The 55,758-nt window shown below is 71.1% G+C and carries 56 protein-coding genes, 1 tRNA gene and 1 pseudogene (1 of these 58 only partly in view); 31 read left to right on the plus strand and 27 right to left on the minus strand.

Annotated features, from left to right (window positions below):
• The 3 genes and pseudogenes from A3CQ_RS54195 to A3CQ_RS0127270 all read right to left on the minus strand — a co-directional run.
• A pseudogene (locus tag A3CQ_RS54195) lies at positions 1–199 on the minus strand (hypothetical protein); the annotation flags it as partial.
• 417 nt (positions 200–616) lie between these two features.
• Positions 617–692, minus strand: a tRNA-Ala gene (locus tag A3CQ_RS0127265).
• 54 nt (positions 693–746) lie between these two features.
• Positions 747–1,304 carry a YqgE/AlgH family protein gene (locus A3CQ_RS0127270; RefSeq protein WP_051115370.1) on the minus strand — a complete coding sequence of 186 codons (558 nt, stop codon included), beginning with the start codon at positions 1,302–1,304 and terminating at the stop codon, positions 747–749.
• A gap of 126 nt (positions 1,305–1,430) precedes the next feature.
• Here A3CQ_RS0127270 and A3CQ_RS0127275 point away from each other — a divergent pair, with 126 nt between their 5' ends.
• The 5 genes from A3CQ_RS0127275 to A3CQ_RS0127295 all read left to right on the plus strand — a co-directional run bounded on the left by A3CQ_RS0127275 (position 1,431) and on the right by A3CQ_RS0127295 (position 7,465).
• The gene (locus A3CQ_RS0127275) at positions 1,431–2,228 is read left to right on the plus strand and encodes an S-methyl-5'-thioadenosine phosphorylase (protein WP_020514123.1); all 798 of its coding nucleotides are present in this window, start codon (positions 1,431–1,433) and stop codon (positions 2,226–2,228) included.
• 68 nt (positions 2,229–2,296) lie between these two features.
• Positions 2,297–3,685: a polyprenol phosphomannose-dependent alpha 1,6 mannosyltransferase MptB gene (gene mptB, locus A3CQ_RS0127280; RefSeq protein WP_020514124.1), complete on the plus strand. Its 1,389-nt coding sequence runs from the start codon at positions 2,297–2,299 to the stop codon at positions 3,683–3,685.
• Positions 3,682–4,854, plus strand: coding sequence for a glycosyltransferase 87 family protein (locus A3CQ_RS54200; protein WP_084699244.1), 1,173 nt, complete (start codon positions 3,682–3,684; stop codon positions 4,852–4,854). Before mptB ends, A3CQ_RS54200 begins: the two co-directional genes overlap by 4 nt.
• Before the next feature lie 44 nt (positions 4,855–4,898).
• Positions 4,899–5,930, plus strand: a complete 1,032-nt coding sequence (locus A3CQ_RS0127290) for an LCP family protein (RefSeq protein WP_026206258.1) — start codon at positions 4,899–4,901, stop codon at positions 5,928–5,930.
• A gap of 311 nt (positions 5,931–6,241) precedes the next feature.
• Positions 6,242–7,465, plus strand: a complete 1,224-nt coding sequence (locus tag A3CQ_RS0127295; protein ID WP_084699255.1) for an IS110 family RNA-guided transposase — start codon at positions 6,242–6,244, stop codon at positions 7,463–7,465.
• Between the two features lie 207 nt (positions 7,466–7,672).
• On the opposite strand, the gene A3CQ_RS0127300 is transcribed toward A3CQ_RS0127295, so the two are convergent.
• Entirely contained in the window at positions 7,673–8,224 is a 552-nt protein-coding gene (locus tag A3CQ_RS0127300) for a hypothetical protein (protein ID WP_020514129.1), read from the minus strand.
• Between the two features lie 74 nt (positions 8,225–8,298).
• Positions 8,299–8,694: a helix-turn-helix domain-containing protein gene (locus A3CQ_RS0127305; RefSeq protein ID WP_157296411.1), complete on the minus strand. Its 396-nt coding sequence runs from the start codon at positions 8,692–8,694 to the stop codon at positions 8,299–8,301.
• Between the two features lie 126 nt (positions 8,695–8,820).
• Here A3CQ_RS0127305 and A3CQ_RS54205 point away from each other — a divergent pair, with 126 nt between their 5' ends.
• From A3CQ_RS54205 to A3CQ_RS0127350, 9 genes are all read left to right on the plus strand, one after another.
• The gene (locus tag A3CQ_RS54205) at positions 8,821–9,102 is read left to right on the plus strand and encodes a hypothetical protein (protein WP_157296413.1); all 282 of its coding nucleotides are present in this window, start codon (positions 8,821–8,823) and stop codon (positions 9,100–9,102) included.
• A 56-nt stretch (positions 9,103–9,158) separates the two neighbouring features.
• Positions 9,159–10,121 (plus strand): daunorubicin resistance protein DrrA family ABC transporter ATP-binding protein, encoded by a 963-nt coding sequence (locus A3CQ_RS0127315; RefSeq protein WP_020514131.1) that lies wholly within the window; start codon positions 9,159–9,161, stop codon positions 10,119–10,121.
• Complete coding sequence (locus tag A3CQ_RS0127320; protein WP_020514132.1) at positions 10,118–10,960, plus strand: ABC transporter permease; 843 nt, start codon at positions 10,118–10,120, stop codon at positions 10,958–10,960. Before A3CQ_RS0127315 ends, A3CQ_RS0127320 begins: the two co-directional genes overlap by 4 nt.
• A 75-nt stretch (positions 10,961–11,035) precedes the next feature.
• Entirely contained in the window at positions 11,036–11,620 is a 585-nt protein-coding gene (locus tag A3CQ_RS0127325) for a hypothetical protein (protein ID WP_020514133.1), read from the plus strand.
• A gap of 536 nt (positions 11,621–12,156) precedes the next feature.
• Positions 12,157–12,987, plus strand: coding sequence for an ABC transporter permease (locus A3CQ_RS0127330; protein ID WP_020514134.1), 831 nt, complete (start codon positions 12,157–12,159; stop codon positions 12,985–12,987).
• A gap of 1 nt (position 12,988) precedes the next feature.
• Positions 12,989–13,699: an ABC transporter ATP-binding protein gene (locus tag A3CQ_RS0127335; protein ID WP_020514135.1), complete on the plus strand. Its 711-nt coding sequence runs from the start codon at positions 12,989–12,991 to the stop codon at positions 13,697–13,699.
• Positions 13,696–15,291 (plus strand): FAD-dependent oxidoreductase, encoded by a 1,596-nt coding sequence (locus A3CQ_RS0127340; RefSeq protein ID WP_020514136.1) that lies wholly within the window; start codon positions 13,696–13,698, stop codon positions 15,289–15,291. The genes A3CQ_RS0127335 and A3CQ_RS0127340 overlap by 4 nt, the downstream gene beginning before the upstream one ends.
• Entirely contained in the window at positions 15,288–15,647 is a 360-nt protein-coding gene (locus A3CQ_RS54210; protein ID WP_020514137.1) for a 4Fe-4S dicluster domain-containing protein, read from the plus strand. Before A3CQ_RS0127340 ends, A3CQ_RS54210 begins: the two co-directional genes overlap by 4 nt.
• Positions 15,644–16,639 (plus strand): ABC transporter substrate-binding protein, encoded by a 996-nt coding sequence (locus A3CQ_RS0127350; protein ID WP_020514138.1) that lies wholly within the window; start codon positions 15,644–15,646, stop codon positions 16,637–16,639. Before A3CQ_RS54210 ends, A3CQ_RS0127350 begins: the two co-directional genes overlap by 4 nt.
• Before the next feature lie 9 nt (positions 16,640–16,648).
• Here A3CQ_RS0127350 and A3CQ_RS0127355 read toward each other — a convergent pair whose 3' ends face one another.
• Both A3CQ_RS0127355 and A3CQ_RS0127360 read right to left on the minus strand, forming a co-directional pair.
• On the minus strand, positions 16,649–17,101 hold the full coding sequence (locus A3CQ_RS0127355; RefSeq protein WP_020514139.1) for a response regulator: 453 nt from the start codon (positions 17,099–17,101) through the stop codon (positions 16,649–16,651).
• A 12-nt stretch (positions 17,102–17,113) separates the two neighbouring features.
• Positions 17,114–17,503, minus strand: coding sequence for a response regulator (locus A3CQ_RS0127360; protein ID WP_020514140.1), 390 nt, complete (start codon positions 17,501–17,503; stop codon positions 17,114–17,116).
• A gap of 70 nt (positions 17,504–17,573) precedes the next feature.
• Between A3CQ_RS0127360 and A3CQ_RS0127365 the strand changes: the two genes are divergently transcribed.
• Positions 17,574–18,491, plus strand: a complete 918-nt coding sequence (locus A3CQ_RS0127365; protein WP_084699245.1) for an LLM class flavin-dependent oxidoreductase — start codon at positions 17,574–17,576, stop codon at positions 18,489–18,491.
• Here A3CQ_RS0127365 and A3CQ_RS0127370 read toward each other — a convergent pair.
• Positions 18,485–19,138, minus strand: a complete 654-nt coding sequence (locus tag A3CQ_RS0127370; RefSeq protein WP_020514142.1) for a GntR family transcriptional regulator — start codon at positions 19,136–19,138, stop codon at positions 18,485–18,487. The two genes, A3CQ_RS0127365 and A3CQ_RS0127370, sit on opposite strands and share 7 nt — an antisense overlap.
• A gap of 26 nt (positions 19,139–19,164) precedes the next feature.
• Between A3CQ_RS0127370 and A3CQ_RS0127375 the strand changes: the two genes are divergently transcribed.
• Positions 19,165–20,457, plus strand: coding sequence for an outer membrane protein assembly factor BamB family protein (locus tag A3CQ_RS0127375; RefSeq protein ID WP_084699246.1), 1,293 nt, complete (start codon positions 19,165–19,167; stop codon positions 20,455–20,457).
• Positions 20,458–20,473: 16 nt separating this feature from the next.
• On the opposite strand, the gene A3CQ_RS0127380 is transcribed toward A3CQ_RS0127375, so the two are convergent.
• The 9 genes from A3CQ_RS0127380 to A3CQ_RS0127420 all read right to left on the minus strand — a co-directional run bounded on the left by A3CQ_RS0127380 (position 20,474) and on the right by A3CQ_RS0127420 (position 29,350).
• Positions 20,474–21,043, minus strand: a complete 570-nt coding sequence (locus A3CQ_RS0127380) for a type 4a pilus biogenesis protein PilO (RefSeq protein WP_020514144.1) — start codon at positions 21,041–21,043, stop codon at positions 20,474–20,476.
• Entirely contained in the window at positions 21,043–21,750 is a 708-nt protein-coding gene (locus A3CQ_RS0127385; RefSeq protein WP_020514145.1) for a hypothetical protein, read from the minus strand. The genes A3CQ_RS0127380 and A3CQ_RS0127385 overlap by 1 nt, the downstream gene beginning before the upstream one ends.
• Positions 21,750–22,775 carry a type IV pilus assembly protein PilM gene (gene pilM / locus A3CQ_RS0127390; RefSeq protein WP_020514146.1) on the minus strand — a complete coding sequence of 342 codons (1,026 nt, stop codon included), beginning with the start codon at positions 22,773–22,775 and terminating at the stop codon, positions 21,750–21,752. Before pilM ends, A3CQ_RS0127385 begins: the two co-directional genes overlap by 1 nt.
• Positions 22,776–22,808: 33 nt before the next feature.
• Positions 22,809–23,597, minus strand: coding sequence for a prepilin peptidase (locus tag A3CQ_RS0127395; protein WP_020514147.1), 789 nt, complete (start codon positions 23,595–23,597; stop codon positions 22,809–22,811).
• Positions 23,598–23,667: 70 nt separating this feature from the next.
• Positions 23,668–24,159: a type II secretion system protein gene (locus tag A3CQ_RS0127400; protein WP_020514148.1), complete on the minus strand. Its 492-nt coding sequence runs from the start codon at positions 24,157–24,159 to the stop codon at positions 23,668–23,670.
• 103 nt (positions 24,160–24,262) lie between these two features.
• Positions 24,263–25,495, minus strand: a complete 1,233-nt coding sequence (locus tag A3CQ_RS0127405) for a type II secretion system F family protein (RefSeq protein ID WP_020514149.1) — start codon at positions 25,493–25,495, stop codon at positions 24,263–24,265.
• Between the two features lie 4 nt (positions 25,496–25,499).
• Positions 25,500–26,636, minus strand: a complete 1,137-nt coding sequence (locus A3CQ_RS0127410; RefSeq protein ID WP_020514150.1) for a type IV pilus twitching motility protein PilT — start codon at positions 26,634–26,636, stop codon at positions 25,500–25,502.
• 32 nt (positions 26,637–26,668) lie between these two features.
• Positions 26,669–28,336, minus strand: coding sequence for a GspE/PulE family protein (locus A3CQ_RS0127415; protein WP_020514151.1), 1,668 nt, complete (start codon positions 28,334–28,336; stop codon positions 26,669–26,671).
• A 39-nt stretch (positions 28,337–28,375) separates the two neighbouring features.
• Complete coding sequence (locus tag A3CQ_RS0127420; protein ID WP_020514152.1) at positions 28,376–29,350, minus strand: GlxA family transcriptional regulator; 975 nt, start codon at positions 29,348–29,350, stop codon at positions 28,376–28,378.
• 112 nt (positions 29,351–29,462) lie between these two features.
• Here A3CQ_RS0127420 and A3CQ_RS0127425 point away from each other — a divergent pair, with 112 nt between their 5' ends.
• Both A3CQ_RS0127425 and fxsT read left to right on the plus strand, forming a co-directional pair.
• Positions 29,463–30,713, plus strand: coding sequence for an MFS transporter (locus tag A3CQ_RS0127425; RefSeq protein ID WP_020514153.1), 1,251 nt, complete (start codon positions 29,463–29,465; stop codon positions 30,711–30,713).
• A gap of 44 nt (positions 30,714–30,757) precedes the next feature.
• Positions 30,758–33,163 (plus strand): FxSxx-COOH system tetratricopeptide repeat protein, encoded by a 2,406-nt coding sequence (gene fxsT, locus A3CQ_RS0127430; RefSeq protein WP_026206262.1) that lies wholly within the window; start codon positions 30,758–30,760, stop codon positions 33,161–33,163.
• On the opposite strand, the gene A3CQ_RS0127435 is transcribed toward fxsT, so the two are convergent.
• The 3 genes from A3CQ_RS0127435 to fxsA are packed head-to-tail and all read right to left on the minus strand — an operon-like array spanning position 33,149 to position 36,579.
• Positions 33,149–34,840 carry a putative bifunctional diguanylate cyclase/phosphodiesterase gene (locus A3CQ_RS0127435; protein ID WP_020514155.1) on the minus strand — a complete coding sequence of 564 codons (1,692 nt, stop codon included), beginning with the start codon at positions 34,838–34,840 and terminating at the stop codon, positions 33,149–33,151. The two genes, fxsT and A3CQ_RS0127435, sit on opposite strands and share 15 nt — an antisense overlap.
• Positions 34,841–34,877: 37 nt before the next feature.
• Positions 34,878–36,368: an aKG-HExxH-type peptide beta-hydroxylase gene (locus A3CQ_RS0127440; RefSeq protein WP_026206263.1), complete on the minus strand. Its 1,491-nt coding sequence runs from the start codon at positions 36,366–36,368 to the stop codon at positions 34,878–34,880.
• A 25-nt stretch (positions 36,369–36,393) separates the two neighbouring features.
• Positions 36,394–36,579 carry an FxSxx-COOH cyclophane-containing RiPP peptide gene (gene fxsA, locus A3CQ_RS0127445; RefSeq protein WP_020514157.1) on the minus strand — a complete coding sequence of 62 codons (186 nt, stop codon included), beginning with the start codon at positions 36,577–36,579 and terminating at the stop codon, positions 36,394–36,396.
• 144 nt (positions 36,580–36,723) lie between these two features.
• On the opposite strand from fxsA, the gene A3CQ_RS61095 reads away from it, so the two are divergent.
• Positions 36,724–37,008, plus strand: coding sequence for a hypothetical protein (locus tag A3CQ_RS61095; RefSeq protein ID WP_157296415.1), 285 nt, complete (start codon positions 36,724–36,726; stop codon positions 37,006–37,008).
• Positions 36,983–37,387, plus strand: a complete 405-nt coding sequence (locus tag A3CQ_RS0127455) for a hypothetical protein (RefSeq protein ID WP_245577348.1) — start codon at positions 36,983–36,985, stop codon at positions 37,385–37,387. Before A3CQ_RS61095 ends, A3CQ_RS0127455 begins: the two co-directional genes overlap by 26 nt.
• A gap of 20 nt (positions 37,388–37,407) precedes the next feature.
• Here the strand turns inward: A3CQ_RS0127455 and A3CQ_RS0127460 are convergent, their stop codons facing one another.
• Complete coding sequence (locus A3CQ_RS0127460) at positions 37,408–37,692, minus strand: DUF427 domain-containing protein (protein ID WP_020514159.1); 285 nt, start codon at positions 37,690–37,692, stop codon at positions 37,408–37,410.
• A gap of 155 nt (positions 37,693–37,847) precedes the next feature.
• Between A3CQ_RS0127460 and A3CQ_RS57730 the strand changes: the two genes are divergently transcribed.
• The 3 genes from A3CQ_RS57730 to A3CQ_RS0127475 are packed head-to-tail and all read left to right on the plus strand — an operon-like array spanning position 37,848 to position 40,848.
• Positions 37,848–38,405, plus strand: a complete 558-nt coding sequence (locus A3CQ_RS57730; protein WP_020514160.1) for a hypothetical protein — start codon at positions 37,848–37,850, stop codon at positions 38,403–38,405.
• Positions 38,402–39,427: a hypothetical protein gene (locus A3CQ_RS0127470; RefSeq protein ID WP_020514161.1), complete on the plus strand. Its 1,026-nt coding sequence runs from the start codon at positions 38,402–38,404 to the stop codon at positions 39,425–39,427. Before A3CQ_RS57730 ends, A3CQ_RS0127470 begins: the two co-directional genes overlap by 4 nt.
• The gene (locus tag A3CQ_RS0127475) at positions 39,424–40,848 is read left to right on the plus strand and encodes a hypothetical protein (protein WP_020514162.1); all 1,425 of its coding nucleotides are present in this window, start codon (positions 39,424–39,426) and stop codon (positions 40,846–40,848) included. The genes A3CQ_RS0127470 and A3CQ_RS0127475 overlap by 4 nt, the downstream gene beginning before the upstream one ends.
• On the opposite strand, the gene A3CQ_RS0127480 is transcribed toward A3CQ_RS0127475, so the two are convergent.
• The 5 genes from A3CQ_RS0127480 to A3CQ_RS0127500 all read right to left on the minus strand — a co-directional run bounded on the left by A3CQ_RS0127480 (position 40,825) and on the right by A3CQ_RS0127500 (position 47,169).
• Positions 40,825–42,561: a SpoIIE family protein phosphatase gene (locus A3CQ_RS0127480; RefSeq protein WP_020514163.1), complete on the minus strand. Its 1,737-nt coding sequence runs from the start codon at positions 42,559–42,561 to the stop codon at positions 40,825–40,827. The genes A3CQ_RS0127475 and A3CQ_RS0127480 overlap by 24 nt on opposite strands.
• A 556-nt stretch (positions 42,562–43,117) precedes the next feature.
• Positions 43,118–43,792: an SRPBCC family protein gene (locus A3CQ_RS0127485; RefSeq protein WP_020514164.1), complete on the minus strand. Its 675-nt coding sequence runs from the start codon at positions 43,790–43,792 to the stop codon at positions 43,118–43,120.
• A 28-nt stretch (positions 43,793–43,820) separates the two neighbouring features.
• Entirely contained in the window at positions 43,821–44,771 is a 951-nt protein-coding gene (locus tag A3CQ_RS0127490) for a bifunctional DNA primase/polymerase (RefSeq protein ID WP_020514165.1), read from the minus strand.
• Positions 44,771–45,829, minus strand: a complete 1,059-nt coding sequence (locus tag A3CQ_RS0127495) for a beta family protein (RefSeq protein WP_020514166.1) — start codon at positions 45,827–45,829, stop codon at positions 44,771–44,773. The genes A3CQ_RS0127490 and A3CQ_RS0127495 overlap by 1 nt, the downstream gene beginning before the upstream one ends.
• 38 nt (positions 45,830–45,867) lie before the next feature.
• Complete coding sequence (locus tag A3CQ_RS0127500; RefSeq protein WP_020514167.1) at positions 45,868–47,169, minus strand: AAA family ATPase; 1,302 nt, start codon at positions 47,167–47,169, stop codon at positions 45,868–45,870.
• Positions 47,170–47,304: 135 nt separating this feature from the next.
• Between A3CQ_RS0127500 and A3CQ_RS0127505 the strand changes: the two genes are divergently transcribed.
• The 7 genes from A3CQ_RS0127505 to A3CQ_RS54245 all read left to right on the plus strand — a co-directional run bounded on the left by A3CQ_RS0127505 (position 47,305) and on the right by A3CQ_RS54245 (position 52,259).
• Positions 47,305–47,685 carry a YbaB/EbfC family nucleoid-associated protein gene (locus A3CQ_RS0127505; RefSeq protein WP_020514168.1) on the plus strand — a complete coding sequence of 127 codons (381 nt, stop codon included), beginning with the start codon at positions 47,305–47,307 and terminating at the stop codon, positions 47,683–47,685.
• Complete coding sequence (locus A3CQ_RS54220; RefSeq protein ID WP_020514169.1) at positions 47,678–47,992, plus strand: type VII secretion target; 315 nt, start codon at positions 47,678–47,680, stop codon at positions 47,990–47,992. Before A3CQ_RS0127505 ends, A3CQ_RS54220 begins: the two co-directional genes overlap by 8 nt.
• Positions 47,989–49,176 (plus strand): WXG100-like domain-containing protein, encoded by a 1,188-nt coding sequence (locus tag A3CQ_RS54225; protein WP_040433016.1) that lies wholly within the window; start codon positions 47,989–47,991, stop codon positions 49,174–49,176. Before A3CQ_RS54220 ends, A3CQ_RS54225 begins: the two co-directional genes overlap by 4 nt.
• The gene (locus tag A3CQ_RS57735; protein ID WP_051115372.1) at positions 49,176–49,481 is read left to right on the plus strand and encodes a hypothetical protein; all 306 of its coding nucleotides are present in this window, start codon (positions 49,176–49,178) and stop codon (positions 49,479–49,481) included. The genes A3CQ_RS54225 and A3CQ_RS57735 overlap by 1 nt, the downstream gene beginning before the upstream one ends.
• A 743-nt stretch (positions 49,482–50,224) precedes the next feature.
• Entirely contained in the window at positions 50,225–50,893 is a 669-nt protein-coding gene (locus A3CQ_RS0127525; RefSeq protein ID WP_020514171.1) for a hypothetical protein, read from the plus strand.
• A gap of 88 nt (positions 50,894–50,981) precedes the next feature.
• Positions 50,982–51,956 (plus strand): SDR family NAD(P)-dependent oxidoreductase, encoded by a 975-nt coding sequence (locus A3CQ_RS59420; protein ID WP_245577349.1) that lies wholly within the window; start codon positions 50,982–50,984, stop codon positions 51,954–51,956.
• A 54-nt stretch (positions 51,957–52,010) separates the two neighbouring features.
• Complete coding sequence (locus tag A3CQ_RS54245; RefSeq protein ID WP_051115376.1) at positions 52,011–52,259, plus strand: helix-turn-helix transcriptional regulator; 249 nt, start codon at positions 52,011–52,013, stop codon at positions 52,257–52,259.
• Here A3CQ_RS54245 and A3CQ_RS0127540 read toward each other — a convergent pair.
• Entirely contained in the window at positions 52,226–53,152 is a 927-nt protein-coding gene (locus tag A3CQ_RS0127540; RefSeq protein ID WP_020514174.1) for a hypothetical protein, read from the minus strand. The two genes, A3CQ_RS54245 and A3CQ_RS0127540, sit on opposite strands and share 34 nt — an antisense overlap.
• An 87-nt stretch (positions 53,153–53,239) precedes the next feature.
• On the opposite strand from A3CQ_RS0127540, the gene A3CQ_RS0127545 reads away from it, so the two are divergent.
• Positions 53,240–55,758: the 5' portion of an arginase family protein gene (locus A3CQ_RS0127545; RefSeq protein WP_020514175.1), read on the plus strand. Its footprint extends 2,509 nt past the window's final position; only the first 2,519 of its 5,028 coding nucleotides appear in the window; its start codon is at positions 53,240–53,242; its stop codon lies beyond the right edge, outside the window.

Consider the following 55,758-nt stretch of genomic DNA (forward strand, 5'->3'; position numbering starts at 1 on the left):
TGGCGACAGTGACGGTGACGATTTCGCCCCCGGCCGTCCCGCTGCCCCACTGGGACTGGATGGCCGCGATCGCGCTACATCCGCCGACGGCCGCCGCCGCGGTGCCGACCACCAGCGGTGCCATCACCAGGGCCGTCAGCAGGCTCGCTCCCGCGGCGATCCCACCTGCTGCCAGAGTCGCCCGCCTGGATACCGCCATGACCGCTCCCTCGTCGATCCCGGCCCGGCTCCTGCGGCAAGGCCCTCGCGAAGCGTTACATAGCCGAACATCGATGCACCACCGCCCGGTTGGGTGGTATCTGGTCAGCCCGAGACGACGTCTTCTGTTTCGTCGATCAAGCCAAGGTTGAGCGAAGACGACCGTTCCCGTTCCGGCGTCACCGTCTGTGGCGCGCCGGCTGTGGCGCCGAGCGCACGTCATCAAGCTGCGCAAACCTGACGGCGCCGCACCCACTCACGCCGCAGGCAAAGCGCGGTGCCGGCGGCAGCCTGGCACAGCTTGGTCTCCAGCACATGGCTGACGACGGCGCGGATCGAAGGCCGACAAGCCGGACTGCGCCGAACAATGGCCAAAAACCGCCTGTCATGGCTGACAGGCGGTTCGGGTAGTGCCTACTGGTGGAGCTGAGGGGACTCGAACCCCTGACCCCCACACTGCCAGTGTGGTGCGCTACCAGCTGCGCCACAGCCCCTTACCGTCCCCGGTCGCCCGGGCACGGAGGAAATACTACACAACCGCGAGGGGATCAGTTCAGCAGGGGGTCAGGTGGGAAGTGGGCCACAGCGGCCAGGATGTCGCCCTGGCGGCGTAGGACCATGGCCCACAGGTCGTCGGGGCGGTTGATGAAGGGGTCGCCTGGTAGGGCGTCCAGCAGGAACCAGGAGCCGGAGGCTATTTCCTCCTCCAGCTGGCCGGCCGACCAGCCGGAGTAGCCCGCGAAGACCCGGATGCCGGCCACGCTGTCGCGGATGCGGTCGGGGTCGGCCGACAGGTCGACCGTGCCCAGGGCGCCGGAGACCTGATGGAAGCCGGTCACCCGCCTTTTCACGTCCGGGCGGGTGCGGGCCAGGCAGATCGCCGACTCGGGCTGTACCGGGCCGCCCTCGAAGAGCACGGCGGGGTCGCCGGCCAGCTCGCCCCAGGTGCCGAGCACGTCCGAGACGGGTACCTCGGTCGCGCGGTTGAGCACCACGCCGAGGGCGCCGCCCGCTTCGTGGGCCACGAGCAGCACCACCGTACGGTCGAAATTTGGATCTTTGAGGGTCGGTGTCGCCACCAGCAATCGGCCGGTCATCGACTCCATCGACCGGCCTCCGATCCGCTGACCCTCGCTATGCACGGGCTGCCCACAGCGCTCGCAGGTCCCTTTCCACCAACGCCATGCACAGCACATTAGCCCGTGATTCCGAGCCTCGATAAGGTCTGGCCCATGAACGCAGCGGCGGAGATCGGTGTGATCGGCGGGTCGGGGCTGTACGCGCTCCTCGAGGACGCCGAGGAGTTCGAGCTGTCCACGCCCTACGGTCCGCCGTCGGACCCGATCACGGTGGCCGAGGTGGGTGGCCGCCGGGTGGCCTTCCTGCCGCGGCACGGGCGTGATCATCGCTACCCGCCGCACCGGATCCCCTATCGGGCGAATCTCTGGGCGCTTCGCTCCTTGGGCGTACGCCAGGTGCTGGCCCCCTGCGCCGTCGGGGGCCTGCGGCCCGAGCTGGGGCCGGGGACCTTCGTCGTGCCCGATCAGCTGATCGACCGGACGAGTGGCCGGGTGCAGACCTTCTACGACGAGGGGGCGGTGCATGTCTCGTTCGCCGACCCGTACTGCCCGAACGGGCGGGCTGCGCTTCTGGAAGCCGGCCGGGACGTCGACCCGGTCGACGGCGGCACGATGGTGGTCGTCGAGGGGCCGCGCTTCTCGACCCGTGCCGAGTCGAAGTGGTTCACGTCAATAGGCGGCACTGTCGTAAACATGACCGGGCATCCGGAGGCGGTTCTCGCCCGCGAGCTAGCGCTCTGTTACACCACGATCGCCCTCGTCACCGATCTCGACGCAGGGGTAGAAGGTGATCACGGAGTGACACAGGAGGAGGTGTTTCGCGTCTTCGGGGAGAACACGGCGCGGCTGCGAGGCGTACTCCTGGAGGCCGTGACGAAACTTCCGGCCGTACGCGATTGTCCGTGCGCCACCGCGTTGGAGGGCATCAAGCTCCCGTTCGACCTGCCGTAAAAACGGGAGACATCGACCGGCCACTGGCTCGTCCACGGCTCGACACCGTCTATTGAGAAGGTGCAGCCGTGCTCAAGGATCATGCGTCGTCGCGTGCCGTCGGCTTCGCCGGCTCGGCCCTGATCGCCGTCGGCGGTCTGGGGGCGGGCGCGTTACCGATCGGTGTCCCGATGTTCACCGGTGGTCGTCACGCCCGGCTCGGTCTGGTCTGCGTCTACAGCGGACTCGCGCTGCTGCTGCTCGCCTGGTGGTGGTACGGCCGGCTGATGCGTCGCGGCGCCGATCCGGACGGCTGGTGGAAGACGCTGGCACTCTGGGTGGCGCCGCTACTGCTGGCCCCGCCGATGTTCAGCCGCGACGTCTACAGCTATCTCGCGCAGGGGCTGATGATCCACGCGGGGATGGACGTCTATCGGCACGGTCCGGCGCTGCTCGGCGGGGTGGTCGCCGACCAGGTGCCGGCGATCTGGCAGCACACGCCGAGCCCGTACGGCCCGGTGTTCCTGATCGTCGCGAAGACGATCGCCGCCCTGCTCAGCGCCCACCTGCTGCTCGGGATCGTGGCGATGCGGCTGGTGGCGCTGGCCGGACTGGTGCTGCTCGCGGTCGCGGTGCGGGTGCTCGCGCAGTCGGCCGGGGTGAACCCGTCGGCGGCGACCTGGCTGGCGGTGCTGAACCCGCTGGTGCTGATCCATCTGATCGGCGGCGCGCACAACGACGCGTTGATGGTGGGGCTGCTCGCCGCCGGCCTGGCCGCCGCCGTGCGCCACCACCCGATCGTGGCGACCCTACTGGTGGTGGCGGCCGCGCTGGTCAAGGTGCCGGCCGCGCTCGGCCTCATCGCGGTCGCGGCGATCTGGGCGACGTACATGATCGGTCGTTGGCCCTGGCTGCGCGCGGCGGCGGCGGTGAGCGCGACCGCCATCGCGGCCACCGTCGTGATCACCGCGGTGGCCGGCACCGGGTACGGCTGGATCGGCGCCCTCAGCACCCCGATCTCGGCGCAGAACTGGTCGCTGACCGGTCTGCTCGGCCGCTGGACCTCCGGCCTGCTCGGCACCGCCGCGGCCGCCGACGTGTGGCGCTGGTTCGGGATGCTGGCGGTGGTGGTCGTGGCCGCGATCGTCTGGACCTACCGCGCCCGGCTCGGCCCGGTCTACGGCCTCGGCATCGTGCTGGTCGCCGTGGTCGTCTTCGGCCCGGCCATCCGCCCCTGGTACGTCGTGTGGGGCCTGGTCCCGATCGCCGCCGCGGCCGTGCACCGCCGGGTGCACAGCGTGCTGGCCGGCTTCTGCGCGGCGCTGGTGCTGGTGGTGCTGCCGGACGGGTTCGCCGCCGACGCCGAACGGGTGCTGCTGGCGGTCCTCGGCGCGTTGATCGGGATCGCCGCGTTCCTGGTCATCCGGCTCGCGATCACGCCGCCCGCGACCCTGCGACTGGCCTGGGCCCGCCGATGATCCGCAGGCCCTGGGCGCAGGTCGCCCTGGTGGTCGTGGCCGCGATCGCCGTCGCCGTGTTCCTCGCCACCATCCCGACCTTCCGGCACTTCTTCGACCTGGGCGTCTACCGGGGCGCGGTGCGCTCCTGGCTGATCGACGGCAGCGAGCTCTACGACTACCGCTACCAGGACACGGAGTACGGGTTCACCTATCCGCCGTTCGCGGCGCTGGTGATGAGCCCGCTCGCGATCACCTCGTGGCCGGTCGCGGTCGCGGCGGCGGCGCTGCTCAACGCCGGCGCGGTCGCGGTGCTGATCCGCTGGTACTTCGTGCCGATCCTGCGCCGGCACGGCTGGCCGGTGTGGACGCCGTGCGCGCTGATGTTCCTGGGATTCCTGGTGTTCGAGCCGTCCCGGGACACGTTCAGCTACGGCCAGGTCAACCTGTTGCTGCTGGTACTGGTCTGCAGCGACCTGCGCAACCATCGCTTCTCGGGCATCGGCATCGGCCTGGCCGCGGCGATCAAGCTGACGCCGGTGGTGTTCATCGGCTATCTGATCCTGTCCCGGCAGTACCGGCAGGCCGCCACGGCGATCGGGGCGGCGGCCGGTGCCACGGTGCTCGCGTTGCTGATCGCGCCGGACGCCTCGATCGAGTTCTGGACCGACGCGGTCTGGGACACCGGGCGGATCGGCAGGCTCTACTACGTCTCCAACCAGTCGCTGCGCGGCGTCGTGGCCCGGCTGGACGCGCCGCCGACGTTGTGGCTGACGGCGGTAGCGCTGGTCGTCGCGTACTGGTGCTGGTGGGTTGGTAGCCGCAAGCCCGAGCCGCTGCTCGGCTTCGCGGTCACCGGTGTGATCGCCTGCCTGGTCAGTCCGGTCACCTGGGTGCACCACCTGGTGTGGGTCATCCCCGGCGTGTTCCTGCTGCTCGACCGGGCGTTACGCACGCCCGGGCCGGAGCCGCGCCGGCGTCGCGTCGGGCTGCTCTTCGCCGGCTTCGCCGTCATGAGCAGCAGCCTCGTCTGGGCCTGGTGGGCGCATCCGCTCGGCTGGGGGTCGTTTCCCGGCAGCAACGCGTACGTCTGGATCACTCTCGTCGTCCTCGCGGCGCTGACCCAGGACGTGTGGGCGCCCGCGCCCGCCCTCGCTCACGGGATTCGGGCGGACGCCGATAGGTCCTGAGAGATCCGCCTCGGGTGGGCGGACACGGGGACGAGGGTGGCGTCGTGGCGCGGTGGGCGAAAGCGGTCATGGTGACCCTTGCCGTCCTGGTCGGTCTGGCCGGGGTCGGTTTCGGGTCGGCCGTCCTTTATGCCCACCACTTCGAGGCCGAGGTCGGCCGGGACGACATCCTCGGCCAGGCCTCCGCGCTCCCGACGATCACCGAGCCGCCCGAGTACGTGATCGTCAACGGCCCGTCGCGCCTGCCGTTGACCTCCGCGGCCGGGGAGAACTTCCTGATCCTCGGCGTCGACACCCGGGCGACCTGGACACAGGGCCAGTCCCGCAGCGACACGATCATGCTGGTCCACGTCGACGCCGCCCGCGATCACGCGAGCATCGTCTCGATCCCTCGCGACTCCTACGTCTACATCCCGCCGGTGCCGGGCCGTTGGTCCGGCGGCAAAACCAAGATCAATGCGGCGTACGCCTGGGGAGGCGCACCGTTGGTCGTCCAAGTGGTCGGGCACCTGACCGGTCTGCCCATCGACCACGTGGTGCGGGTCGACTTCGCCGCCATCCGGAAGATCACCGACATCGTCGGCGGGGTCGACGTGACCATCCGCAAGGCGGTCACCGACGGCCGAACCGGATACCGCTTCCACGCCGGCGTGAACCACCTGGACGGCAAGCGCGCCGAGATCTACGTACGCCAGCGCTACGGCCTGGCCCAGGGCGACTTCGACCGCGTCAAGCGCCAGCAGCAGTACCTGCACGCGCTAGGCGACAAGGTCCTGTCGATGGGTGTCCTCACCAACCCGCTGCGGCTGAGCTCGCTGCTCTCCGAGATGGCAAAGTCCCTGGTCGTAGACGACGGCCTGGACCTGACGGCAACCGCCCGCGAGCTCTCGGGCCTGCAAACCGAGGATCTCGACTTCACCACGATCCCCTCCACGGGTTTCGTACACAGCGCCGCCGGCACCGCAAACCGCCTCGACACCGCCGGCTGCCGCGCCCTGTTCCTGGCCCTACGCACCGACACGATGACCGACTACTTCCGAACCCACCGCAGCTACCAGGCGCTCACCGGCGCGTAAGCCCGATCGAGGTTTGAAAGGCGGCGACTGCCGCCCAGAGTGACCCGGGGGTGATCTCCTAATGAGTTTTGGGAGCGGGCCGTGGGTTAGCTTCTGGTGTTGGTGGCCGCTGGCAGGTGAGCACTTTTTTCTCCTGAGCGTTGAGCTCTGACGCGAGATCGTGCCCTTGCTGGTTGGTGTGGAGAGTGATCGCTGATGGGATGTTGTGCGTGCCCTGGTGGGGGTGTGAGCACTGGTTCGTTAGGTCGCGTGTTCTCCGGCCGGGTCGCTGTGGGGTGGGGCTGGTTCGTGTGGGGGAGGCGCGGGTTTTGCTGGTGTTTGTGGGTGACGATTGGGCTGAGGATCATCACGATGTTGAGGTGATGGACGCTGCGGGGCGGCGGTTGGCGAGGGCGCGGCTGCCGGAGGGTGTGGCGGGTATGGCCCGGCTGCACGCCATGATCGGTAGGGCGGTCGGGGACGTCGAGGACGACGCGGTGCGGGTCAGGGTGGGGATCGAAACCGATCGGGGCCCGTGGGTGCAGGCTTTGATCGCTGCGGGGTATGAGGTGTTCGGGGTCAACCCGTTGCAGGCGGCCCGGGCGCGGGAGCAGCTGGGGGTGTCCGGGGCCAAGAGCGACGCTGGGGACGCGCATGTTCTCGCGGATCTGGTCCGTGCGCATTGCCATCAGTTGCGTCCGGTCGCGGCGGACAGCGCCGAGGCGGAGGGGGTCAAGATCGTCACCCGGATGCATAAGACGCTGATCTGGGAACGGACTCGTCAGACGCAGCGGTTGCGGCATCTTCTGCGTGACTACTTCCCGGCCGCTCTGGCCGCGTTCGACGATCTCGACGCCGCTGACAGCCTCGAGCTGTTGGCCAAGGCCCCGGATCCGGCCGCCGCGGCGCGGCTGAGTATCAGCCAGATCAGCGCCGCGCTGCGCCGCGCCCGCCGCCATCACGTGCCGGCCAAGGCCGCCGCGATCCAGGCCGCGCTGCGCAGCGAGCAGCTCGGCCGGCCGGTGGTGGTGACCGCCGCGCACGCGGTGGCAGTGCGCGCCTTGGTCGCGTTGCTCGGCACCCTCAACCAGCAGGTCACCGTCTTGGAAGGCGAAGTGCAGGCCTGTTTTGGCCGGCACCCGGACGCTGAGATCATCTTGTCCCAGCCGGGACTGGGACCGATTCTCGGCGCCCGGGTGCTTGCCGAGTTCGGCGACGCCCGCGAGCGTTACGCCACCCCGAAAGCCCGTAAGAACTACGCTGCGACCAGCCCGATCACCCGGTCTTCCGGCAAGAAGAAAACCGTGGCCGCCCGGTTCGTGCACAACGACCGGCTCATCGACGCGTTGATCCACCAAGCCTTCGCCGCGCTGACCGCCTCCCCCGGCGCCCGCGCCTACTACGACAAGCAACGCGCCCGCGGCGCCGATCACAACCCCGCCCTACGGCAACTCGCCAACCGGCTCGTCGGGATCCTCCACGGCTGCCTCAAAACCGGCACCCACTACAACGAGAACACCGCCTGGGCCCACCAACCCACCCTCACCGCCGCTTGACACCAAACCGCATGGGATGTCTCGCGACGGCAGCCAAGCCCCATTGCAAGAAGGGGTGGGACGCAAACGGGGTGTGTTTGCGTCCCACCCACTCTTTCGATCTCCTAAGGCAGCCGTCGCGAGGAGATCACCCCACCCACCGCAAGAAACACGCGGAGGCATCTCTGAGCAGAGGCCGGGGTGTGGGGCAGAGCCCCACGGTCTTAGCTATCGTTTCGGCAGCCGGCGGAGCGAGCGAACGTTCGCCTCAGGCGGCTCACCGGTCGTCGCAGTACGCATCCCACTGAGATACCCGTCCGTCTCGCGTCTCTCGCCATACTCGTTGGTGAGTTCAGCCATGCTCTCCGCAAGACTCCGCAGATCCCGCTCCCGATCGCTGGCGATCTCAGCCCGCAGATCCCCCAGCATCGTGTTCAGGTCATCGCTGTCCACACCGGGCGACGGCGGCCCGGACGGCTGCCGCAACTGCCGCAGAATCTGATCCCGCGCGAACACCACCAACACCGCGAGCCAGGCCAGCACAAAGAACCCGGTAACGATCGACACGACCGCCAGCGGACGCAGGTTGGGCGGCGGCGGAGGCAGCCCACCCGGCCCCGGGGCAGGAGTCATCCCCGACGGCATCTGGGTCAGCACGGTGACGATGAGAGCGCCGGTCGCCGCGGTGGCGACGATGATGGCGACCACGAGCAGCTTGCTGATCTGGAGGTGCCATCCCCCCAGCGCGGAGTGGTGGTCGGTCCTGGCCCGCTCGGTCACGGTCCGAGGCTAGTTCGCCGCGGCGATTTGCGCGACATCGACCAGCGGCGACGTCCCCTTGAGACGAAAATCTGTCACCCGGATTTGCGACGGCGCATCAGTCGACGGTAGGGATCGAGCATCCGATCGAGGACCGTCTCCAATGCCTCGCGGTCGGCGCGCGGGATTTGCGAGTCGTCGGCGAGCATCCGGGCGAGCTCGTGCACGAGCGGGTGGGCGGCGGGCGGCGCGGCGGGCGCGGGTCCGTTCAACCGATCCGGGTACGCCGCGAGGACGATCTCGTTGATGCTTTTGCCCAGTACGGAGGCGATCCGCTCGATCGACTTGATGGTGGGCCGCTGCTCCTCGCTCAGCCAGCGCAACACCACCGACGGATCCGTGCCCGCGGCCCGTGCGAAGTGCGTCGGCGTCGGGAAACGGGCGGCCAAGATCGCTTCCTTGAGATAGGCCCCGAAGCCCGTGCCTGCCATCGACACAGCATAGGGCCGGTCGGAGCCGGACACCGTGGTCCGTGCGACTGATTGGCTCCGGCGTCGCGCGCTGCTACGGTCATTGTCTCGATAACCAACGGGCTCGCTCCGCGAGAGGTGGTGGCCGTGATGATCGTCCTCATCGTCGTCACGTGCGCGGCGCTGCTTCTGCTGTCGGTCAGCCTCTACGCGGCGCGCCGTCGGCGGCAACCGGCGCCGCTGCCCGAGCCCTCCCCAGCGGCACCGGGTGCTCCCGTGGCGGCGAGAGCACCCGGTGCGGCCAACCCGCCGCCCGCACCCGCACCGGCCTCGCGGCGGCGCCGGCACGACAACAGCGGGGTGGCCCATTTCGCCGGCCCGGTGGCGAACGCGGCCCGCCGCACGCCCCCGCAGATCCGTCGCTCCTAAGAAATTGTCATACGCGTTTGGCACCATCGGACCCACGCCCAACGAAGGGACGTCCGATGAGCCCAACCGCTGTCGAGACCTCCGGTCTCGTCAAGACCTTCGGAGACAATCGCGCGGTCGACGGTGTCGACCTCACCGTGCCGGCCGGCACGGTCTACGGCCTCCTCGGGCCGAACGGCGCGGGTAAGACCACCGTCGTCCGCATGCTGGCCACGCTCCTGCGGCCTGACGGCGGCAGAGCCACCGTCTTCGGCCACGACGTGGTGCGCGAGGCCGACGCGGTGCGCAGCCGGGTGAGCCTCACCGGGCAGTACGCGTCGGTCGACGAAGATCTCACCGGCACCGAAAATCTCGTGCTGCTGGCCCGTCTCCTCGGCCACTCGAAACCCAGCGCCCGCGAGCGGGCCACCCAGCTGCTGGCGGCGTTCGGCCTCACCGACGCCGCCGACCGTCAGGTGAAGAAATACTCGGGCGGCATGCGCCGCCGCATCGACATCGCCGCCAGCATTCTCAACACTCCCGACCTGCTGTTCCTCGACGAGCCGACCACCGGGCTCGACCCGCGTAGCCGCAGCCAGGTGTGGGAGATCGTGCGGGCCGTGGTCGCCACCGGCACGACGGTGCTGCTCACCACGCAGTACCTCGACGAGGCCGACCAGCTCGCCCACCGCATCGCCGTGATCGACCACGGCCGCATGATCGCCGAGGGCACGCCGGGCGAGCTCAAGTCGTCGATCGGCGCCGGCACCGTCCACGTCCGGTTGCGTGACGCCGAGCAGCGGCCCGCGGCTTCGCTGGTACTGGCGGAAGAGTTGGGCACAACGGTCCAGCTCGAGGCCGATCCGGTGGCGCTGACCGCGCGAGCGGATGCCTCCGGTTCCGACCGCGGCGCCGCCGAGCAGGCGTCGCGGGCGCTGGCGCGGCTCGCCGACGCCGGCATCATCGTGGACGATTTCGCGCTCGGCCAGCCCAGTCTCGACGAGGTGTTCCTGGCCCTGACCGAGGAGGCTGCCGCATGAGCTCCACCGCGCAGGAGGCCACAGCATTCACCCCGTCGGCCGAGACGCTGGGCACCGTGCTCGCCCGCGGTGACCGTCCCCGCCGGCCGAGCGCCTGGGCCGCGTCGCTCACGTTCGGCTGGCGCGCCACCCTGAAGATCAAGCATGTCCCCGAGCAGCTGTTCGACGTGACCGCGTTCCCGATCATCATGACGCTGATGTTCACGTACCTGTTCGGCGGCGCCCTGGCCGGCTCGACCCGGGAGTACCTGCAGTTCTTCCTCCCCGGCATCATGGTCACCAGCGTCGTGATGATCACTATGTACACCGGCGTCGGCCTCAACACCGACATCGAAAAGGGCGTCTTCGACCGCTTCCGCACGCTGCCGGTCTGGCGACCCGCGGCCCTGGTCGGCATGATCTTCGGCGACGTCCTGCGCTACCTGCTGGCCGCCACCACGATCATGGTGGTCGGCCTGATCCTCGGCTTCCGGCCCGAGGGCGGCGTTCCCGGCGTCCTGGGCGGGGTGGCGCTGCTGATCGTCTTCTCGTTCGCCTTCTCCTGGGTCTGGACCATGTTCGGCCTGCTCCTGCGCTCCGAGAAATCGGTGATGGGGGTGAGCATGCTGGTCCTGTTCCCGCTGACGTTCCTGAGTAACGTGTTCGTCGAGCCGTCCACGATGCCCGGCTGGCTGCAGGCCTTCGTGGCGGTCAACCCCATCACCCACCTGGTGACCGCGATCCGCTCCATCATGTCCGGCGCCCCGCACATGCCGGCCCTGATGTGGACGCTCCTGGCCAGCGCCGCCCTGGTCGCGGTCTTCGGCACCCTCACCATGCGCCTCTACAACCGCAAATAGGTACCGAGGTGCTAGCTCAGAGTTAGCTCCCCAGTACCAAGACGCCCTACCCACCGCCTACCTACGGTGCGTGGCATGACCAAACGACGCCTTTTCCCGGCCAGTCTGCAAACCTTCCTCATCGGCGCCGACCCGCCCCCGACCACGCCCCGCCGCCTGGCCGCCGCCCGGCTCGCCGGACTGCTGTGCGCCCTCTACCTGACCTACGCCGCCGCCACCTACCTCGACCTGAAATCCGGCCTGCCGACCATCCTCTGCTGGCCGCTGGGCCTCCTGCTGGGAGCGCCGTTCGCCCTCGCGTTCACCCACCCGCTGCTCGCCTGGCGCGTCGCGTTCGTGACGGCGCTGCTCGGCGGCATCCCGGTCCAGGTCCACCAGCACACCCCGTTCTCCTGGCACCCGGCCCTGCTGGCGGCCCAGTTCGTGACCCTGATCGCGGTGGCCGCCCGGCACCGCCTGGCCGTGGCCGCCTGGGCGTGGCTCAGCGTGGCCGTCCTCGTGACGGTCTCCTTCTTCCCGGCCGACCGCATACCCCTCATGGAGATCGTCACCGTCCTCATGAGCATCGGCTACCTCACGCACCGCTTCACACTCGCCCGCCGCCGCGTCGCCACACCGTCGTCCGCGCCTTCGTCCCTCGCGACGACCGCAACCCGATGAAAGAGGCGCCCCGCCGCGACGCGAAATGCCGCGGCGGCCGCGCCACCAGTCACGACGCCGATGACGCTGCCCCCGGGGCGCCGGGCCGCCGAGCTCCGAGCCGTCGGGTGACCGAGCCGCAGGGGTGACTGGGCCGCCGGGTGACCGGGCCGCTGGGCCGCCGGGCGGCCGGATGACCGGGTGACCGGGTGACCGAGTCGCCGGCCGTTGGGCTTCCGGCCGTTGGGCCGCCGGCCGCTGGGCTTCCGGCCGTTGGGCCGCCGGCCGCTGGGCTTCCGGGCGGCTGGCTGACCGGGCCGCTGGGCCGCTGGGCCGCCGGATGACCGCGTCGCCGGGTGACTGGCCGGCCGCCGGGTGACCGGATGACCGGGTGGCATCTGCGCGTTCTAGAGCGATCGGCGTCGATACACTTGTGAACACATTTCCCGTATATCCCATCGGTTAGGAAGGATATTGACCCGCACGGGACCTGGGCCTTTGAATGGCGATCACAAGCCCATTCACGCGTACGCGGCCCTAGCTCGAGGAGTCCCGCGATGGTCTCGCACACCCTGGAACCGGTCGCCGCGGCGGCTGAAGCCAAAGTTGCCGCGCCGCCGGTGGCGTATCGGCTCGCTCGGCGGACGCGCAAGCTCATCGGGCTTGCCGTGCTGCTGGTCGGCTGGCAGATTCTCGCCTCGCACGGTGAGCTCGGCAGCCAGACGCCGACGCCGGGCGAGGTGGCCGTCGCCGCCTGGGAGCTGATCCGCAGCGGCGTTCTGCAGGAGAACATCGCGGTCAGCGTCGTACGGGTGGCCAAGGGTCTGGCTATCGGGCTGACCGCCGGGCTGGGGCTCGGGCTGTTGGCCGGCTTCAGCAAGCTCGGTGAGGACATCGTGGACGCCCCGGTGCAGGCGCTGCGCATGCTGCCGGCCGTGGCGCTCGCGCCGATCTTCCTGATCTGGTTCGGGCTCGGCGACCTGTCGAAGGTCGCCCTGATCTCGTTCGCGCCGATGTTCCCGCTGTACCTCAACGTGCTTGCCGGCATCCGCGGCGTCGACGACCGGCTCGTCGAGTCGGCCCGGTCGTGCGGGGTCGGCACCTGGGGGCTGATCCGGCGGGTCATCCTGCCGGGCGCGCTGCCGCAGATCCTCGTCGGGCTGCGCCAGTCGCTCGGTGTCGCCTGGATCGTGCTGGTCGTCGCCGAGCAGACCGCCACCACCTCCGGGCTCGGCGTGATCATCAACGATGCCAAGGAGTTCCTGCAGATCGACGTCATGTTCGTGGTCGTCGTGGTCTACGCGCTCCTCGGCCTCGGCACCGACGCCCTGGTCCGGCTGCTCGAGCGTCGCCTGCTCTCCTGGCGCCGCGGTTACGCGGGGGTCTGACATGACCAACAGCGTTCAGGTACGCCGGGCCGGCCGTCACTTCAAGGACCACGTCGTCCTCAAGGACGTCGACCTCGACATCGCGCCCGGCGAGTTCGTCGCGCTGATCGGTCAGAGCGGCTCGGGCAAGAGCACGCTGCTGCGCGCGATCGCCGGCCTCGACCCCGAGGCCACCGGCGACTACGCGAAGCCCGACCGGCACGCGATCGTCTTCCAGGAGCACCGCCTGCTGCCGTGGAGCCGGGTCTGGCGCAACGTCACGCTCGGCCTCACCGGCACCGACCTGCGGCAACGCGCGCTGCGGGCGCTCAGCGAGGTCGGACTCACGGCCCACGCCGACGCGTACCCGGGAACGCTGTCGGGCGGCGAGTCGCAGCGGGTCGCCCTGGCCCGCGCGTTGGTGCGCACCCCGGGCCTGCTGCTGCTGGACGAGCCGTTCGGCGCGCTCGACGCTCTGACCCGGCTCAAGGCCCAGGCCCTGGTGGCCCAGCTCTGGGCCGAGCACCAACCGGCTGTGCTGCTGGTCACCCACGACGTGGAGGAGGCGCTGCTGCTCGCCGACCGGGTGCTGCTGCTCGCCGACGGACACATCGCCGAGTCGTACGACGTCGACCTGCCCCGGCCGCGCCAGATCGGCCACCCCCGGTTCGTCGCCCTCCGCCGCCAACTGCTCGCCGGCCTGGGCGTCGCCGAAACAGAGGAGGAACTGTGATCGACATCCTGGATCTGACGGCCGACGTACTCGTGATCGGCGGTGGCCCGGCCGGCGCCTGGGCCGCGCTCAAGGCGGCGCAGGCCGGCGCCGACGTCGTCCTGGTCGACAAGGGATACACCGGTACCAGCGGCGCGACCGCCTCGGCCGGCACCGGCGTCTGGTACGTCGAGCCGGAGGAGTCGGCCCGCGAGGCGGCGATGGCCAGCCGCGAGAACCTCAACGGCCACCTCTCCGACCGGCGCTGGATGGCCCGGGTCCTCGACCAGACGTACGCGAACATCAATGAGCTCGCCGCGGCCGGCCGCTACCCGTTCCCGACGCTGGCGGACGGCACCGCGCTGCGCCGCGGCGTGCAGGGCCCGGAGTACATGCGCCGGATGCGCGCGTGGCTCAAGCGCTCCGGCGTGCGGATCCTCGACCACAGCCCGGTTCTCGAGCTGCTCACCGACCCGACCGGCGCGGTGGCCGGTGCGGCCGGGCGGCGGCGCCAGCTCGACCAGCCGTACCGGGTGCGGGCCGGCTCGGTCGTGCTGGCCACCGGCGGCTGCGCGTTTCTCTCCCGGGCGCTGGGCTGCGACGTCAACACCGGCGACGGCGCCCTCTTTGCCGCCGAGGTCGGTGCGGCGTTCTCCGGCATGGAGTTCTCCAACGCGTACGCGATCGCACCGGTTTTCTCCACGGTGACCAAGACGGCCTATTACAACTACGCGACCTTCTCCCACGAGGACGGAACCGTGCTGGAGGGCGCGGGCAGCCAGCGCGGCCGCTCGGTAATCGCCCGCGCCCTGCTCAGCGAGCGGGTCTTCGCCGTACTCGATCTGGCCGACGAGAAGGCCCAGGCGGCGATGCGGCTCGGCCAGCCCAACTTCTTCCTGCCCTTCGACCGGATGCGGATCAACCCGTTCACCGACCGCTTCCCGATCACGCTGCTGCTCGAGGGAACCGTGCGCGGCACCGGCGGCATCCGGGTGGTCGACGACGACTGCTCGACCGGAGTGCCCGGTCTCTACGTGGCCGGCGACGCGGCGACCCGGGAGCTGATCTGCGGCGGCTTCACCGGCGGCGGCTCGCACAACTCGGCGTGGGCCATGTCGTCGGGCACCTGGGCCGGACGGGCGGCCGCGCGGCACGCCGCGACGCTCGGACCGGCGGGCAAGCGGCGCCGGTTGACCGCCGCCGGCCGGGCCGGGCTGCGGCCGACCGGCACGCCGGGCGATCCCGGGGACTACCGGGAACTGGTGCGGGCGGTGCAGGCCGAGACCCATCCGTACGACAAGAACTACCTGCGCCGCGGCGAGGTGCTGACCGGCGCGCTGGCCACTCTGGACGAACGTTGGGCCGAGGCGAGCGCCCACTTGCGGGGAGACGTCGAGGCCCGGCAGGCCGTGGCCATGCTCGCGCATGCCCGCTGGATGTACACGGCCGCCCTGGCCCGGCCCGAGACCCGCGGCATGCACAAGCGGCTCGACCACCCGCAGGCCGATCCGCTGCGGCGGCACCGGCTGATGGTCGGCGGCCTCGACGAGCTGTGGTCCGCGGCCGACCCGGTACGCCCGCACACCCCGCTCGACCTGGCGGTGGCCTCGTGATCGAGCTGGTCAGCCACGACCGCTGCGTCACCTGCGACCGGTGCATCGCGGCCTGCCCCACGAACGTCTTCGATCGCGGCGCCGACGGTGTGCCGGTGATCGCCCGGCAGTCGGACTGCCAGACCTGCTTCATGTGCGAGGCGTACTGCCCGACCGATGCCCTGTTCGTGGCGCCCCAGCCGGCGCCGGTCGCGGCGGACGACCCGCTGCGCGACGAGGAGTACCTGATCGCGTCCGGGCTGCTCGGCAGCTACCGGGCCGGCATCGGCTGGGGCCACGGGCGTACGCCCGGCGCGCGCCTGGCCGTCGGCCCCGACCTGAAACCCATCGTGAGACCCGGAAAGGCAACCACATGAGCCCCCTGTCCCGCCGGAACCTGCTCTCGCTCGCCGTGCTCGGTGGCGCCGCCGCGGTCACCGCGGCCTGCGGCGGGAAGGACGCCGACGCGGCCGGCAGCGGCGAGAACTGGACGCTGCGGATCGGCACGATCGGCAGCAAGAACCAGCTCACCAGCCCGACCGGTTACGTGCACGCCAGCAACGGGCTGCTGCCGCTGCTGGCCTCGGCCAAGGTCGGCGCGATTGAGGTCTACACCTTCCCGAACGGACCCGACCTCAACCAGGCGCTGGTCGGCAACCGGCTCGACCTGGCCAGTTACGGCGACACCCCGGCGCTGATCGCCCGCGGCGCCGGGCAGCCGACCCGCCTGATCAGCCAGGCGAACGTGGCCAACGACGCCGGGATCGTCACGGTGAAGGGCGGCGTCTCCGCGCTGCACGAGCTGGACGGCAAGGTGATCGCCACGCAGACCGGCTCGTACATCCACCGCTACCTGCTCGGCGCGCTCGCCGACCTGAAGATCACGCCGAAGAAGATCGTGCACGTCTACAGCACCGACACCGAGGCCGCGCTGGAGAAGAACAGCGTCGACGCGGCGGCGGTGCCCGCCAACTACGCGCTGCTGTTCCAGGGCAAGGGCTATCCGCTGCTGGAGTTGGCGTCCAAGGACCGGCCGCGATACCTGGGCACCAGCGCCACCGTCGTCACCGAGACCGTGCTCAAGAACCAGCCCGCGATCGTTGCCGCCTGGCAGAACGCGCAGATCGAGGCGACCAGGAAGGCCAAGGCCAACTGGGACGACTACATCACCTGGAACACGTCGCTGGGCGCGTTCCCGCGCGAGCTTGTGGCCCGGACGGTCCGGCCCGAGCAGTTGCCGGACACGCCGTTCACCGAGGCCGGGCTCACCCTGCTCAAGGGCACGAAGGACTTCCTGGTCGAGCAGAAGTTCGTGAAGTCCGATTTCTCGGTCGACGACTGGATCGCGCCCGGCGCCGGGCGAGTCTGATCGCGAAGGTCAGCGACCGGAGGACATCAGCAGCCAGTTCACCCGGCGCAGCATCTCCTGCTGGCTGAACGGCTTGGGCAGGTAGTCGTCGGCGCCGATGGCGAAGCCGAGGTCGACGTCGCTGGGCCGGCCGTTGCCGCTGATCATCAGCACCGGGATCTGCGCCGTCTCCCGGCGCGCGTGCAGCTCGTAGCAGACGCTGAGGCCGTCCAGCTGCGGCATCGTCACGTCCAGGATGATCATGCGAGGCTGCGACTCGACCGCGATGTTCAGCGCCGAGCGGCCGTTGTCGGCGCTGAGCGTCCGGAATCCGGCGACCTGGAGCTTGAACGCGATGACGTCGCGCACGTCGTCATCGTCGTCGGCGATGAGGATGGTGGGGGAGGCGGGCGCCATGATCGGCGCCGAGGTGAGGGCCTTGACGAAGTCGTCGGTGTGCGGCTCGGTGAGGACGGGGGTCATCGGTACTGCCTCCTAGCGGATCGACGGTTGCCGGTTGGTGATCAGGTCCTGCAGTTCGGTGATCAGCCGTCGCGGGGAGAGTGGCTTCGGCAGGTATCGGTCGGCGCCGGCGCCGAGCCCGGCGTCCACGTCGTAGGCGTGCGCGTTCGCCGAGATCATCAAGATCGCGGTGTCGCGGATGGCCGGGGTGCGGCGGGCGAGCTGGCACAGCTCCATGCCGTTCATGGCCGGCATCCGCACGTCGGTGATCAGCCCGACCGGCTTCGCCACGGTGAGGATGCGCGCCGCGGTGTGCCCGTCCTTGGCCGCCACCGTGCGGTAGCCGGCGGTCTCGAGCGCGAACGAGAGCATGTCGCGGATGTCGGCGTCATCCTCGGCAATGAGGATCAGGTTCTGGTTCATGCGGGCTCTCCTTCGCGCTCGGCTGTCCGGCAGATCGACCGCGACCGGGGGCCTTTGAACGAGATTCGGGTTGCATCCGGGGAGCGTCGTCTGCTCATGGCAGAACGGGGTGGGCCCGGCCACCGCGATCGGCGAGGATCGGTCGATGGTGACGTTCTCGCTGCAGGCACTCCCGACCACCGCCACCGAGTGGCTCGACCTGGCCCGCCGGGCCGAGGAGATCGGCTTCGAGTCCTTCTACGTGGCCGACCATCCCGGCAAATGCGCCTCACCGTTCGTGGCGCTGGCCGCGGCGGCCGCGGTGACCGATCGCATCCGCCTCGGGTCCTACGTTTCGAACGCCGGCGTCCGCGAACCGGTCCTGCTCGCCTCCGACGTCGCCACCCTCGACGTCGTCTCGGGCGGCCGGGCCGTGCTCGGCATCGGCGCCGGGCACACCCCGGCCGAGTGGGAGGCGGTCGGGCGCACCCGGCCCGGCGTGCGGGGCCGCGTCGACCACTGCATCGAGGTGGCCGAGCGCACCCGGGCGCTGTTGCAGGGCGGGCTCGAGGCGCCGCGACCGGTGCAGGAACGGGTGCCGCTGCTGTTCGGCGGCGGCAACACCCGGCTGCTGCGCTGGGCCGCCGCCAACGCCGACCTGATCGGGCTGTCCGGCCTGGGCCGCACGCTCGAGGACGGCCACATGCACGAGACCCGCTGGGGCCGCGATCAGGTCGACGCGCAGGTCGAGATCTGCGGCGACACCCCGGCCGAGGCCCTGGTGCAGCGCTTCGAGGTGACCGACGACGCCGGCGCGACGTACGCGGAATGGGCGAAGGAGTGGGACGAGGACGAGGCCGACCTCGTCGCCGCGCCCTACGCCTTCGCCGGCACGATCGACGAGATCGTCGCCAAGCTGGGCGAGATCGAGCGCCGCTGGGGAATCACCCGGTTCGCGGTACGGACGATGGCGATCGACGGGGTCGCCGAGATCCTGAAACGTTACTGATCTTCGAAGAGCTCCCGCTCGACCAGGTTCCGGTGATCGACGTAGATCTGCCGGTACCGGGCGAGCGCGCCCTGCGTGTCGCCCGCCTCCAGCAGCGTGAGGATCGCCTCGTGCCCCTCGATCCAGGTGCCCCAGAGGTTGCTCTCGGCGGTCATCGCGAGGATCCGCATGGTCCGCGCGACCACGAGGTCGACCATCGACTGCAGCTCGCGGTTTCCGCTGGCCAGGATCACGATCGTGCTGAAATCGGCGCCGGCCGCGCTGGCCGCCAGCACGTTCCCGGCGCGCAGCGCCTCGACGAACTCCTTCTGCCGCTGGCGCATCAGGGCGACGTGGGTCTCGGTGAGGTTGTCCACGCCCCACTCGAAACCGGCGCAGGCCAGCACGCTCATCACATCGATCAGCTCGAGCGCGTTCTTCTGCGTCACGCGGGTGACGTGGCGGGTGCGGTTGGGCGCGATGTCGATGAGGCCCTCGACGGAGAGCTGGGCGATCGCCTCGCGCACCGGGGTGATGCTGACGCCGAGGCGGGACGCCAGCTCCGCGTCCTTGATCAGGGTGCCGGGCCGGAGCTCACCGGTGACGATCTCGTTGCGCAGCTGCCGGACGACGGCCGCGGTGCGGGTCGGTGGAACCGCGTAAGACATACGGGCAGAGTACTCAGGGTTACGAGATGCCGACCGCCGCCCCGGCCGTGCATGCTGAGGGAATGGTGGCCGCCGTTCCGCTGATCGATCTCGACCGCCCGCCTCCCGCCCCGGCGGAAACGACGGCGGTCGTTCGGTCGCGCCCGGCGCTGCTGCTGACGGTGCTGGTCACGGCGTTGCTCGCGCTGGGCGGTTCGGTCGCGGTCACCCCCGGGCTGACGCCCGTGCTGGCGGTGGCCGATCCGGTCTCCTCGGCCGAGCTGGGTGCCGGGTCGCTCTTTCTGTCCACCCCCGCGGAGGTACGTCGTTACGACCTGCCCGGCGGTGCCCAGCGATGGACGCGGACGTTCGACCAGGCCGTGCAGAACCTCTGGGTGGACGACGCGAACGGCATGGTGCTCGTCCTCTCCGGCGGCGGCGACCAGCGGTTGACCGCCCTCGACTCCGGCTCGGGCCGCCCGCTCTGGGCCGACGAGTCCGAGGACACCGTCGTGATCACCGTGACCGGGGGCGGCGTGCTCATCCAGTCGGGGGTGAACGGCGAGGGCACGCTGCGGCTGGTCGGCGCCCGCAGCGGCCGGGCGATCTGGACCCGGGCGGTCGACCCGGCCGGTTTCCTCGGCCCCGACGAGCTGTACGAGGGCGGCTCGCCGTGGATCGTGGCGGTCGGCTCGACCGGCCAGGTGGTGGTGCTCTCCTACGCCGATGGGCGCGAGCTGTCCCGTGGCAACCTCGGGCTGGGCTCCGAGCAGGCCGCCGACCGCACCCTGCCGGCGAACTCGGCGCAGGTCAGCGTCGTCGGCGATCGGCTGTACCTGTCCCGGCGGGTGCGGGGGAGGGCGTCGCTTACCGCTTACTCGGTGAGTCCGCTGAAGGCGCTGTGGCGGGCCGAGGGCGGCCCGATCGGCACGGTCACCGACTGTGGCCCGGTGCTGTGCGTGGCCGACACCCGTTGGGTGAGCGCGATCGACCCGGCCGGCGGCGCGGTGCGGTGGCAGCAGCCGGCGTGGGGGATCGCCTACCGGTACGACGGGGACCGGCTGTTCGCGTACGACAACCAGGAGGACGCGGAGGCCGCCCTGATCGACGCCGGCACCGGCCGGGTGCTGCACCCGCTCGGGCACAGCCGCCAGCTGGGCCGGCTGATCCTGCGCACCGAGGGCGTCCGCACCTGGGTGTCGGTCCCCGACCCGGCGACCGGCGACCTGCGCACGGCCGGCTCGATGGCGCACGTGGCCTGGTTCCGCTGCCAGGCCGGCGGCGACTACCTGCTGTGCCCGACCCTGACCGGCGAGACGGCGGTCTGGCGCGTGCGGTGACCCCGCCCCCGTCGGATCAGCTGGCGGCCACGCAGGTGGTGCTCTTGCGGCAGAACGCGTCGATCGAGAGGTTGGCGCTCATGGTGCCAGCCGAGTCGCCGGCGCCGAGGTTGACCGAGTTGACCAGCACCGCCCGGCTCTGCACGATCTGCAGCCGGTTGAGGAACTTACTGAGGTTGGCCGCGGTACCGGTGGCGGTCAGGGTGATCGGCACCGCGACGATCACGGCCGAGGCGCCGAACTTGGCGGGCGGGCTGACCGCGATGCCGCTGACCGTGACGCCCACCGCGGTGCCCGAGCTCTGCAGCGCGCGCAGGAAGTTGGGGATGTCATACGTCGTCGGCATCGCCGCCGCGTTCGCGTTCTTCTGCGCCGTATATGTCGCGATGTTCTTGCTCTTCGCCGTGAGGTCGCTCAGCTGGTGCCTGAGCTGGACCAGGGCCACGTCCTGGTCGTCGGCCTGGCCCTCCTTGTCGGCCTTGTCGGCGTAGATCGGCTTGATCGCCAGCAGATACGCGGCCGCGACGATCACGAGGACCCCGAACAGGCCGCCGAGCAGCCAGAGCCGGTCGGCACGGATTTTCATCACTTGCCTCCCGGGCACGTCTTGGCGCTGAACCGGCCGCACAGGTAGCTGGTCTTGATGTCGGCGGTGAGGGTGAACGTCCAGTTCGCGTCCTGCTGGGTTGCCGCGGTGAGGTAGGCGTCGGTCACGCCGGTGACCTTGCCGACCGCGTCGACGAAGCCGGCGATGGTCGGCTTGTCCTTGGCCGTGCCGGTGAGCGAGAGCGAACCCGAGATCGCGGAGGTCGTGGAGGTGGCCGCCGTTCCCGACGCCTCCATGGCCAGGGCGCCCGTGATCGTGGTGAGCGTGACCGACTTGGCCGTGGCGGTGGTGCGCAGCGAGTCCAGCAACGTCTGCCAGGGCAGGTCGCGGGTGAGGGCGGTCTTGAGGTCGCCGGCGATCTCGTCGCGCTCCTGAAGGGTCGAGGTCACCTTCAACTCCTCGTCCTTCTTCTTCAGCTCCTTGCGGATCGTGTCGGCCTGCCCGGTGACCGAGGCGAGGTCCGAGACGGCGAGGTCGCGCTGCTGGTCGGCGTGCCAGTACCAGCCGCCCATCACGACGACGACCAGCGCCGCGACGCCGGCCAGCAGGATCCGGGTCCGGCGGGCGTTGCGGCCGGCTGTGATCTCCGGCGGCAGGAGGTTGGCCCGGATCGGCAGGATCCGGTTGAGGTGCTCGGGCGACAGCGCCGGGTCGAGCGGCATCAGGGCCGTGGTACTGGTGCTCATCAGGCTGCCGCTCCCAGGGTCAGGCCGATCGACACGGCGGCCGACGGCACGAAACTGTCGAAGCCGCGCTCCCGGCCCTTGCGCGTGTCGCGCAGCCGGCTGGCGCTGTCGGCGTACATCACGGTGATCCCCAGCTGCTGCTGGAGATGCTCGGCCAGACCCGGCATGAGCGCGCTGCCGCCGCAGAGCGCGAGCCGGGTGACCTGCTTCTGCCGCTCGCCGGAGGCGAGATACGTGAACGAGCTGCGCAGCTCGCTGGCGAGCGGGCGGACGGCCTCCTCGGCGGCTTCGACGGTGATCGGGGTGCCGTCGCCGTGCAGGCCGTAGTGGCACTTGATGCCCTCGGCCTCCGGCAGCGGCACGCCGAGCCGGGTGGCGATCGACGAGGTGATCTCGGCGCCGCCGCGGGGCACGGTCCGCACGATCAGCGGTTCACCGTCGGCGTGCACGACCACGCTGGTGACGTCGGAGCCGATGTCGACGATCGCCTCGACCTGGGCGTCCAGCCGGGAGGCGGCGCGCAGCAGGGCGAACGACGCGAGGTCGACGCCGACGACGTGCAGGCCGGCCTTCTGCGCGGCGTCGACCGCGGTGAGCACGGCGTCCTTGGGCATGGCGATCAGCAGCCCGCGCACGGTCGGGCTCTTGCCCGGCTCCTCGAGCGGGTAGAAGTCGAGCACCGCCTTCTCCACCGCGAGCGGCAGCGCGTCCTTGACCTGGAACGGCAGCGCCTGGTGCAGCTCCTTGGCCGGCAGGTTGGCCACCGACATCTCGCGCACCACCAGCTGCGGGTGGGTGACCCCGACGCTGACCTGCTTGGTGCCGAACTTGCAGCCGGTCCAGAGCTGCTTGAGCAGGGCGGTGACCGCCACCGGATCCTGCACGACCCCGCCGGTAACGGTGCCGGGCGGCAGCGGGATCTGGCCGAAGTTGTTCAGCGTGTAGCCGTCCTTGCCCCGGCGGACCTCGACGGCACGGATCGAGGTCGAGCCGATGTCCAGCCCGATCGGAACGACGCCGGCCATCTGGAGAGTCCCTTCGACAAAGACGGTGGAGGGTCAGGCGGTGGGGGTGAGCAGGCCCGAGTACCAGTTCGCGATCGGTGCCGCCGCGAAGACCGCGAGGAAGACGCCGGCGAGCATGAACGGGCCGAACGGGATGCGGCTCTTGCGGGTGGCGGCGCGGGTGGCCATGAGCAGGACGCCGACCAGGCCGCCGAGCAGGAAGCCGGCGAACGCGCCGACGACGAGCGAGCTCCAGCCGAGCCAGCCCAGGTAGAAACCGAGCAGCGGGGCGAGCTTGACGTCGCCGCCGCCCATGCCCTTGGGCAGCGCGGCGAGGATCCAGTAGCCGGCGTAGAGCAGTGCGGCGGCGGCGAGGCCACGCACCCCGGCCCGCCAGCTGTGCTCGGCGATCACGGCCGGCAGCAGGAGGAGCGGCGCGACCGCGTACGAGGGCAGGACGATCTTGTCGGGGAGCCGCATGAGGTCGAGGTCGATGGCGGCCAGCGCGACGGCGACGGCCGCCAGGTAGAGGTAGGCGGGCAGTTCCCAGGACCAGCCGAACTTGGCGGCGACGGCCACGAACAGCGCCGCGGTGCCGGCCTCGACCAGCGGGTAGCGCGCGCTGATCGGCGCCTTGCAGTCGGCGCAGCGGCCGCGGAGCATCAGCCAGCCGAGCACCGGGACGTTGTGCCGGTTGCGCACCTCGTGGCCGCAGTGCGGGCAGTGCGAGCCGGGCCGCACCAGCGACTCGTCGCGGGGAACCCGGTAGATCACGACGTTCAGGAACGAACCGACCGCGAGGCCGAGCAGGCCGGCGACGCCGAGCAGGAACAGCTGCGGCATGTCCGGACCTCCTCGGCCTCATCGCGGTGCCGGGTGGCGCGGGAGCGCGCCACCCGGCAGTTGCCTGTCGTCAGACGCAGGTGGTCAGGGTGAGCTTCTTCGAGGCGGCCTTGACCGACCCGCCGTTGGCGCTGTTGTAGATGTACCACTTGTCCGTGGTGCCACCCGTGTTGTTGCCGCAGAGCAGGTAGCTGCCGTCGGAGTTCTTGACGTAGCCGAGCTGCGTCTTGTCGGACAGCGTGATCACCTGGGTGGTCGCACCGGTGACCGTGGCCGAGTTCAGGGTCAGCGAGGACACGCCGGTGCTCGAACCGTCGTTGGTGCCACTCTGGGTGTCCGGGTAGACGTTGCCGTTGTCGGTGTAGAACTGCTCGACCGCGCTCACGGCGCCGCGAACGTCGGACTGCGCCGACTTGTCGGCCGCGCCCTTGCGGTAGTTCAGGTAGACCGGCACGGCGATCGCGACCAGGACGCCGATGATGACGACGACGACGAGGAGCTCGATGAGGGTGAAGCCCTCGTCGCCCTTCTTGGCGCGGAGCCGGTTGATGGTCTCGTGCATTGGGGATGCCTCCGTGGCTGTGGGGGTGGGGCGGGGAAGGGGCACTGCAGGGGTCTTGCTGGGTCCGACCGGAGCATCGGTCGTTCGCGGCGGTACTTGAGCCTCAGTTGCTCTGAATGTTCTGGTAGATGGTGAACATCGGGAGGTACAGACAGATCACCATTCCGCCGACCACGGCGCCCATGACGAGCACCATGATCGGTTCGATCGACGCGGTCAGGGACTCGGCCGCGCTGTCGACTTCTCTGTCGTAGAAATCGGCAACTTTGTCGAGCATCTGACTGATCTGACCGCTTTCTTCCCCGACCTCGATCATCTGGGTGACCATCTCGGGAAAGATCTTGTGATGCCGCATGGCGGACGACATGGGCTGGCCGTCGCGCACGGCGCCCTGTACGTCCTTCATCGCGATGTTGATGACCTCGTTGCCGGTGGTCTCGCCGACCACGGCGAGCGCCTGCATGACCGGCACGCCGACGTTGAGCAGCAGGCCGAGGTTGCGCGAGAAGCGGCTGATCGCGAGCTTCTGGAAGAGCGAGCCGAAGACCGGCATCCGGATCTTGAGTTTGTCCACCCGGAGCCGGAAAGTGGCGCTCGACCGCATCTGCTGCTTGTAGGCGACCGAGCCGCCGATCAGCACGATGAGCACCAGCGGGCCTATCCACCACATGTTGTGGCTGGCGTCGACCAGGAACTGGGTGATCGCCGGCAGCTGGCCGCCGAGGTTCTTGAACATCGACTCGAAGATCGGGACGATGAAGATCAACACCGCCGCGATCAGTACGAACGTGAAGGCCAGCACGATCGCCGGGTAGGTCAGCGCGCTCTTGATCTTCCCGCGGAGGGCGGTGTCCTTCTCCAGGCTCGCGGCGATCTGCTCGAGAGCCCGGTCGATCATGCCGCCGGTCTCGCCGGCCCGGATCATCGCGACCATCAGGCGCGGGAAGATCTTGTCGTGCTTGGCCATGGCGGCCGAGAGCGAGACGCCGCCCGCGACGTCGGTCCGGGTCTCGCCGATCGCCGCCTTCAGCGAGGCGACCGAGGTCTGTTCCTCGAGGATCGACAGCGAGCGCAGCAGCGACATGCCCGACGAGGTCATCGTGGCGAACTGCCGGGCGAAGATCGCGAGGTCCTTCATCTTCGTCCGGCCGCCGAGCCCCGGGATCTTCAGATCCTTCTGGAGTCCCTGGCCGGCGCCGGTCACCTCGAGCGGCACCTCGCCGCGCTGCCGCAGCATGTGCGTGGCGGCAGCCTCGTTGGGCGCCTCCACGGTGCCCTTCGTCTTGCGCCCGGTGGCGTCGATGCTGCTGTAGTGGAACGTCTTGGTCACGGGCATGGCATCACATCCGGCCGATGAGTCGCTTGAGTTCCTCCTGCGAGTGGCACAGCTCGAGGGCGATCTGGAGAGTGACCACGCCCTCGCGAACCTTCTCGGCCAGGTGCTGGTCGAAGGCGAGCATGCCCTCCGAGCCGCCGGCCTGCATGAACGAGGGGATCTGGTGCGACTTGCCCTCACGGATGAGGCTGCGGATGGCCGGGGTGGCGGTGAGGATCTCGGCGACCACCACCCGGCCCTTGCCGTCCGCCGTGGGCGCCAGCGCCTGCGTGACCACACCCTGCAGCGACGCGGCCAGCTGGGCGCGGATCTGCAGCTGCTGGTGCGGCGGGAAGATGTCGATGACGCGGTCGATGGTCTGGGTGGCGCTCTGCGTGTGCAGGGTGGCCAGCACGAGGTGACCGGTCTCGGCCGCGGTCAGCGCGGTCGACGTGGTCTCCAGGTCACGAAGCTCGCCGACCAGGATGATGTCTGGGTCCTGTCGCAGCGCGTGCTTGAGCGCGCTGGCGAAGTCATCGGTGTCCGTGCCGACCTCGCGCTGGTTGACCACGCTGCGCTTGTGCGGGTGGAGGAACTCGATGGGGTCCTCGATGGTGATGATGTGCGCGGCGCGGCTGCGGTTCGCGAGGTCGAGGATCGAGGCGAGCGTCGTGGTCTTGCCGGAACCGGTGGGGCCGGTGACCAGCACGAGACCGCGGGGCAGGTGGGCGAAACGGGACACCGAGGACGGCATGCCCAGCTCGTCGAGCGGCTTGATCTCGTGCGGGATGGCCCGGAAGACCGCGCCGCACGAGTTGCGCTGCACGTAGAGGTTGCCCCGGAAGCGGGAGACGCCCACGATGCTGTGCGCGAAGTCCAGCTCCTGGCAGTCCTGGAAGGTCTGCCACTGCTCCGGCGAGACGGCCGCGCGGGCCAGCAGCGCGGTGTCCGACGAGTTGAGGTTGCCGTACCCGGGCAGCGGCCGCAGCCCGCCGTTGACCCGGATCATCGGCGGTGTGCCGACGGTCAGGTGCAGGTCGGAGCCGCGCGACTCGACGAGCGTCACGAGCATCTGGTTGAGCACGGCCAGGTCGCCGCTCGCCGGGGCGGGCGGCTCGGTCGGCGCGGCCTGGTGCGGCACCGTCTGGTCGGTCGAGTACATCGGCTCCCCTATCGGACGATTTCGGGAATTGCTTAGATCGCGACGCGGGAGATCTCGCGCACCGAGGTGAGCCCGCCGGCCGCCTTCGCCAGCCCGTCCGCCCGCAGGTCGTACATGCCCTGGTCGAGCGCCACCTCGCGGATCTCGTTCGAGGAGGCCCGCCGGATGGTCAGCGACTCGATCTCCGGCGAGATCGGCATGACCTCGTGGATCGCGAGCCGCCCGCGGTACCCGGTGTTCGCGCAGTTCCGGCAGCCCACCGGCCGGTACAGCGCCTCCGGCACGACCAGGTCCTCGAACGGCCAGCGGGCGCCGACCAGCTCCTCCTCGGTCGGCTGGTACGCCTCCTTGCACCAGTCGCACAGCCGCCGGGACAGCCGCTGGGCGAGCACGCAGTCCAGCGACGACCCGACTAGGAACGGCTCGATGCCCATCTCGGTGAGCCGGGTGACCGCGCCGGGCGCGTCGTTGGTGTGCAGCGTGGAGAGGACGAGGTGGCCGGTGAGCGAGGCCTCGACCGCGATCTGGGCGGTGTGGCTGTCCCGGATCTCACCGATCAGCACCACGTCCGGGTCGGAACGCAGGATGGCCGGCAGGACGGCCGCGAAGGTCAGGCCGGCCTTCGCGTTGACCTGCACCTGATTGACCCCGCGCAGGCGGTACTCGACCGGGTCCTCGACCGTGATCACGTTGATCTCCGGCTTGCTGATGCGCCCCAGCGTCGCGTACAGCGTCGTGGATTTTCCGGAGCCGGTGGGGCCGGTGACCAGGACCATTCCGTGCGGCTTGGTGAACGACTCGGCGAAGCGGTCGAGGTTGTGCTGGGTGAAGCCCAGCTTGTTCATGTCGAGGTCGATGCCGCCGGTGTCGAGCACCCGCAGGACGATCTTCTCGCCCCACACGGTCGGCAGTGTCGCGGTCCGCAGGTCGACCGAGCGGTCGCGGATGAGCGCGGTGATGCGGCCGTTCTGCGGGACGCGCTTCTCGGTGATGTCGACGCCCGACATGATCTTGAGGCGCGAGGTGAGCGCGGCCATGACGCCGCGCGGCACGATGTCGACCTCGTGCAGCACGCCGTCGATCCGGTAGCGCACCCGCATCTCGTCCTCGGTCGGCTCGAGGTGCAGGTCGGAGGCGCGGTTCATGACCGCCTGCTCGATCAGGCTGTTCACGTAGCGCACGATCGGCGCGTCGTCGACGCTGGTGGCCTGGGCGGTCATCCCGGCCTGGTCGTCGGAGTCGTCGTCGGCGATATCGGCGAGGTCGCTGGACTCGCGCTGGAGCTTCTCGATGATCCGGCGGACCTCGCTGCGGGCCACCACCACGGGCCGCACGGTCATGCCGGTGGCCGCCCGCACGTCGTCGAGCGCCACCACGTCGCCCGGGTCGGTGACGCCGACGACCAGCTCGCCGTTGGTGATCGACAGGCCGAGGACCCGGTGGCGCAGCACCACCGGCAGCGGGATGCGCTTGAGCGCCTGCGGGTCGGGGGTGAAGGTGACCAGGTCGAGGGTGTTGATGCCGAAGGCCTGGGCGGCCGCCTCGGTGAGCTGCTCCTCCGTGACGACCTGGTCGTTGATCAGGACGGCACGCACGGAACGGCCGCTGCGCTGGGCTTCTTCCGCGGCCGCGTCCACGGCGCGCGGATCGACACCGATCTGCTTCAGCGCGTCGAGCAGGGGGCGGAAGGTCTGGTCCACGACCCAGACGATCGGACGCGCGTACGCCGATCTGAGACCCTATGAGGCAGATTGCACGGGATGCCGGAACGTCTTGCGGTACGCGCTCGGCGCGACCCCGATCGAGGCCTGGAGGTGCTGCCGAAGAGCGGTGGCACTGCCGAGGCCCGAGCGTCGGGCCACCGTCTCGACGCCCAGATCGGTCGATTCGAGCAGAAGCTGAGCATGCGCGACCCGCTGGCGCAGCAGCCACTGCCGCGGGCTCAGGCCGGTTTCCTCCCGGAAGCGCCGGGTGAACGTGCGCACGCTCATCCGGGCGTGCGCGGCCATGTCCTCCAGGCTGACCGGCTCGGCCAGCCGATCGAGCGCCCAGGCCCGGGTCGTCTCGGTGCCCGTGCCCGCGTTCTGCGGCACCGGGCGCTCGATGTACTGCGCCTGGCCGCCCTCCCGGAACGCGGGCACCACGCAGCGGCGGGCCGCCCGGTTGGCCACCTCGGCGCCGTGGTCGCTGCGCACGACGTGCAGGCAGAGGTCGACGCCGGCGCCGACGCCGGCCGAGCTGAGGATGTCGCCGTCGTCCACGAACAGGACGTCGAAGTTCCACCGGACCTGCGGGTAGAGCGCGGAGATGCGGTCGGCCCAGGCCCAGTGGGTGGCCGCGGTGCGGCCGTCGAGCAGGCCGGCGGCCGCCAGCACCGAGGCGCCGGTGCAGATCGAGACGATCCGGGTGCCGCGGGCGTGGGCGGCGAGCAGGGCATCCTTGATGTCGGGCGGAAGTGTGCCGTCGGTCACCGGGCCGCCGCCACCGATACCGGCGACCATGATGGTGTCCGCCTCGTCGAGCTGCTCCAGGCCGTAATCGGGGACGACGGTGAAGCCGGCCGTGCTGCGCACCGGACCGGCGGCGCAGATGCGCACGTCGTAGAGCCGATGCCGGTCGGAGGGGCGGGCGGCGTTGAAGACCTGCGGCGGGGTGCCCAGGTCGTAGGCGACGACGTGGTCGAGCGCTAGGACCGCGATCCGGTGGGGGGACATGGCCCAATTCTTGCGCATGATGACCTTCGGGCCACTCGTCTGATCGGCTTCGGTTGCCGAGTATTGAGGCGTGCAGAAGACGTACAGAATTCACCCAGCCTGGTTTGTCGCGGTGATCGCGTTTGTCGCGTTGGTCGGTGCTGCCGGCTTCCGGGCGACGCCCTCGGTCATGCTCCGTCCGCTGCACGACGAGTTCGGCTGGTCGCTCGGTACGATCTCCGCCGCCGTCTCGGTCAACCTCCTGCTCTACGGCCTCACCGCGCCGTTCGCCGCCGCCCTCATGGAGAGGTTCGGCATCCGCCGCGTGGTCATGGGCGCGCTGCTGCTGGTCGCGGCCGGCTCCGGGCTCACCGTCTTCATGCGGCAGAGCTGGCAGCTCATCCTCTGCTGGGGCGTGCTGGTCGGCCTCGGCACCGGCTCGATGGCGCTCGGCTTCGTGGCCGTCATCACCAACCGCTGGTTCGGCAAGCACCGCGGCCTGGTCACCGGCGTGCTCACCGCCGGCGGCGCGGCCGGCAACCTGGTCTTCCTGCCGGTGCTGGCCACCCTCACCGAGCACCACGGCTGGCGCTTCGCGGCCCTGACCGTGGCCGGCGTCGCCCTGCTCGTGGTGCCGCTGGTCTGGTGGAAGCTGCGCGACCACCCGGCCGAGCTCGGCATCGGCCCGTTCGGCGGCGAGTACGAGGAGCCCAAGCCCATCGCTCCCGCCGGCGCCGCCCGCACCGCCCTGCGCGCCCTCAAGCAGGCCGCCCGCACCCGGCCGTTCTGGCTGCTGGCCGGCGGCTTCGCGATCTGCGGCGCCACCACCAACGGCCTGGTCGGCACCCACTTCATCCCGGCCGCGCACGACCACGGCATGCCCGAGACCACGGCCGCGAGCCTGCTCGCCCTGGTCGGACTGTTCGACATCGCGGGCACGATCGTCTCGGGCTGGCTCACCGACCGCGTCGACAGCCGGGTGCTGCTGGGCGTCTACTACTTCGGCCGTGGGCTGTCATTGCTGGTGCTGCCGTCGCTGTTCGCGGCGAGCGCGCACCCGAGCATGGTGGTGTTCATCCTCTTCTACGGCCTCGATTGGGTGGCGACGGTGCCACCGACCGTGACCCTGTGCCGGGAGTACTTCGGCGCCTCCGGCCCGGTCGTCTTCGGCTGGGTGTTCGCCTCGCACCAGTTCGGCGCCGCGATCGCGGCCAGCAGCGCCGGCCTGCTCCGCGACCAGCTGGGCACCTACAACGCGGCCTGGTACGGCGCCGGGGCGCTGGCCATCCTCGCCAGCCTGCTGAGCCTGATGCTCTTCGCGGGCAAGCGGCTCAAGCCGATCGCGCCCGGGATCGGGCTCGTCACGGCCGGAGCCGAGGCCTAAAAGCTTCTTCCACAGTCAGCACGTTTCCACGTACGGTAATCGGCATGCCGATCCTGGGAGGTCTCCCACCGCGTAACCCCGGCTTCGTGGGTCGCGAGGATCTCCTCTCCGGCCTGCACGGGCGCCTGTCCGCGGGCCCCGTCGTCCTGCTGCCGGGAGAGGACCAGCCGCTGGGTGGCACCGGACGCACCCAGCTCGCCGTGGAGTATGTCTATCGCTACGCCGAGACGTACGACCTGGTGTGGTGGATCCCCTCCGAGCAGTCGGCGGGGGCCCGGCACGCGCTGATCGGCCTGGCCCAGGAGCTGGGCCTGCCCGACACCGGCGACATCAACCGCACGCTCGCCGCCGTGCGCGACGCGCTCAGTCGCGGCGAGCCGTACCGCAACTGGCTGGTCGTCTTCGAGGACGCCAACCAGCCCGACGAGATCCGGGCCTACCTGCCGAACGGCACCGGGCACGTGCTGGTCACCAGCCGCGACCGGGACTGGCCGGCCGAGGTGGCACAGACCCTGCCGGTCGGTGTCCTCGACCGGGCCGACAGCGTCGACCTGCTGCGCCGGCGCAGCCCCGAGCTGTCCGTGGCCGACGCCGAGCGGATCGCCGAGCGCCTCGGCGACGTGCCGATGGCGCTCGCCCTGGCCGCCGCGACACGCGCGATGACGGGTTGGTCGCCGGGTGAGTATTTATCCCGATTTGTCGGAAACGACGACCCGATCCGGGTAGCCTGGGGCCTGGCGGCAGGCGCACTACAAAGCGACAGCCCAGCCGCGTACCAACTGCTCGAGCTGGGCGCTTTCCTGGGTAGCGCCCCGGTCTCCTGGCGGATCCTGTGGGGCGCCCGCATGCTCGAGCTTCCCGACGAGCTGGCCGCGACCGTCCGCATCGAACGCCGGCTCAAGGCCGCCCTGCGCCTCATCGGCCGCTACGGCCTGGCCGAGCTCGACCCGCCCGGCGAGCACCTGCTCGTGCACCCGCTGGCCCGGGCCATGCTCAGCGACGGCCTGGGCCCCGAGCGGCACGCCGCGCTGCGCACCACGGTCCGCGGCATGCTCGCCGCGGCCGACCCGGGCGACCCCGACGACCCGGCCGGCCGCTCCCGGTACGCCGAGCTCACCCCGCACCTGATCCACTCCGACGTGCTGGGCGCCGGCACCGAGGAGATCCGCCAGCTGGTGATCAACTGCGTGCGGTTCCTCTACGCGAGCGGCGACTACGACTCGAGCCGCGACCTGGCCGCCTCGGCCCGCGACCGCTGGCGCGAAACCCTCGGCGAGGACGACGAGCAGACCCTGCTCGCCGCGTTCCACCTGGCCAACGCGCTGCGGGCGCTGGGCCGTACGACCGAGGCCCGGGCGCTCAACGAGCAGACCCTGCGCTCCCAGCGGGGCGCGCTCGGCGCCGACGACGAGACCACGCTCGCGACCGCCAACAGCGTCGGCGCCGACCTTCGCATGCGCGGCCACTTCGGGCAGGCCCGCCAGCTCGACAACGACAACATGCTGCGCTACCGGCGCGTTCTCGGCGACGGCTTCCCGACGGCGTTGCGCTGTGCCAACAACCTCGCCGCCGACCTGCGCCTGGTCGGCGACTTCCGGGGCGCCCGCACGCTCGACGAGCAGACGCTGCGGCAGCGGCAGGCGATCCTCGCCGACGGCCACCCCGAGGTTCTCTCCTCGCGGGCCGGTCTCGCCTACGACCTGTTCGGGCTGGGCGACTACGCGGGCGCGGCCGAGGTGCTCGCCGCGGTCCGGCCGGGCACCGTCGCCGACGACCATCCGTTCGCGCTGTGGGCGGCCCGGGCCGGCGCGATGGCGGCCCGGCGGCGCGGCCTGCCCGGCGCGTACGAGATGGCCGAGACCACGGTCGAGCTGACCCGGCGTCGCTTCGGTGACCTGCACGTGGAGACGCTCGGCGCGACCGTCACGCTGGCCAACGCCTCCGCCGCGGCCGGCGATCTGGGCCGCGCGCTCGACCTGCTGGAACGAGCCGTCGTGCGGTACCACTCGCTGCTCGGCGACGACCATCCGTTCACGCTGGCCGCCTCGGCGTCGCTGGCCGGGGTGGTGCGGGCCGGCGGCGGTCACGTCGAGGCCCGCCGGATCGACCAGGAGGCGCTGCACGGCCTGCGGCGCAGCGTCGGCGCCGACCATCCGTTCACGCTGGCCTGCGCCAACGGCTACGCCATCGACCTGTTCGGGCTGGGCGAGCGGCAGGAGGCTCAGCAGATCGCGGCCGATACCTGGCAGCGGTCGCACCTGCTGCGCGGCGCCGAGCATCCCGACACGCTGGCCTGCGCCTGGAACGCGGTGCTGGCCGGCGGCGACGACGAGGCCCGGCACCAGGTCACGGCGGCGCTCGTCAAGGCGTACGGCGAGGGCCACGAGATCCTCGCCCGGGTCGCCGCCGGCGAGCGGCTCGAGACGGAAGTCGACCTACCGCCGCTCTAGCGCCACCTGCGCGGCGAGCAGGTCGGAAAGCTCGGCCGCGGGCATCGGCTTGGCGAAGTGGTAGCCCTGCGCCTGCGCGCACTCCAGCTCGCGCAGCCGGGCCGCCGTGTCCGCGTCCTCGACGCCCTCGGCTACCGGCGCCAGCCCGAAAGTGCGGGCGATCTGCAGCACCGCCTCGGCCACCGACGCGCCCGTCGCGCTGTCCGGCATGGCCTGCACGAACGACCGGTCGATCTTCACGACGTCCACCGGCAGTGCACCGAGGTGGCTCAGCGAGGAGAAGCCGGTGCCGAAGTCGTCGAGCGCGATCCGCACGCCGAGCGTCTTCAGCGAGCCGAGCACCCGCGCCGATTCGGCCAGGTCGGTGAGCGCGACCGACTCGGTCAGCTCCAGCACCAGCAGGTACGGCGGGATGCCGGTCTGCTCGAGCACTGTCTGGATGTCGTCGGCGAGGTGCGGGCTGCCCAGCTGCGATGCCGACAGATTGACGTTCAGCTCGAACGAAGGGTTGTCCCGCTGCCACCCGACGGCCTGCTCGCACGCCTGCTCGAGCACCCAGATGCCCAGCTCCGGCATCAGCCCGATCTCCTCGGCGAGGTCGAGGAACGCGGCCGGTGGCAGCAGCCCGCGAGAGGGGTGGCGCCAGCGCACCAGGGCCTCCACGCCCACGGTGTGCTCGCCGTCCAGGTCGACGATCGGCTGGTAGAACACCTCGAACTGCTTCTCGGCGAGCGCCGTGCGCAGGTCGTCCTCGTCGTTCCGGCGCTGCTCGGCCTCGGCGAACCGGGCCGGGTCGAACCGCCGGGCGACGCCCTTGCCGTCGTCCTTTGCCTGGTACAGCGCCGCGTCCGCCTCGCGCAGGATCTCGTCCACGTCGTGGTCGGTGCCCCGGGCGAACGCGATGCCGGCGCTGGCGCGGATGGTCAGCACGGTCTCGTCGACCACCAGCGGCTGCAGCAGGTCCCGCAGGATCCGGTTGGCCACGGTGTCGGCGATCTGGTCGTCGGTGAGCCGGGGCAGCAGCACGACGAACTCGTCGCCGCCGAGCCGGGACACGGTGTCGTTGGTCCGCACGTTCGCGTTGAGCCGCTCGGCGGTGACCCGCAGCAGCTCGTCGCCGGCGGCGTGGCCGTACGTGTCGTTGACCCCCTTGAACCCGTCCAGGTCGAGGAGGATGACGGCGGTCATGGTGTCGTCGGCGTCGCTCAGCGCGTCCCGGGCGTGGTCCATGAACATGGCCCGGTTGCCGAGCCCGGTGAGCGGGTCGCGGAACGCCTGCCGGGCGAGCTGGGCCCGCTGCCGGGTGAGGTCCCGCATCAGGCCCTCGTTCGTGCGCGCTCCCAGGAACTGCCGCACGAGGATGGTGCCGGCCACGACGATGATGAGCCAGGTGAGCTCCGCCTCGCCGCCGTTCGCGCCGGCGGTGAGCAGCGCCGCCATCACGACGGCCGCGCTGACCGGCGCGTACTGCGCGAGCGGCCACCGGTCGGCCAGCTTCGAGATCACGACGCTGACCACGACCACGACCCCCACCGGCAGCAGCCAGTCGAGCACCTCGTGGTTCTCGTCGGTCAGCCGCTCGAAGACGACCGGCCAGGCCAGCACCATCAAGGACGCGAAGATCATGGCCTCGTCGATGCCACGACGGACCCGATCCAGGACCTTGCTGGAACCCATGTCTCACCTCCGCGCCATCCATCGGCCCGGGCGGGTTCTAGTTAAGGGTTCTTTCCAGACGTTCCGCGATTTTGAATAAAGTTTCTTGTTCGAGGGCGAGATAGACGGCCCTGGCTGCCTCGGGCCGCTCCCGCACGCTCCGCCACGGCGCCACCAGCGCGATCCCCGCCCAGACATCAACTTCGCGCGGGCTCGGCGGCCCCTTCGGCCGGGAGGGGCGATTCAGGCTTTCCAGACTTTTCTCGTACGCGGACAGAGCAGTACCGGCTTCACCACGCAGCCAGGCGTCGTCACCGGGCCGTTCGCGGCTTCCGGGCTGAAGACTCTGGTCACGCTCAAACCCGTCGACCGTCGCCGGCCCCCGCAGCAGCCGATGCACGAGGTCGAGCCGGTCGCTGCGCCCGTGCGCCCGGCCGCCGCCCGCCCGCAGCTTTGGTTCCGGCAACCTCGACGGCCATCCCTGCCGCCAGGCGTCGAGAAGCGGTTCGGTGTCGACTTCGAGGTTCCGCAGCCGCCATCGGGCCCGGTGGTCGGCGTTGGCGTCGCGGGCCAGGCGCTCCACCCCGGGGTCGACCTCCTCGCTCAGCCAGGTCGTCACCTCGGCGCGCATCGCCCGCACGAAGCGCTCGCCGGCCGCGGTCAGATATCCGCCATCGAGCAGCGCGTCCGTCGCGTCGTGGACCGCGGCCCGCCAGCGGGCGAACTCGAACTGGGCCACCGGGCCGCCGGTGCGGGACTCGGTGCGCCAGAAACGGGCCACGGACTGATAGGCGTAGGCGCCGTGGAGCAGGCCGAAGGGCGGGCGCGGGTCGTCCCGCCAGGGGGAGTAGGTGGCCGGGGAGCCGGGCTCGATCAGGTCGAAGAGGGTGCGGGTGGCGTTCAGCAGGCTGTGCTGGCACTCGTGGAGAAGGCCGACCGCGAGCGTCGGCGCGTCGGGCGGTGGCGAGAGGGCCACGGCGCCGAACGCCTCGGCCGAGGTCGCGCTCAGGCCGGCGTCGCCCGGGTCGGGCTCGATCGGCACCAGCACGCGCAGGGTCGCGGCCAGGGTTGTCGCGGCCGGGCGGTGGCGGGCGACCAGGAGCCGCCAGGCCTCGGTGAGCAGGCGCTGCCAGCCGGCCACCTCGGCGGCGGTCAGCTGTCGGGAAGGCGTCAGGCCGAGGCGGGTGCGGAGCGGGTCGGTGTCCTCGAGGCGTACTCGGAGGGTCAGGCCGTCGTGGGTGGCGGTCAGCTCGTGGCCGGAGATGACCGGCTCCGGGGGCGGCGCCGCGCCCGCACGCAGGGCGGCCAGCGTGGCGGCGGTGTGCAGGGCGCGCATCGGATCGGCGAGGGCGGCCGCGCGCGTGTCGGCGGTCGCGCCGCTGTCCGCGTACCAGAAAGGAATCTGGGAACCGGGACGCTTGAGGGTCTCGCTCAGCAGGAGCAAATGCCGGCTGATCTGCGATCTGCGCAGCTCACCGACGGTGGCTGCGCTCGGGCGGCCCGCGGCGAGCTCGGCGAGGGCCGTGTCGGTGAGCCGGAAGGCGCGCATCTCGGGCACCTCGAGCACCGGGCGCTCAGAGCGCCGAGTTGAAGCCGGCTATCGGCTCGCCGGGCTCGTCCAGCTCGGCGGCGAGGCGGCGCAGGCAGTGGGCCAGGGCGGTGTCCCCGTCGCGGGACGCCAGCTCCTCGAGGGACATGGCGGACACGTCGACCATCGGCGACTGCCACTCCGCGGCGTCGTTCTCGGCCGTCCGGTCCACGACACCCCCTCCCCCGTTCGGTGCTGACAATCAATGTATTGCGGCAAGGCTACGGTGGTCGCGGGGGTGCGCGGTGTCCGGGAGGAGCGGGGCGGGCGGGAGCGGCGCCGTTGCGCGCTCGTGATCTCATAGGACGCCAACACGATGAAAGTCGGCAACGGAGGACAAACTGTGCCGGGTGGAAATCTTGCGGATCGGCCCGCGGCGCGCGACGCGTCCGCGACCGGTGACGACGGCGTGGTCACGGAGACCGTGTCCGGTTCGGGAGCGGCGACCGCGTTGACGCGCGCCGGCGATGGAGGAGAGGACGAGCCGGTCGAGCCGTCCCTGCCCGTCATGCCCTTCCCGACATTTCAGAACGTGCCCACCCTGCCGCAGCAGTTGCCGGGCAACGGATACGAGAGTGGAAGGGACAGCCGTGCCCGGTGACGTTCCCCAGCTGCCGCGTCGTGGCCCGGCGCCCGCGGTCGACCGGATGAGCAACGCCGAGCTGGCGAGACTGGTCGAGTCCGAGCACCCGTACCGGGGAAAGGCGTTGTTCGAGCTCTCCGACCGGATCCCGCACGACGACGACGCGGCGACCAAGGTGGCGATGCTGAGCCGGCTGACGTCGCTGCGGCGCGCGCGGCTGTTCGACCGGGTCTCGCTGGCCTGGTCGGCGATCATCGCGCTGCTCGCGGCCGAGACGGTGCACGCCCGCGAGTCGGCGTACGAGGCGTTTCGCGCGCTCGAGCCGGAGGAGCAGCGGGACATGCTCGATTATCTGGAGGTCACGGCGATCGAGGAGGCCCACCCGCGCATCGCGTGAGCGGGCCCCCGGGGGTGGGATCAGATCTCGACTCGGATTTCCTTGCGGAAGGCGACCCGGTCCCGGACGGCCTTGGCGTCCGGCTTCGGTTCGGGGTAATACCAGACCGCGTCGGGCGCGGTGTGGCCGTTCGACGAGAGCGTGTAGTAGGACGCCTTGCCCTTCCAGGGGCAGACGGTGTGGGTGTCGGAGGGCACTAGCAGGTCCTCCCGCAACGACGTGCGGGGGAAGTAGTAGTTGCCCTCGACAACCACGGTGTCGTCGCTCTCGGCGATAACTTCGTCGTTCCAGATGGCCTTCGGCATAAGGTTGAACGTAGCGCGGAACACGCCGGGTGTCCGATATGCGAACATTAATCGCTATCGCGGGTGAAACGTGATGACTCGTCCCCACATTGCCGCGTCGGTGTATGAAGATCTAGAGTCGATCCGCCACGGCGACCCCCGACGAGAGCGGCCCGGTGAACCATCTGAGCACGCTACCGAGCACCTCCGAGCAGGCGCGACACGCGTTGCTGCTGCTCGGCGCGCCCGCGAGCGCCCGGCTCGTGGTCGACGTGCACGCCGCGCTGTTCGACGGGGACCTGTCGGTCGGCGCGCTCGTGCGGGAGCGGGTGCCCGGTTTGTGTGCCGCCCTACGGGGTGATTTGAGTGCGGCGCCCGGGCTGGTCGCGCTCGCGCAGTGGCCCCTTTCGCGGCGAATAGTCACTCCTGCCGCCCGGCGCGGCGACGAGCTGGCCATGATCGTGCGCGTCGCCGAGTTCGTGACGATGGCCCCCTCCGCCAGCCCGGCCACGGCCCGACTGCTGCGTGAGCTGGCTCAACGCGTACCGCATGGGGTCGAAGCTCTTGATCTTGCCGAAGCGGCGCGGGCGGCGCTGACGGATCCGCGACTCGTCGCCCAGATCGCGGCGGAGGCGCCGGCGCGGGAGGCATTGCTGGCGCGCGCGGCAGATCTTGACGAGCGGCAGCAGCTGTACGGGGTGCAGGCCGTGCCCCACCAGCGAGGAAACGGGTGAGCCTCGACCGGCTGCGCGGCACCACCCCGGCCAAGCGGCACAACGCCCGCACGATCGCCGCGCTTACCGGAAATCCGGGATGCTCGCGGCGGGCCGTGCTCGACGCCGCCGGGATCGACAAGGTCAAGCTGGCCACCCGGATCGGGTTTCCCGGCAGTTTCGGGCAGTCGCGGTTCGCCCTGGCCCGGGGCAACGCCTTCGAGGCGATGCTCAAGGCGGACGACTGCGCCCTGCTCCGCTCGGTCCTCGATGTGGGGGTCGTCGACTATCACGACCTCGGCGCCGACTCGGACGACACGCTCGGCGCGCGGCACGGGCGCACGCTCTCACTGTTGGGGTCGGCGCGACCGGCGCTGGTCGACCATCCGCTGCTGACGCTCGAGGTGGCGGGCCAGACGGTCTTCCTCGAGCCGGATCTGATCGCGTTCCAGAGCGAGGGCCGGCTGCGGGTCGTCGAGATCAAGTCGTTCGCGATCGTGGATGGGCAGGCCGATTCCGCCGCGGTGTCCGGCGCCGCCGTGCAGGCCGCGGTCTACGTTCTGGCGCTGCGTGCGCTGCTGGGCGACGATCGGGTCAGCCACGAGGTCGTGCTGGTCTGCCCATCGAACTTCTCGCTTCAGCCGGTCGCCGTGGTGCTGGACGTGCGGAAGCAGCTTTCGACCCTGCGGCGGCAGTTGTCGCGGTTGTCCTCGGTGTCGTCGCTGATCGCCGGGCTGCCCTCGTTCGTCTCCTTCGACCTGTCCCTCTCCCCGTCCGACCTGATTTCTTCGCTGACCGCCATCGAGGCGCGATACGTTCCCGAGTGTCTCTCTTCCTGCGAAATGTCGGTATATTGCCGGTCGGAGGCGGCGGGGTCGACGGCGGCGCTCGGCCGGTCGGTGCGGGAGTCGCTCGGCGGGATCGAGGAGGTGTCGACGGTGCTCGACCTTGCTCGGGGCGCGGTCGCGCCGGATCCCGGGCAGGCCGAGGCGGCGGCTCTGCTGCGTCAGGCGGCGCGGCTGCGGGATGAGGCTCTTCCTTGAGCACACTCGTTGCGCTCGCCCGCGCGGAGGCCTATGCCGCGGGGCGGGCTCAGCCCATCGCCACCGTGCGCCACCTGCACGTCCACGATCGGCCGTTCGTGCTGATCCCGCTGGCCATGGCCGGCGAGGCCAACGCGCCGCTGGCCGCCATGCTCGGTACCGCCCATGACGACCCGCACCTGCTGGTCGTCGAGCAGCCGCGCAACCGCGACGAGCGGTTCGCCTTCGCCGCCGAGCTGGCCGCCCGTTTGGTGCCGTACCTCGAGTCATTCGCCGGGGAGACCGAGGCGGTGGCGGTCGACCGGGGTCGCGACGTCCGGCACCGGTTCGTCGACGCGCCGCAGGTCTGGCTGCCGAACACCGGCGGCGTCGACTTCCTGCGCCTGTTCGGCCGCTCGACCCGGTTCCGCTCGGTCGACGGCGACTATCCGGTGCACCCCGCGGTGCCGCTGCTCGGCCGGTGGCTGACCTTTCTGGCCGGCACGTCCGAGGTGCCGGGCTCGTCCCTGCTGCCGAACGCGGTGCAGGCGCTGACCCTGCACTGGGCGACCGGGCAGAGCGGCGCCGAGGACGCTCATCTGGGCTCGCTACTGGCCTGGATCGAGTCGGGGGCCGCGGCCGCCCGGCTCGCCGAGCGCGGCCCGGTGGCCGGCCCCGCCACCGACCCCGACTTCGACAACCACGTGCTCGCGCCGCTGATCGCGAACGGCGACCCGGCGCTGCGCACCACCCTGCACGAGCTCCTGCTGCCCACCTGGGACGGCATGTGGCGCGCCCTGGCTCTGCTGCGCGCGCTGCCGGCCGGGGATCGGGTCGGCTCCCGCTGGGACGGCGACCGCGACGCGTACTCGGCCTACGTTCAGCACCTGGCCGAGGACGGCGCTCCTCAGCCGCGCCGGGACGGCGCGGTCGCTGCGGCCGCCCGCCTGCAGCGCCTGGAGAACGCGGCGGCCCGCTACGCGGTTCAGCGGGCCTTCGACGATCCGCTGGTGATGGCCGAGTATCGCCTGGCCGGGGCGGCGTTCGGGGGAGTGGTGACGCTGGCGAACCCGGACCGCGTCGACGACACCGGCAAGCGCCCGGTCCTGCGCCCCCGCATCATGGTCGCCACCACCGAGACGGTCCGCGTCGAGCCCGGCGCCTCGCTGACCTCCCCGGCCCGCCCCGCCCAGAAGGCGAAGGTCATCTCGGTCACCGCGACCGCGACGGGTCACGACGTGCTGCTCGAGCTCTCCGGCGGGATGGGACGCAAGCTGGTGGCCGAGCCGGGAAGTGTTTCGGCGGTCGGCGAGTCCCTGCTGCTGACGACGCTGAGCGAGGCGTACCGCCCCGGGGCCGCGTTCCCCGACCCGTCCGAGACACCGTGGACCCACGGCGGCCCGCCGGTGGTCGTGGAGTCAGTGCACGCGGATCACGAGTAGCGCCACGTCGTCGTCGCGGCGGGTGGCGGTGTCGAGCATCCGGGTGCAGAGCTCGTCGGCGGCGAGGGCGGCGTTGCCGTGCAGGGCCTCACGGATCCGCCGGATGCCCTCGTCGATCAGCTGGGCCGGGCTCTCGACCAGCCCATCGGTGTAGAGCAGCAGCGTCGACCCCGGCACAATGCGGCGGCGGTGGGTGGTGCGCTCCTGGCGGGGGAGGAGGCCGAGGAGCGGCTCGGGCGCCTCCCACCAGACCTCGACCTCCCCGTCGGGCCGCAGCAGCACCGGTGGCGGGTGCCCGGCGTTGGCGAAGGTCAGTTCGTAGCTGTCGCTCTTTCCCGCATCGGTGCGGCGCAGCCGGGCCAGCACCGCGGTTGCGGCGGCCGGCATGCCGAGGCCGTGCAGGGCGCGGTCGAGCTGGGCGAGCAGCGGCCCCGGCTCGTCGTCGCGGCCGTAGGCGTCGCCGCGCACGAGATTGCGGACCTGGCCCATCGTGGCCGCCGCCTCGATGTCGTGCCCCGAGACGTCGCCGACCGCGAGCATGACGCTGCCGTCGGGCTGCACGAAGGCGTCGTACCAGTCGCCACCGACCGCCGCGCCGATCTGCGCGGGGAGATATCGGGCGTGGAGCTCGATGCCCGGAATTTCCGGCAGCTCGGGAAGCATGCTGTGCTGCAGCACCTCGGCGACGTGCCGCTGCCGCCCGTAGAGCCGGCTGTTGTCGACCGCGAGCCCCGCGCGCCGGCCGATCTCGACGGCCGTGCCCTCCTCGGCCTCGCCGAACGGCCCCCGGTCCGGCCCGTTGACCAGGATCACCACGCCGACGATGCGCCGCCCGACCGTCGTGGTGATCGGCGCGACCAGATAGGACGTGAGCCCGATCCGCTCGGCGATCTCCACGATCTCGCCCGGCGCGATGCGGGCGCGCAGCGATTTCGGGTCGGCCGCGTCCTCCCGGATCGGCAGCGCGGTCCGCTGCACGGCCGCGACCAGCGATTTCATTTCTCTGGGTGCCGCGGCGGCAACCTGAGCGAGACGCTTCGCCAATTCCGCGTACGCCGGGTCGTGATGCGCCGCCGACACGTGCCGCACGCTGCCCGACGGCTCGGCCAGCGCGACCACACACCAGTCGGCGAGCCGCCCCGCCACCATCCGCCCGAGCCGCCCGAGCGCCTCGTCGATGTCCATAGTGGCCGTGAGCGTCTCGGTGAGCTCCCCGAGCAACGTCAACTGATCGTGTGCCGACTCGGCGGCCCGGCGAGCCTCGTCCGCGATCTCCCGCGCGATCCGCAGCCGCAGCTCGGACGAGCAGACCTCGCCCAGCTCGACGAGCAGCGCGATCTCGCTGCGCGTCCAGGCCCGAGGCTCCCGGTCCATGACCGCGAGCGTCCCCAGCACGTGCCCGTCGGAGTCGGTGAGCGGAACCCCCGCAAACGCCAAGGCGCCCAGCTCCTGCACACCCTGGTTGTCCCGCATACGTGGGTCGGCCCGCGTGTCCGGCACGACGAGCAGCTGCCCGTCCTCGACCACGTGCCGACTGAGCGAATGCGTCAGCGGCACCTCCCGGGCGGCGGCCAGCTCCTCCGGCAGCCCCACCTGCCCAGGCAGATACTGCCTGTCCACGCCCAGCACAGTGACCACCGCGGCCGACACATCCACCAGCCGCTCGACCAACACCGCGATCCGATCAAACGCGGCATCCGCCCGGCCGCCCATCCCCAGACGCCGAACCGCCCGCAGGCGCTCCGGATCCCCGAGAACGCCTCCCGCTGTCTCGACCAAGTCTCCCCGCAGCACGTCGCCCCCCGGCCGCCCAGACCTGACAGGCTACCGGCCCGGAAACCCCCTATCGACCCCCCGTTCATCCCATCCCCACCCCACATGCAGGCCAATTCCTCGAAATCCCGGGGCGTTCGGGCGGTGTCGGGCGCTCGCGCGGTGTCAGGCGCTCGCGCGGTGTTGGGCGTTAGACCATGCCGGGCGTTCGCGCCGCGCGGGGGCTTGCGCCGCGCGGGGGCTTGCGCCGCGCGGGGGCTTGCGCCGCGCGGGGTCTCGCGCCACGCGGGGTCTCGCGGCGTGCGGGGCTCGCGCGCCACGCGGGGGCTCGCGCGCGCGGGAGGGTCGCCCCACGCGGGAGGTTTGCGCCGCGCAGGAGGGGGTCGCGCCGCGCGGGGCGTTCGAGGGCGTTCGCGCAGCGCCGGGCTTTCGCGGGGGGCCGTGGCCCGCACCCGACGTTAGTGTGCGGTCGCCCGTGTGCGGTCGGTGCGGGTGGTCAGTTCTCGGGGGAGGGATCGGCGGCCGTGGTCACCTCGGCGTCGGCGGCCAGTGGGGCCCAGCGCTTCGTCCATTCCTCGTGGAGGCCGTCGAAGGCCGCGTCGTCCAGGCCGAACGTGGACACCGTCACCTCCATGCGGGCCGCCTCGTGGCGGTCGAGCGGCACGCGGCCGGCGACGACCAGCAGGTGGCCGTCGGTGTTCACCGTCCAGGCGACGCGCGGGCCGAAACGTTCCCACCCGCTCTCGGCGAGCGACAGCGCCTGCCGGCCCGTGGTCTCGCCGGTCAGGTACACCGTGCGACGCCGGCCGGCCGGGCGCGCGCTCAGCAGGTACCGCAGCTGTAGCAGGAACGCGCGCCAGCCCTCCTCGATCGCGTCGTACCGCTCGGGGGCTGCCGGGCCCGCGCCCTCGCGGGCCACCCGCACCCGGGCCCGGTCGTCGTCGCCGTTCACCTCCAGATAGGAACCGTCGGCCCAGCCCATCCGCTCCGGCGCGAGCAGGGTCGCCTCGTCGACGAAGATCTGCCTGATCTCGGCGTCGAGCCCGTCGTAGTCCCACCCGAACCATTGGTGCAGCACGGCGGGTTGGGTGACCGCCTCCCACACCTCGTCCCGGCCGGCGTCCACGGCGACGTCCACCTCGTACGACTTCAGTCCGTGTTGATCGGTCATAGCCCCCATCATTGGGGCAAACAGTCGCTCACGCCACGCGCCGAGGCGCTTCGGGATCAATCGGTGACCGTCGACCGGCCTGCAGGCCCGACCGGATCGTGCGCCGGATCTCGGCACGGCCCAGCCCGCAGCGCCGCGCGGCCGCGTCGAGCTCGCGCACGACGTCGCCGGAGTCGAGCAGGCCCGCGCCGACCAGCCGGCCGAGCGCGAACGCCGCCCGGTTGAGCGTGTCGTTTCGCGTGCCCACGGGCGCGGACGCCACCCGCTCGGACTCCGCGATCAACGCGGCCCGGGCGTACCGATCGGGGTGAACGATCACTCGGCGCACCGGGTTTCCGGCCAGATCGCGGCCCGCTGGCGGCCCGACGGGGCTCCCGACCGCGTCGTCGTGCGCCGACGGCCCGGCGCGGCCGTCGATCAGGTCGCGCAGCGCGGCCGCGCCGACCGGGCCCTCGATCAGCTCGCGGAGCGCGGGCGGGCCGACCGGCAGGCCGTCACCCGGACGGCGCACCCACCGGTAGTCGCCGCGAAGATGCCGGGACGGCGGCGCCACCACATAACCGCCGATGCCGCGCCAGTCGAGGCCGGGCAGCAGGCCCACGCGGTTGCCGAACCCCATCGGGCGGAACCACAGGTGCCATCCGCCGCCGCCCGTGCGGACCCGGGGGCCGGCCGGCAACTCCCCGCCGAGCAGGTGGGTCAGGCCGTGCCAGCCCTCGGCCGAGTCGATGTCGGCCACATCCATCGCGATGCCGGTGCGAAGACCGACATTCGCCTCGGGCCAGCGGGACCACCACACCTCGATGAGGCGCGGGTCGGTGGTGGCCTCCGTAAGGCCGTGTCGCAGCCGGGGATGCTTGCCGGGTCGGTCGCATCGGACTCCCTTGTCGCAGGAACAACCGCCGCTCGGGTCAGGCGTGTGCACCGGCAGGACCGGGATCCCGTGCCGGGCGTATGCCAACGCGGCTGTCAGCAACATTAGAACAAGCGTACGACAGTTTGGTGGCCCGCCAGAGATTCCAGGACATGGGCGATATGGTGCGAAGTGCTCCATGAGATCCAGCTCGCCGGGCTACCCGCGCCGGGCGCCGTCCGGGCCCGCCGGGCGATCTCGGCGTCACCCCAGGAGAACCGCGCGCCTGCGGCCGGCCAGTGCGGCGAGCGCACCAGCGTGCGGCACAGATCGTGGCAGCGGTCGTCGTCGCGCCCGCCCCGCCGCGCCCATCGATAGATCCACCAGTGCTGCCCGGCGGTGTAGCGCAGGGTCGGCAGCTGCCGGTGCCGCTGCACGCCGAGCCGCCGCACCGGCGAGGTAACGCCGTAGTCCGCGTAGCCCAGGCCGGGCTCGCCGAGCCGCTCCCACACCCGCGCGTCGAGCCGTCCCACCGTTACCGGCCGGTCGGTGGGCAGATCGTCCAGATTGGGGGGCATCGCCCCGGAGGCGACACTCACCGAGCGCCACGGCCGCCCGCGCGCCCAGCGCAGCACCCGCCGGCATCGCTCCTCGACCGCGTCGGCGCCCACCACGCAGGCGGTCTCGGCGAGGTCGATCAGCAGGTCGACCTCCTCGGCCTCCAGGCCGGCGCCCTGCAGTAGCCGTCGGGCGACGGCGTCTGCCTCCGCCGGATTCCCGGCATCGACATGCGGCTGAAGCCGCAGCACCGCACGACGCAGGTGCATACGTGCGGCAAGGCCGTGGGCAGTCAGGCGACGACCGCTTTCGTACGCCCGGAGCACCGGCAGCATGGCCACGCCCAGCTCTGCCAGCGCCTCGGCCAGGTCGAGTGCCGGCCTCGTCAGCAAGCCCCGCGGCTCGGGCAGGCCGCCGAAGTCGATCGCGATCGCTCCGGCCGCCGGCGGAAACTCCCGGATCAGCGGCAGAATGCCCGGCCCCGGCTCCACCTCGAGGATCGGCATGACCCGGGCCGCGTCGCCGGGCGCCAGGTGGCTCAGCGCCGCGAGCTCGCCCCGGCGTGGGCGAAGGATGGGTCGATAGACGTCGCTCGGTAGGGGGCCTGCTGTCGTGAAGACCGCCATTCACTCAACGTAGCGGGCAGGTGTCGGATCTGCGACAGTCATCGTGTTAAATGCGCGAGTATTGCCTGATTCGCCTCCCAGCCGTCGGGGAACTTGACCGGCACGTTGAGATGCACCGGCTCGGTCGAGGGGTGCGCGTCGAGCAGCTCCGCGATGCCGGCCCGGGCCACCACGACGCAGGCGTGCCGGTGGCGCGAGGTCAGCACGCACAGCCGCCCCGACTCCAGGTGGAACGCGGTCGCGTCGCGCCGCCCCGACAGCGGGTGCAGCACGATGGTCAGGTCGTACTCCCGGCCCTGCAGCCGGTTTGCCGTGTCGACCGTGACGCCGGCCGCCTCGGGCGGGAGCTGCGCCCGGATCGCCGCCGCCTGATCGCGATGCGCCGCCCCGATCGCGATGCGATCGGGAGTCAGCGGCCGCTCGCCCAGCTCGGAAAATGCGACCGCCTCTCGGGACAGCGCCCGCCCGGCCAGCGCGGCGCAGGCGCCCGCCGCCTCGGCGTCGGTGCGGATGGTGAACCGCGGCGACAACTCATGCAGCCCCCACCCGGTCGCGGCGGCCGCGTCAAGTGCCGTGTCGAGCGGATCGGAGGCCGGTGCCCCGAAGGTCAGCCTGCGATCCTCCGCACCGGTGCCCGATCGGAACCCGGTGAACGGATAGAAGGCCTCGGCCACGACGGACGCCGCCGAATGCGGCAGCCGCCACGACACCGGCAGGCGATGCACCGGCAGGTCGGGGTTGTGCCGCAGGAGCACCGCCACCGCGCTCTGCATCGGGTCCCACGACAGGCCGGTCCAGCGGTCGACCTCGACGGTGGAGAACGGATCGAGCTGTCCGGGATCGCCCACGAACAGCGCCCGCTCGAACCGGGGCGCCACACGCAGCAGGGCGTCGGAACGCATTTGGTACGCCTCGTCGACGATCGCCCACGGCCAGGTGCCGTCGGCGACGGTTGCCCATTTCGCGGCCGTCCCGATCGTGACGGCCGGCGCGCCGAGATCGCCCACCTTCGCTCCGACGCGGCACGCCGGATGATCCCGTACGCGATCGGAAGTCTCGTAATCGACGGCCGAGAGACGCCCGACCCGCACCTCAGGAAACCGCGACCCTAGGCGCTCGATGAGGTCGTCGACCTGCTCGTTGGTCTGCGCGACGATCATCAACGGCTGCCCGGAGGCGGCCAGCTCGCCGGCCGCGCGCACGACCAGCGTCGACTTGCCCGCACCCGGCGGCGAGTCGACCACGACGCCGCGGTGGTCACCGACGCGCAGGTCACGGAGCACCGCGTCGACCACACGCGCCGCCTCGACGGCCGGGCTGCCGGGCTGGTTCGCATTCACGGGGGGACCGTAGCGCGCCCCTCCGACAATTTCGGCGACCCTCGGCGCGGACGGGTCATCCACAGGCGGTCGGCGGGATTTGCCCGTCGAGACTACTGTGTGTGCCGGAGTCGTCACTGTGGATGGAGGATGTCCATGTTCGACGGGCGAGATTTCGAAGCGGCCGAGCGGATGATCGACGACTGGCAGGCCGACATCGAGGCGCGGGCCGCCCGCGCGCGAGAGTTGTCCACGCGGTTGTCCCGGCTGTCCGCGCGCGTCCGCAGCCAGGACGAGCTGGTCACGGTCACCGTCGGCTCCGCCGGCGACCTGACCGGGCTCGAGCTGGACGAGCGCATCCGGCGCCGGCCCGCCGCCGAGACGGCCCGGCTGATCATGGCGACCCTGCAGGCGGCGCGCGAGCGGCTGACCGCCGACGTCGCCGAGGTGACGGCCCAGACCGTCGGCGCCGATTCTGCTACTGGCCGGGCGGTCATCGCCTCCTACGCCGGCCGGTGGGGAGCTCGCGATGTTTGAGCAGGTGGCGGTCCGCCATCCCGACCTGGTCACGCACGCGTCGACCGTGTCGGCGATCGGCGACCAGGTCACGATCGCGGCCCAGGCCGGTCATACCGTACGGCCGGGACCCGAGGCGTACGGGAAATTGTGCGTGATGGTGCCCACGATGCTGGCGGCGTTGCAGGATGCCCTGGTCGAGGGCGTTTCCGCGGCTGCGGGCTCCATGCAGGACACCGCGGCGAGGCTGCGGCTGACGGCGCAGGCCTATGAGGCCACCGACCAGAGGCGCGCCGAGGCCTTCGACAGCATCCGGTCCGGCGAGTGACCGCTCCGGCGAATCCGCTGGTGGCCCCGGCCGCCACCGATTCGCCGAGCCCGTGGGCGGGCGCCTGGATCGCTGAGGACATCGAGCAGATCGCCACCGGCGTCAAGAACCACGACTGGGTCGCCGGCACGCTGGGCGTCGCCGGCGGCGGCCTGGACGCGCTGGCCCTGGTGTCCGACCCGGTCGGGGCGCTGCTGCAGTACGGGATCGCCTGGCTTATCGAGCACGTGAAGCCGCTCTCCGAGGCTCTCGACTGGCTGGCCGGCGACCCGGCCCAGATCGCCGCGCACGCCCAGACCTGGCGAAACGTCGCCGCAAGCCTGATCACCGACGCCGACGGCCTGGCCCGCGCGGCCACGGGGGACACCTCAGAGTGGACCGGCGCGGCGGGCGACGCCTATCGCGCCTGGGCCGGCCACCGCGAGCAGTCGCTGCGAGCCTTTTCGCAGGCCGCCGACACGACGGCCATGATGACCGAGGGCGCGGGCCTGTTGATCGGCACCGTCCGCCTGATGGTCCGCGACGCGGTGGCCGTGGTGGTGTCGCGCCTGATCGTCTACGCCGGTGAGCTGATCGCCACACTCGGCGCCGCTACCGGCGTCGTGGTCGGACAGGTGGCCTCGCTCTGCGCGTCGTGGGGCGCCGAGATCGCCCGCTGGCTGCGGGATCTGATCGCCAGCATCCGCAAGCTCGTCACCGAGGGTGATTGGCTGGGCGGGCTGATCGACCGGCTCAAGCTCTGGTTCTCCGAGTCCCGCCCGACCGGCGACGACGGCCTCCCGCCGGAGGAACCGCGAAAACCGCATGATCGCGATCCAGCAGCGGAATCGCAGCGCCGGCACAACCTGGGAGTCGATCCTGCGGTGGCCAGATACCGCGCCTCCGAGGAGGAGACGGCAGTCCGCATAGAGCGGGAACTGGGGATCGAGCTGACCAGGGCGGAGGATGGCGACATCGACTGGACCGGCTCGGATGGCCACACCTACGACGCGGTCGGGAACTTCGACGCTCGGTACTTCGATCGCGAGTGGCCCAATCTGCGGGTGCGGATCATGGACCACGTGGAGAAGGCCGACCGTGTTCCGGTTGACGTCTCGCGGTTCACGCCCGAGCAGAAGCAGCTCGTCCGTGACTTCCTCCGAGATAATCGGCTGGGTCCACAAGTGTTTCTTCTAGGAGCGTGATGGCAGGAACGATCAGCACGGGTCCCGACCGGCGTTGGTCGGCTGCCGGCTGGCTGTTTGCGTGGACGGTCGAGTTCCTGGCCGAGCGTGTGGCGGAACCCGGATTGCGCGCGTCTCTCGAAGAGATCCTCAACGAGAACCTCGGATGGCTCGGCCTCGGCGACTACGGCGTGGACGAGGAACGGGAGATGCGCGGGCTTCTGCGAAACGAGGCCGTCAGCACGGCGAACGCGACCTTTGCTGCCGACATGGCGGGCCGGGAGAACGTCATCGATCGCCTCAGGGAGCTGGCCGACAGTGTCTGACCGGGTCACTCGGCCCCGCTGGCTCGCTCGACGCCCTCCGCTGTCGCCGTTCTCGGGTCGATACCCCCTCGTTTGATCTCGGGCCCGCGGGTGACTGAGGTCTTTGCTGTTTGTTGAGGGTCTCAGTATTTGGATGGGGATCTTGGTTGGGGAGTGGAGTGTGGACGCGTGCGCTCGCGCTGCGGATTTGCGGGGATTTGGGGGATCTGGGGAAAGCGGCCTAAGCGGCAAATCCTGTGATGGGGGGCAACGGAATCGGGATGTGACAGATATCCGACAGCTGGCGTGGTGAGGGGTTGGTGGCGGTAGGGCGGGGGAGCGTCGCGGGTTTCGGGGGCGATTGGTCACTGTGGATCTCTCGGGGGCGGTCGGCGGCGTACGGGATCATGGGGTTGGGGGTTGGGGGAATGCGCAGGCGCTGGTGAGGGTGGGTTCGGCCGTCACTGTGAGTGGATGTTTGCATGATGGTCACCGCCATGAAATATGGGAGTGATTCACTGTGAAGGCGGGTTGAATAGCGAGCCCGACATGCAACTTGCACGTGCGGTTCGCCGTGCAAGTTGCATGTTTCGCAACGTCTCGACCTGCTGCTCCGTCGTCGTGGCCAAGTTTTGATCGTCGCGCGGTATTTCATTCATGAGCGTTTCTGCGATGTGGGATCAGGACCCTTCCAGTCGATCACTGGAAGTGGAACTCTTCTAAGCCAGCAGTAACGCCCGCGACACGGACGGTGGTGGTAACGAATGCGCCCAGACGTTCTGGTCGGTCCGAGCGAGTGGGTGGTCGAGCAGTTCGGCGACAAGGTTGCCGGCGAGCTGTGGACCCGGGTCCCGGAGGCGTTGAGTACCGCGATCGACCGTGAGGTCAACGCCCACCCCGCGATGGCACAGACCCAGGAACGAGTGCTCGCGAATCCGCGATGGCCGCTTCCGTACGAGGAGCTCGTGCTCTTTCTCGGCTCGCTGCCCGGCGCCGAGATCATCAGTGTTCCCAAGTCCGTCTACCAGCTTGTCGTGATCAACGGGCACGTCGTCGTGCCGTGGTGCTACGGGCAGTCCGCACAGACGTCCATGCGGGACGTCGAGGTCGGGCGGTCATTCGGCCGGCTCGCCCGGGAGCTGTTGCGCCGCTTCGGTCCGCCCTGGCGGCGGTCCCAGGCCGAGACGCCGCTTCCGCTGGACGCGGTCGACGAGCGCGAGGTCGCCAAGATTTGCGCGGCCATCGCGACGATCGAGCCCAAGCCCGAGGTCGTCATCGCCGGGTTCGCCGGGGCGCCGCACCTCGGTCTGCTGCGCGCCTGCCTCGGTGAGGTCAAGTCCACCGACAACGGCCATCTCAACTGGAGTCACCTCGACGATCTGCCGCTTCCGCCGCCCGTGATCCCTCGCCCTCGCCGCATGCAGTTCCCCTGATCCCGCAGCCACATCTTTCCCGCCGCACGCAGCCGCTTTGACCGGGCGCTGCGTGCGGTCGCATGTGATGCACACCTACGATTTGCCGGTGACGGTGTCATACGTGGTGACCGGGGGCGGGCGCGGCGTCGGCCGGGCGATCGTCGAGCGGCTGGCCGGCGAGGACGACGTCGTGGTGATCGTCGAGCGTGACGCCGCCGCGCTGAGCTGGATCGAGGACCATCCGGCCGCCGGTCGGCTGATCCCGGTCATCGGGGATGCGGCGGACGAGGCGGTTGCCGGCCGCGCGGCCGATGCGGCGGCCGCCCTCGGCCCGCTGCGGGGGTGGGTCAACAACGCCGCGATCTTCCGGGACGCCTGGCTGCATGAGATGCCGGCCCGCGACGTGCTCGGGCTGATCGCGCGGAACCTCGACCCGGTCGTGGTCGGCTGCGCGGCGGCGATCAGGCATTTCCTCGGCCGCAACGACGATGGCGGCGACGGCCGTGGTGGTGGCGGCAACGACGGCGGCTACGGCGAGGACGGCGGCGACAAAAGCGGCAACGACGGCGGCCGCGGCGAGGACGGCGGCGACAAAAGCGGCAACGACGGCTACGGCCGCGGCGAGGACGGCGGCGACAAAAGCGGCAACGACGGCCGCGGCGAGGACGGCGGCGACAAAAGCGGCAGCAGCGGTGCCATCGTCAACGTGTCTTCGCATCAGGCGCAGCGGGCCGTGCGCGGCGCCTTCGCCTACGCCACGGCAAAAGCCGCCATCGAGGGCGTGACCCGCGCGCTGGCCGTCGACTACGGCGCTTCCGGCATACGGGTCAACGCCGTCGCCCTCGGCTCGATCGCCACCGAGCGGTCGGACGCCCACATCGCCTCCCTGGCGGCCGACGAGCGCGACCGGTTCGAGCGGGAGATCCGCCTGCTGCAGCCGCTCGGCCGGATGGGGCGGGCCGCCGAGGTCGCCGACGTCGTGGCCTTCCTTCTCTCCGGCCAATCCGCGTTCGTGAACGGCGCGATCATTCCGATCGACGGGGGCCGTTCGGCGGTGGGACGCGACCCCGAAGAGGCATGACGCGGGCGCGTGGCGGGCTCGCGCGGTGGTAGTCGTACGACTATTGTCGTGGGGATGGACGGCACGATGATGCGAATCGCCGGAGCCCACGAAATCCGAGTAATTCTGGGGGTGAGCCGGCAGCGCGTCTACCAGCTCGCCGCCCGCGACGACTTTCCGAAACCGGTCGCGATCTTGGCCCAGGGCAAGGTCTGGCTGATCGACGACATCGAGCTCTGGAAGGCCGAGCACCGCCCACCGGCCGAGCACTCCACGGGGAACAAAGAAGATCACTCCGCGGGGAGCAGAACGGGGAGCAGATAGGCGGTGGAGAACGGCTCCCGGCGGGCGCGCATGTCGGCGTACGCCGTGAGGATCATCGGGGCCGAGATCATGCCGCTGACGATCGTGAAGGCGGCCGAGATCGCCTGAGTGGCCACGATGGACGGCGCGCTGACGGTGCCGCCGAGGCGGTCGGGGGCGAGGACCTGGGCGAACGTGCTCTCCACGAACAGCAGCGCCACGGTCACGCCGAACGTCGTGGCGATCCGGCCGAGGGCGGCGCCGAAGTTCGCGTGGAACAGCTGGAACGCGCGGCCGATGACACCGCCGCGCTCGAGCAGCACCAGCACCGGCAGGATCGCGAAGACCGCAGCGAAGTAGATGCCGGGGACGATGCAGAACAGCAGGCCTCCCCCGACCATCAGGCCGGCCAGCAGGCCCCAGCCGATCAACGCCGGGGTGCGGCGCAGACCCTCCCGCACGGCGGCGCCGATGGCGACCGGGCGGCCGGTGGCGGTCTGCACCAGGACCCGGTGCGTGGCCAGCGAGGTGACCAGGCTCAGCAGGATGACGACCAGGGCCAGCGGGATCAGCGGCAGGAACGGTTCAAGGGTCTTGCTGAGCGTGACGTCGGTGCCGATCTCGACGACGCGGTCGTTGCTGAGGAGCGCGCCCCAGGTCAGCAAGACCAGCGACGGTACGGCCGAGACCAGCTGGATCAGCAGGAGCGGGCGCCAGGCCGCCCCGAGCAGGTGGAAGCTGCGTGCCCACCAGCCGGCGAAGTCGGGGCTGACCAGCGGGTCGCTGGGCCCGGCGTAGAACTCGGGCGGCAACGCGGCCGGCGGACCGTAGACGGGCGGCGGGGAAACGGGCGGCGGGGAAAAGGGAGGACGGTCATCGGGGATCTCGGTCAACGTCGTTCCGCTCTCGTCCACGGTCGGATTTCACCGGTCAGGTTACGGGTCGGCCCGGCGCACCCGCGTCGACGGTGGGATGCGACAGCGCGGCCTAGAATCGGGAGGATGTCCGAGCAGGTGGAGTCGCCCACGACGATCCGGGATCGGGCCGTCGCGGTCGCCGACTACCTGCTTGCCGTGCGGGCGCAGATGGAACGCCCCGCCCGCACGGTCCCGGCCGACGCGCACCGCCTCGACCGGCTGCCCGGCCACCGGGCCTGCGAGCTCGGCCCGGCCGCCGACGGCACGTCCTGGCTGCGGGTGGGCCTGCCCGACCTGCCACCCCCGGTCGCCGTCCCGGCCGCCCTGCGCCGCCGCCTGCGCGGCGACATCACCGCCGCAACCGAGCCGACCGCGGAAAAGACGGCGGAAGAAAACGCCGAGCAGGCCGCGGAAAAGGCCGCAGAGCAGGCCGCCGAGGCGGAAAAAGCGCCCGACGACTTCGACTCCTGGCGCGACCAGGTCTGGCGCCCCTGGGCCCACGCCACCGGCGAGGCCGAGAAGACCCGAGTGCTGCACCGCCAGCTCTTCGACCTCATGCATCAGCTCGACATGACCGCCGCCACCACCGAGCTGGTCTGGGGCCACGGCGTTCTCCACACCACGATCAACGGCGAGCACGTCCGTTATCCGCTGGTCGCGACCCCGGTCCTGATCGAGTACGAGCCCGACAGCTCCCTGGTCACGGTCTCGCCGGCCGGACCGTCGCGGCTGCAGACCGACGCGCTCACCGGCCTCGACGAGCGCTACCTCGCCCAGCTCCTCGCCCTGGCCGGTCCGGCCGGCACGCTCGAGGCCGACCTCTGGAACGACCTCGAGCGGCGCGAACTGTTCGAGCGGGCGCTGGGCCGCCTCGGGTACGACCGCGTGATCACCGACGGGACGACCGAGACCACACGGCCGCACATCGAGGACGTCGGCATCCTCTTCGCCCGCCCCAAGCAGCGGCTGCTCCGCGGATTCCTGGAAAGCCTGCGCGACCGCCTGCTGGCCGGCGACACCACGAGTATCGGCGCGCTCGCGGCGATCGTCGCCCACGAGCCGTCCAAGCTGCGCATGCCCGACGACCAGCCCGAGGCCTGGCAGCGGGTGGGCGAGCGGCTGCTCATGCCGCTGCCGACCAACGAGGCGCAGGAATCGATCGCCCGCCGCCTGGCCCAGCACCGCAACGTGGCGGTTCAGGGTCCGCCGGGCACCGGCAAGACCCACACGATCCGCAACCTGATCTGCCATCTCATGGCGAACGGCAAGCGGGTGCTCGTCGTCGCGCAAAAGGAAGACCCGCTGCGGGTGCTGCGCGACGGACTTCCCGAGGGCATCCGCTCGCTCTGCCTGGCCGTGCTCGGCCGCACCACCGACCAGCTGGTGCAGTTGCAGCTGGCCGCGCGGGAGCTGGCCGATCGCGCGGCCACCTTGGACAAACCGGCCGAGGCGCGACGCGTCGAGCGGCTGACAGGACTGCTCGAGGAGGCGGAACGCGAGCTGGCGACCGCGCTGGCCGGCCTCCGCGCGATCGCCGAGAACGAGGCGGTCACCTACCCGATCGACGGCGTGCCGCAGACGCCGGTCGAGGTGGGCGCCTGGCTGCGGGAACGCGCCGCGGCCCAGGGCGGCATCCCCGACCCGGTGTCGGGCGCGGCGCCGTTGACCGGCGACGAGTTCGAGGCACTGCTGGCGCTCGCGCATCGCCTCGCTCCCGAGGACAGGGCGGCCGCGCTCCGCCGGTTGCCCGCGACCGATGATCTTCCGGACACCGCCGAGGCGGCAACGACCCGATCCGAGCGTGACTCCCTCGCCGAGCGGGTGTCGCGCGCCGCGACCCAAGGCCTTGACCTTGCCTCCGTACGCGCCGCCGACTTGGACGCGGTACGCAGGGACCTGCGCGACGCCCTTACGTGGCTCCGCCGCCGCGAGGGCGCCTGGACTGATCGCCTCGGCCGGCTGCTCAACGATCCGCACTGGCGCGCGGTCTGGGCCGATCACGTGGCGGCGACCGAGACGCTGCTGGCCGAGCTGGCCGCGCTCACCCGCGGGCTGGCCGGCCATCGGGTGACCGTGCCCGAGCCGTACGCGAAGGAACCGAAGCGATTCCTCGCCCAGCTCACCGAGATCTACCAGCGGTTCGCGTCGGGGCGCGGGCTGAGCCGGCTGCTGCAGGCGGGGCTGTTCAAGCTGGCCGACGAGGTGCGGGTGGACGGCGAGCCGCTGCGCACGACCGAGGACGTGGACGTCGTCGTCGCCTGGGTGCGGCGGGCGCAGGCGCGGGCCCGGCTGGGCGGGCACTGGTCGGAGTGGATCGACCGCCTCGGGATCGAGACCCCGAGCGGGGATCCGGAGATCTGGGCGGGCACGCTGCTGTCCGACGCCGGTCAGTCTCTCGATTGGGACGTACGCCATTGGCCCGCGCTCGCCGATCGCCTCGCTGTCCTCGTACCGCAGCATGATCTTGATCTTGATCCGGCCGCCCTGGCCGAGGTCGAGGCGTTGCTCGACGAGGCGCCCGCGGTGGGCGAATGGGATGCCCTCGTCGCGGCCGAGCGGGAGATCACCGAGCGGCTCGCGCCCTGGCCGCGCCTGGTCGAGGC

Source organism: Paractinoplanes globisporus DSM 43857, assembly GCF_000379645.1.
GTDB classification, from domain to species: domain Bacteria; phylum Actinomycetota; class Actinomycetes; order Mycobacteriales; family Micromonosporaceae; genus Actinoplanes; species Actinoplanes globisporus.

Coding starts and splice junctions, on each gene's coding strand:
- A3CQ_RS0127405 (WP_020514149.1), bottom strand. CDS start 25,495: ATGCCCGTGACCAAGACGTTCCACTACAGCAGCATCGACGCCACCGGG.
- A3CQ_RS0127370 (WP_020514142.1), bottom strand. CDS start 19,138: ATGTCTTACGCGGTTCCACCGACCCGCACCGCGGCCGTCGTCCGGCAG.
- pilM (WP_020514146.1), bottom strand. CDS start 22,775: ATGGCCGGCGTCGTTCCGATCGGGCTGGACATCGGCTCGACCTCGATC.
- A3CQ_RS0127350 (WP_020514138.1), top strand. CDS start 15,644: ATGAGCCCCCTGTCCCGCCGGAACCTGCTCTCGCTCGCCGTGCTCGGT.
- A3CQ_RS0127505 (WP_020514168.1), top strand. CDS start 47,305: ATGTTCGACGGGCGAGATTTCGAAGCGGCCGAGCGGATGATCGACGAC.
- A3CQ_RS0127355 (WP_020514139.1), bottom strand. CDS start 17,101: ATGACCCCCGTCCTCACCGAGCCGCACACCGACGACTTCGTCAAGGCC.
- A3CQ_RS0127360 (WP_020514140.1), bottom strand. CDS start 17,503: ATGAACCAGAACCTGATCCTCATTGCCGAGGATGACGCCGACATCCGC.
- A3CQ_RS0127410 (WP_020514150.1), bottom strand. CDS start 26,636: ATGTACTCGACCGACCAGACGGTGCCGCACCAGGCCGCGCCGACCGAG.
- fxsT (WP_026206262.1), top strand. CDS start 30,758: ATGCCGATCCTGGGAGGTCTCCCACCGCGTAACCCCGGCTTCGTGGGT.
- A3CQ_RS0127385 (WP_020514145.1), bottom strand. CDS start 21,750: ATGAGCACCAGTACCACGGCCCTGATGCCGCTCGACCCGGCGCTGTCG.
- A3CQ_RS0127270 (WP_051115370.1), bottom strand. CDS start 1,304: ATGGAGTCGATGACCGGCCGATTGCTGGTGGCGACACCGACCCTCAAA.
- A3CQ_RS0127330 (WP_020514134.1), top strand. CDS start 12,157: ATGGTCTCGCACACCCTGGAACCGGTCGCCGCGGCGGCTGAAGCCAAA.
- A3CQ_RS0127395 (WP_020514147.1), bottom strand. CDS start 23,597: ATGCCGCAGCTGTTCCTGCTCGGCGTCGCCGGCCTGCTCGGCCTCGCG.
- A3CQ_RS54220 (WP_020514169.1), top strand. CDS start 47,678: ATGTTTGAGCAGGTGGCGGTCCGCCATCCCGACCTGGTCACGCACGCG.
- A3CQ_RS0127435 (WP_020514155.1), bottom strand. CDS start 34,840: ATGGGTTCCAGCAAGGTCCTGGATCGGGTCCGTCGTGGCATCGACGAG.
- A3CQ_RS0127440 (WP_026206263.1), bottom strand. CDS start 36,368: ATGCGCGCCTTCCGGCTCACCGACACGGCCCTCGCCGAGCTCGCCGCG.
- A3CQ_RS0127480 (WP_020514163.1), bottom strand. CDS start 42,561: ATGGGCGGCCGGGCGGATGCCGCGTTTGATCGGATCGCGGTGTTGGTC.
- A3CQ_RS0127485 (WP_020514164.1), bottom strand. CDS start 43,792: ATGACCGATCAACACGGACTGAAGTCGTACGAGGTGGACGTCGCCGTG.
- A3CQ_RS0127305 (WP_157296411.1), bottom strand. CDS start 8,694: ATGGCAGGCACGGGCTTCGGGGCCTATCTCAAGGAAGCGATCTTGGCC.
- A3CQ_RS0127380 (WP_020514144.1), bottom strand. CDS start 21,043: ATGAAAATCCGTGCCGACCGGCTCTGGCTGCTCGGCGGCCTGTTCGGG.
- A3CQ_RS0127320 (WP_020514132.1), top strand. CDS start 10,118: ATGAGCTCCACCGCGCAGGAGGCCACAGCATTCACCCCGTCGGCCGAG.
- A3CQ_RS0127495 (WP_020514166.1), bottom strand. CDS start 45,829: ATGGCGGTCTTCACGACAGCAGGCCCCCTACCGAGCGACGTCTATCGA.
- A3CQ_RS54245 (WP_051115376.1), top strand. CDS start 52,011: ATGGACGGCACGATGATGCGAATCGCCGGAGCCCACGAAATCCGAGTA.
- A3CQ_RS57735 (WP_051115372.1), top strand. CDS start 49,176: ATGGCAGGAACGATCAGCACGGGTCCCGACCGGCGTTGGTCGGCTGCC.
- A3CQ_RS0127335 (WP_020514135.1), top strand. CDS start 12,989: ATGACCAACAGCGTTCAGGTACGCCGGGCCGGCCGTCACTTCAAGGAC.
- A3CQ_RS0127275 (WP_020514123.1), top strand. CDS start 1,431: ATGAACGCAGCGGCGGAGATCGGTGTGATCGGCGGGTCGGGGCTGTAC.
- A3CQ_RS0127325 (WP_020514133.1), top strand. CDS start 11,036: ATGACCAAACGACGCCTTTTCCCGGCCAGTCTGCAAACCTTCCTCATC.
- A3CQ_RS0127375 (WP_084699246.1), top strand. CDS start 19,165: ATGCCGACCGCCGCCCCGGCCGTGCATGCTGAGGGAATGGTGGCCGCC.
- A3CQ_RS0127525 (WP_020514171.1), top strand. CDS start 50,225: ATGCGCCCAGACGTTCTGGTCGGTCCGAGCGAGTGGGTGGTCGAGCAG.
- A3CQ_RS0127420 (WP_020514152.1), bottom strand. CDS start 29,350: ATGTCCCCCCACCGGATCGCGGTCCTAGCGCTCGACCACGTCGTCGCC.
- A3CQ_RS61095 (WP_157296415.1), top strand. CDS start 36,724: ATGAAAGTCGGCAACGGAGGACAAACTGTGCCGGGTGGAAATCTTGCG.
- A3CQ_RS0127400 (WP_020514148.1), bottom strand. CDS start 24,159: ATGCACGAGACCATCAACCGGCTCCGCGCCAAGAAGGGCGACGAGGGC.
- A3CQ_RS0127315 (WP_020514131.1), top strand. CDS start 9,159: ATGAGCCCAACCGCTGTCGAGACCTCCGGTCTCGTCAAGACCTTCGGA.
- A3CQ_RS0127490 (WP_020514165.1), bottom strand. CDS start 44,771: ATGTTGCTGACAGCCGCGTTGGCATACGCCCGGCACGGGATCCCGGTC.
- A3CQ_RS0127460 (WP_020514159.1), bottom strand. CDS start 37,692: ATGCCGAAGGCCATCTGGAACGACGAAGTTATCGCCGAGAGCGACGAC.
- A3CQ_RS54200 (WP_084699244.1), top strand. CDS start 3,682: ATGATCCGCAGGCCCTGGGCGCAGGTCGCCCTGGTGGTCGTGGCCGCG.